The 56,436-nt window shown below is 57.0% G+C and carries 55 protein-coding genes and 1 pseudogene (2 of these 56 running past the window's edge); 29 read left to right on the plus strand and 27 right to left on the minus strand.

What is annotated here, in order from left to right; all coding sequences use genetic code 11:
* From mrdA to lipA, 8 genes and pseudogenes are all read left to right on the plus strand, one after another.
* Positions 1-34 carry the final stretch of a peptidoglycan DD-transpeptidase MrdA gene (gene mrdA / locus QE396_RS10655; RefSeq protein ID WP_014169119.1) on the plus strand. It extends 1,868 nt beyond the left edge of the window, so only the last 34 of its 1,902 coding nucleotides appear in the window; the start codon falls outside the window, past its left edge; its stop codon occupies positions 32-34.
* A gap of 2 nt (positions 35-36) precedes the next feature.
* Positions 37-1,150: pseudogene (gene mrdB, locus QE396_RS10660) on the plus strand (peptidoglycan glycosyltransferase MrdB).
* A gap of 16 nt (positions 1,151-1,166) precedes the next feature.
* On the plus strand, positions 1,167-2,279 hold the full coding sequence (gene rlpA / locus QE396_RS10665; protein ID WP_020884999.1) for an endolytic peptidoglycan transglycosylase RlpA: 1,113 nt from the start codon (positions 1,167-1,169) through the stop codon (positions 2,277-2,279).
* A gap of 139 nt (positions 2,280-2,418) precedes the next feature.
* Positions 2,419-3,630, plus strand: coding sequence for a D-alanyl-D-alanine carboxypeptidase DacA (gene dacA, locus QE396_RS10670; RefSeq protein ID WP_014169116.1), 1,212 nt, complete (start codon positions 2,419-2,421; stop codon positions 3,628-3,630).
* Positions 3,631-3,735: 105 nt separating this feature from the next.
* Positions 3,736-3,999, plus strand: a complete 264-nt coding sequence (gene ybeD, locus QE396_RS10675; protein WP_003858718.1) for a DUF493 family protein YbeD — start codon at positions 3,736-3,738, stop codon at positions 3,997-3,999.
* Positions 4,000-4,094: 95 nt separating this feature from the next.
* Complete coding sequence (gene lipB / locus QE396_RS10680) at positions 4,095-4,736, plus strand: lipoyl(octanoyl) transferase LipB (RefSeq protein ID WP_020885000.1); 642 nt, start codon at positions 4,095-4,097, stop codon at positions 4,734-4,736.
* A gap of 291 nt (positions 4,737-5,027) precedes the next feature.
* Positions 5,028-5,981, plus strand: a complete 954-nt coding sequence (locus tag QE396_RS10685) for a YbeF family transcriptional regulator (protein ID WP_020885001.1) — start codon at positions 5,028-5,030, stop codon at positions 5,979-5,981.
* A 207-nt stretch (positions 5,982-6,188) separates the two neighbouring features.
* Positions 6,189-7,154, plus strand: a complete 966-nt coding sequence (gene lipA, locus QE396_RS10690) for a lipoyl synthase (protein WP_014169113.1) — start codon at positions 6,189-6,191, stop codon at positions 7,152-7,154.
* 81 nt (positions 7,155-7,235) lie between these two features.
* Here lipA and tatE read toward each other — a convergent pair whose 3' ends face one another.
* Both tatE and QE396_RS10700 read right to left on the minus strand, forming a co-directional pair.
* Positions 7,236-7,439, minus strand: a complete 204-nt coding sequence (gene tatE / locus QE396_RS10695; RefSeq protein ID WP_014169112.1) for a twin-arginine translocase subunit TatE — start codon at positions 7,437-7,439, stop codon at positions 7,236-7,238.
* 126 nt (positions 7,440-7,565) lie between these two features.
* Positions 7,566-8,354: a deaminated glutathione amidase gene (locus tag QE396_RS10700; protein ID WP_020885002.1), complete on the minus strand. Its 789-nt coding sequence runs from the start codon at positions 8,352-8,354 to the stop codon at positions 7,566-7,568.
* Positions 8,355-8,421: 67 nt separating this feature from the next.
* Between QE396_RS10700 and crcB the strand changes: the two genes are divergently transcribed.
* The gene (crcB, locus tag QE396_RS10705) at positions 8,422-8,805 is read left to right on the plus strand and encodes a fluoride efflux transporter CrcB (protein WP_014169110.1); all 384 of its coding nucleotides are present in this window, start codon (positions 8,422-8,424) and stop codon (positions 8,803-8,805) included.
* Positions 8,806-9,025: 220 nt separating this feature from the next.
* Here the strand turns inward: crcB and cspE are convergent, their stop codons facing one another.
* Both cspE and pagP read right to left on the minus strand, forming a co-directional pair.
* On the minus strand, positions 9,026-9,235 hold the full coding sequence (gene cspE, locus QE396_RS10710; RefSeq protein WP_002439184.1) for a transcription antiterminator/RNA stability regulator CspE: 210 nt from the start codon (positions 9,233-9,235) through the stop codon (positions 9,026-9,028).
* Between the two features lie 190 nt (positions 9,236-9,425).
* Complete coding sequence (pagP, locus tag QE396_RS10715; RefSeq protein WP_014169108.1) at positions 9,426-10,043, minus strand: lipid IV(A) palmitoyltransferase PagP; 618 nt, start codon at positions 10,041-10,043, stop codon at positions 9,426-9,428.
* A 495-nt stretch (positions 10,044-10,538) separates the two neighbouring features.
* Between pagP and dcuC the strand changes: the two genes are divergently transcribed.
* Both dcuC and rna read left to right on the plus strand, forming a co-directional pair.
* Complete coding sequence (gene dcuC, locus QE396_RS10720; protein ID WP_020885003.1) at positions 10,539-11,906, plus strand: anaerobic C4-dicarboxylate transporter DcuC; 1,368 nt, start codon at positions 10,539-10,541, stop codon at positions 11,904-11,906.
* A gap of 94 nt (positions 11,907-12,000) precedes the next feature.
* Positions 12,001-12,810 carry a ribonuclease I gene (rna, locus tag QE396_RS10725; protein ID WP_020885004.1) on the plus strand — a complete coding sequence of 270 codons (810 nt, stop codon included), beginning with the start codon at positions 12,001-12,003 and terminating at the stop codon, positions 12,808-12,810.
* Here the strand turns inward: rna and QE396_RS10730 are convergent.
* Together QE396_RS10730 and QE396_RS10735 are read right to left on the minus strand one after the other, a co-directional pair.
* Positions 12,804-13,421 (minus strand): flavin reductase family protein, encoded by a 618-nt coding sequence (locus tag QE396_RS10730; RefSeq protein WP_020885005.1) that lies wholly within the window; start codon positions 13,419-13,421, stop codon positions 12,804-12,806. The genes rna and QE396_RS10730 overlap by 7 nt on opposite strands.
* A 102-nt stretch (positions 13,422-13,523) precedes the next feature.
* Positions 13,524-14,354: an alpha/beta fold hydrolase gene (locus QE396_RS10735; RefSeq protein WP_020885006.1), complete on the minus strand. Its 831-nt coding sequence runs from the start codon at positions 14,352-14,354 to the stop codon at positions 13,524-13,526.
* A gap of 254 nt (positions 14,355-14,608) precedes the next feature.
* Here QE396_RS10735 and rnk point away from each other — a divergent pair, with 254 nt between their 5' ends.
* On the plus strand, positions 14,609-15,019 hold the full coding sequence (gene rnk, locus QE396_RS10740; RefSeq protein ID WP_014169101.1) for a nucleoside diphosphate kinase regulator: 411 nt from the start codon (positions 14,609-14,611) through the stop codon (positions 15,017-15,019).
* Positions 15,020-15,156: 137 nt separating this feature from the next.
* Entirely contained in the window at positions 15,157-15,246 is a 90-nt protein-coding gene (gene yldA, locus QE396_RS10745; protein ID WP_271661446.1) for a small membrane protein YldA, read from the plus strand.
* Between the two features lie 9 nt (positions 15,247-15,255).
* Here the strand turns inward: yldA and QE396_RS10750 are convergent, their stop codons facing one another.
* Positions 15,256-16,494, minus strand: a complete 1,239-nt coding sequence (locus QE396_RS10750) for a zinc-dependent alcohol dehydrogenase (RefSeq protein WP_020885007.1) — start codon at positions 16,492-16,494, stop codon at positions 15,256-15,258.
* 180 nt (positions 16,495-16,674) lie between these two features.
* Between QE396_RS10750 and uspG the strand changes: the two genes are divergently transcribed.
* Positions 16,675-17,103 (plus strand): universal stress protein UspG, encoded by a 429-nt coding sequence (gene uspG, locus QE396_RS10755; RefSeq protein WP_020885008.1) that lies wholly within the window; start codon positions 16,675-16,677, stop codon positions 17,101-17,103.
* A gap of 59 nt (positions 17,104-17,162) precedes the next feature.
* Here the strand turns inward: uspG and ahpF are convergent, their stop codons facing one another.
* Positions 17,163-18,728, minus strand: a complete 1,566-nt coding sequence (gene ahpF / locus QE396_RS10760) for an alkyl hydroperoxide reductase subunit F (RefSeq protein WP_032681429.1) — start codon at positions 18,726-18,728, stop codon at positions 17,163-17,165.
* Positions 18,729-18,903: 175 nt separating this feature from the next.
* Positions 18,904-19,467 carry an alkyl hydroperoxide reductase subunit C gene (ahpC, locus tag QE396_RS10765; protein WP_008501015.1) on the minus strand — a complete coding sequence of 188 codons (564 nt, stop codon included), beginning with the start codon at positions 19,465-19,467 and terminating at the stop codon, positions 18,904-18,906.
* Positions 19,468-20,106: 639 nt separating this feature from the next.
* Between ahpC and QE396_RS10770 the strand changes: the two genes are divergently transcribed.
* A complete protein-coding gene (locus tag QE396_RS10770; protein WP_309950984.1) occupies positions 20,107-21,012 on the plus strand; it encodes a DNA-binding transcriptional repressor CitR in 906 nt (301 codons plus the stop codon).
* A 154-nt stretch (positions 21,013-21,166) separates the two neighbouring features.
* Here the strand turns inward: QE396_RS10770 and QE396_RS10775 are convergent, their stop codons facing one another.
* Positions 21,167-22,327, minus strand: coding sequence for a pyridoxal phosphate-dependent aminotransferase (locus tag QE396_RS10775; protein WP_309950986.1), 1,161 nt, complete (start codon positions 22,325-22,327; stop codon positions 21,167-21,169).
* A gap of 123 nt (positions 22,328-22,450) precedes the next feature.
* Between QE396_RS10775 and QE396_RS10780 the strand changes: the two genes are divergently transcribed.
* From QE396_RS10780 to QE396_RS10790, 3 genes are read left to right on the plus strand one after another with little or no spacing between them, the layout of a single operon-like run.
* The gene (locus tag QE396_RS10780; RefSeq protein WP_185791361.1) at positions 22,451-23,065 is read left to right on the plus strand and encodes a methylthioribulose 1-phosphate dehydratase; all 615 of its coding nucleotides are present in this window, start codon (positions 22,451-22,453) and stop codon (positions 23,063-23,065) included.
* On the plus strand, positions 23,062-23,751 hold the full coding sequence (gene mtnC / locus QE396_RS10785) for an acireductone synthase (RefSeq protein WP_104440289.1): 690 nt from the start codon (positions 23,062-23,064) through the stop codon (positions 23,749-23,751). Before QE396_RS10780 ends, mtnC begins: the two co-directional genes overlap by 4 nt.
* Positions 23,748-24,290 (plus strand): acireductone dioxygenase, encoded by a 543-nt coding sequence (locus QE396_RS10790; RefSeq protein WP_014169089.1) that lies wholly within the window; start codon positions 23,748-23,750, stop codon positions 24,288-24,290. The genes mtnC and QE396_RS10790 overlap by 4 nt, the downstream gene beginning before the upstream one ends.
* A gap of 40 nt (positions 24,291-24,330) precedes the next feature.
* On the opposite strand, the gene QE396_RS10795 is transcribed toward QE396_RS10790, so the two are convergent.
* Both QE396_RS10795 and mtnA read right to left on the minus strand, forming a co-directional pair.
* A complete protein-coding gene (locus QE396_RS10795; protein ID WP_309950990.1) occupies positions 24,331-24,801 on the minus strand; it encodes an SRPBCC family protein in 471 nt (156 codons plus the stop codon).
* 43 nt (positions 24,802-24,844) lie between these two features.
* Positions 24,845-25,861, minus strand: a complete 1,017-nt coding sequence (gene mtnA, locus QE396_RS10800) for an S-methyl-5-thioribose-1-phosphate isomerase (protein ID WP_221716558.1) — start codon at positions 25,859-25,861, stop codon at positions 24,845-24,847.
* A gap of 105 nt (positions 25,862-25,966) precedes the next feature.
* On the opposite strand from mtnA, the gene mtnK reads away from it, so the two are divergent.
* Entirely contained in the window at positions 25,967-27,166 is a 1,200-nt protein-coding gene (gene mtnK / locus QE396_RS10805; protein WP_181239692.1) for an S-methyl-5-thioribose kinase, read from the plus strand.
* A 54-nt stretch (positions 27,167-27,220) separates the two neighbouring features.
* On the opposite strand, the gene QE396_RS10810 is transcribed toward mtnK, so the two are convergent.
* Genes QE396_RS10810 through QE396_RS10825 form a run of 4 tightly spaced genes read right to left on the minus strand, consistent with a single transcriptional unit; the run spans position 27,221 to position 32,048 of the window.
* The gene (locus QE396_RS10810; RefSeq protein ID WP_113656465.1) at positions 27,221-28,462 is read right to left on the minus strand and encodes an LVIVD repeat-containing protein; all 1,242 of its coding nucleotides are present in this window, start codon (positions 28,460-28,462) and stop codon (positions 27,221-27,223) included.
* Complete coding sequence (locus tag QE396_RS10815; RefSeq protein WP_020885017.1) at positions 28,459-29,523, minus strand: sugar ABC transporter substrate-binding protein; 1,065 nt, start codon at positions 29,521-29,523, stop codon at positions 28,459-28,461. Before QE396_RS10815 ends, QE396_RS10810 begins: the two co-directional genes overlap by 4 nt.
* 30 nt (positions 29,524-29,553) lie before the next feature.
* The gene (locus QE396_RS10820; RefSeq protein ID WP_025204689.1) at positions 29,554-30,549 is read right to left on the minus strand and encodes an ABC transporter permease; all 996 of its coding nucleotides are present in this window, start codon (positions 30,547-30,549) and stop codon (positions 29,554-29,556) included.
* On the minus strand, positions 30,546-32,048 hold the full coding sequence (locus QE396_RS10825) for a sugar ABC transporter ATP-binding protein (protein ID WP_020885019.1): 1,503 nt from the start codon (positions 32,046-32,048) through the stop codon (positions 30,546-30,548). Before QE396_RS10825 ends, QE396_RS10820 begins: the two co-directional genes overlap by 4 nt.
* A 160-nt stretch (positions 32,049-32,208) precedes the next feature.
* Here QE396_RS10825 and QE396_RS10830 point away from each other — a divergent pair, with 160 nt between their 5' ends.
* Together QE396_RS10830 and QE396_RS10835 are read left to right on the plus strand one after the other, a co-directional pair.
* Positions 32,209-33,297 carry an oxidoreductase gene (locus tag QE396_RS10830; protein ID WP_063925318.1) on the plus strand — a complete coding sequence of 363 codons (1,089 nt, stop codon included), beginning with the start codon at positions 32,209-32,211 and terminating at the stop codon, positions 33,295-33,297.
* 57 nt (positions 33,298-33,354) lie between these two features.
* Positions 33,355-34,098, plus strand: coding sequence for an SDR family NAD(P)-dependent oxidoreductase (locus tag QE396_RS10835; RefSeq protein ID WP_014169080.1), 744 nt, complete (start codon positions 33,355-33,357; stop codon positions 34,096-34,098).
* 53 nt (positions 34,099-34,151) lie between these two features.
* Here the strand turns inward: QE396_RS10835 and QE396_RS10840 are convergent, their stop codons facing one another.
* Together QE396_RS10840 and cstA are read right to left on the minus strand one after the other, a co-directional pair.
* On the minus strand, positions 34,152-34,349 hold the full coding sequence (locus tag QE396_RS10840; protein ID WP_014169079.1) for a YbdD/YjiX family protein: 198 nt from the start codon (positions 34,347-34,349) through the stop codon (positions 34,152-34,154).
* Between the two features lie 58 nt (positions 34,350-34,407).
* Entirely contained in the window at positions 34,408-36,513 is a 2,106-nt protein-coding gene (gene cstA / locus QE396_RS10845) for a pyruvate/proton symporter CstA (protein ID WP_014169078.1), read from the minus strand.
* A 281-nt stretch (positions 36,514-36,794) separates the two neighbouring features.
* Between cstA and QE396_RS10850 the strand changes: the two genes are divergently transcribed.
* The 3 genes from QE396_RS10850 to QE396_RS10860 are packed head-to-tail and all read left to right on the plus strand — an operon-like array spanning position 36,795 to position 39,104.
* Complete coding sequence (locus QE396_RS10850) at positions 36,795-37,517, plus strand: nucleoside recognition domain-containing protein (RefSeq protein ID WP_020885022.1); 723 nt, start codon at positions 36,795-36,797, stop codon at positions 37,515-37,517.
* Positions 37,514-37,978, plus strand: coding sequence for a YjiG family protein (locus QE396_RS10855; RefSeq protein ID WP_309951003.1), 465 nt, complete (start codon positions 37,514-37,516; stop codon positions 37,976-37,978). The genes QE396_RS10850 and QE396_RS10855 overlap by 4 nt, the downstream gene beginning before the upstream one ends.
* Positions 37,979-37,991: 13 nt before the next feature.
* Entirely contained in the window at positions 37,992-39,104 is a 1,113-nt protein-coding gene (locus tag QE396_RS10860; protein ID WP_020885023.1) for a M20 family metallopeptidase, read from the plus strand.
* A 47-nt stretch (positions 39,105-39,151) separates the two neighbouring features.
* On the opposite strand, the gene entH is transcribed toward QE396_RS10860, so the two are convergent.
* Genes entH through entC form a run of 5 tightly spaced genes read right to left on the minus strand, consistent with a single transcriptional unit; the run spans position 39,152 to position 43,981 of the window.
* Positions 39,152-39,565 carry a proofreading thioesterase EntH gene (gene entH, locus QE396_RS10865; protein WP_014169074.1) on the minus strand — a complete coding sequence of 138 codons (414 nt, stop codon included), beginning with the start codon at positions 39,563-39,565 and terminating at the stop codon, positions 39,152-39,154.
* Positions 39,566-40,321, minus strand: coding sequence for a 2,3-dihydro-2,3-dihydroxybenzoate dehydrogenase EntA (gene entA / locus QE396_RS10870; RefSeq protein ID WP_020885024.1), 756 nt, complete (start codon positions 40,319-40,321; stop codon positions 39,566-39,568).
* Complete coding sequence (locus QE396_RS10875; RefSeq protein ID WP_014169072.1) at positions 40,321-41,175, minus strand: isochorismatase; 855 nt, start codon at positions 41,173-41,175, stop codon at positions 40,321-40,323. Before QE396_RS10875 ends, entA begins: the two co-directional genes overlap by 1 nt.
* A 10-nt stretch (positions 41,176-41,185) precedes the next feature.
* Positions 41,186-42,796, minus strand: a complete 1,611-nt coding sequence (entE, locus tag QE396_RS10880) for a (2,3-dihydroxybenzoyl)adenylate synthase EntE (RefSeq protein WP_020885025.1) — start codon at positions 42,794-42,796, stop codon at positions 41,186-41,188.
* A gap of 9 nt (positions 42,797-42,805) precedes the next feature.
* Positions 42,806-43,981 (minus strand): isochorismate synthase EntC, encoded by a 1,176-nt coding sequence (gene entC / locus QE396_RS10885; RefSeq protein ID WP_020885026.1) that lies wholly within the window; start codon positions 43,979-43,981, stop codon positions 42,806-42,808.
* A 187-nt stretch (positions 43,982-44,168) separates the two neighbouring features.
* Between entC and fepB the strand changes: the two genes are divergently transcribed.
* Entirely contained in the window at positions 44,169-45,128 is a 960-nt protein-coding gene (gene fepB / locus QE396_RS10890) for a Fe2+-enterobactin ABC transporter substrate-binding protein (protein ID WP_020885027.1), read from the plus strand.
* A 44-nt stretch (positions 45,129-45,172) separates the two neighbouring features.
* Here the strand turns inward: fepB and entS are convergent, their stop codons facing one another.
* Complete coding sequence (gene entS / locus QE396_RS10895) at positions 45,173-46,420, minus strand: enterobactin transporter EntS (protein ID WP_020885028.1); 1,248 nt, start codon at positions 46,418-46,420, stop codon at positions 45,173-45,175.
* 108 nt (positions 46,421-46,528) lie between these two features.
* Here entS and fepD point away from each other — a divergent pair, with 108 nt between their 5' ends.
* From fepD to fepC, 3 genes are read left to right on the plus strand one after another with little or no spacing between them, the layout of a single operon-like run.
* Positions 46,529-47,533, plus strand: a complete 1,005-nt coding sequence (gene fepD / locus QE396_RS10900) for a Fe(3+)-siderophore ABC transporter permease (protein WP_032677660.1) — start codon at positions 46,529-46,531, stop codon at positions 47,531-47,533.
* Positions 47,533-48,522, plus strand: a complete 990-nt coding sequence (gene fepG, locus QE396_RS10905; RefSeq protein WP_309952622.1) for an iron-enterobactin ABC transporter permease — start codon at positions 47,533-47,535, stop codon at positions 48,520-48,522. The genes fepD and fepG overlap by 1 nt, the downstream gene beginning before the upstream one ends.
* Positions 48,519-49,319, plus strand: coding sequence for an iron-enterobactin ABC transporter ATP-binding protein (gene fepC, locus QE396_RS10910; RefSeq protein WP_078774889.1), 801 nt, complete (start codon positions 48,519-48,521; stop codon positions 49,317-49,319). Before fepG ends, fepC begins: the two co-directional genes overlap by 4 nt.
* 47 nt (positions 49,320-49,366) lie before the next feature.
* Here fepC and entF read toward each other — a convergent pair whose 3' ends face one another.
* Genes entF through fes form a run of 3 tightly spaced genes read right to left on the minus strand, consistent with a single transcriptional unit; the run spans position 49,367 to position 54,643 of the window.
* Entirely contained in the window at positions 49,367-53,224 is a 3,858-nt protein-coding gene (entF, locus tag QE396_RS10915) for an enterobactin non-ribosomal peptide synthetase EntF (protein ID WP_309951016.1), read from the minus strand.
* The gene (locus QE396_RS10920; RefSeq protein ID WP_014169063.1) at positions 53,221-53,433 is read right to left on the minus strand and encodes an MbtH family NRPS accessory protein; all 213 of its coding nucleotides are present in this window, start codon (positions 53,431-53,433) and stop codon (positions 53,221-53,223) included. The genes entF and QE396_RS10920 overlap by 4 nt, the downstream gene beginning before the upstream one ends.
* Positions 53,434-53,443: 10 nt before the next feature.
* Complete coding sequence (gene fes / locus QE396_RS10925; protein ID WP_032670659.1) at positions 53,444-54,643, minus strand: enterochelin esterase; 1,200 nt, start codon at positions 54,641-54,643, stop codon at positions 53,444-53,446.
* Between the two features lie 251 nt (positions 54,644-54,894).
* Here fes and QE396_RS10930 point away from each other — a divergent pair, with 251 nt between their 5' ends.
* Positions 54,895-56,436: the 5' portion of a TonB-dependent siderophore receptor gene (locus QE396_RS10930; RefSeq protein WP_020885035.1), read on the plus strand. Its footprint extends 708 nt past the window's final position; the window shows 1,542 of its 2,250 coding nt (coding positions 1-1,542); its start codon is at positions 54,895-54,897; its stop codon lies off the right edge, out of view.

Genomic DNA, 56,436 nt, shown 5'->3' on the forward strand with positions numbered 1-56,436 from the left:
AAACCCGGCCGCCGCTGCGGCGGAGGACCAATAATCATGACGGATAATCCAAATAAAAAATCGCTGTGGGATAAAATCCATATCGACCCAGCCATGCTGCTGATCCTGCTGGCTTTGCTGGTGTACAGCGCCCTGGTTATCTGGAGCGCCAGCGGCCAGGACATCGGCATGATGGAGCGCAAAATCGGCCAGATCGCGATGGGTCTGGTCATTATGGTGGTCATGGCGCAGATCCCGCCGCGGGTCTATGAAGGCTGGGCACCGTATCTGTACATATTCTGTATTGTGCTGCTGGTTGCGGTAGATGCCTTTGGGGCCATCTCTAAAGGCGCGCAGCGCTGGCTGGATCTGGGCGTTGTCCGCTTCCAGCCCTCTGAAATAGCCAAAATAGCGGTTCCCTTGATGGTGGCGCGTTTTATTAACCGTGACGTCTGCCCGCCTTCGCTGAAAAATACCGCCATTGCGCTGGTGCTGATTTTCCTGCCGACGCTGCTGGTTGCGGCGCAGCCTGACCTCGGCACCTCGATTCTTATCGCCCTCTCCGGCCTGTTTGTCCTGTTCCTGTCGGGTTTAAGCTGGCGTCTGATTGGCATTGCAGTCGTGCTGGTGGCAGCATTCATCCCGATTCTCTGGTTCTTCCTGATGCATGATTACCAGCGACAACGCGTCATGATGCTGCTCGATCCGGAAACCGATCCGCTGGGTGCGGGCTATCATATTATTCAGTCCAAGATTGCGATCGGTTCCGGCGGCCTGCGCGGTAAAGGCTGGCTGCACGGCACCCAGTCCCAGCTGGAGTTCTTACCGGAACGCCACACCGACTTTATCTTTGCGGTTCTGGCGGAAGAGCTGGGCCTGGTTGGCATCCTGATTCTGCTGGCGCTGTATGTGCTGTTGATCATGCGAGGGCTGTGGATCGCCGCGCGTGCGCAAACCACCTTTTGGCCGCGTGATGGCAGGCGGGTTGATGCTGATTTTATTCGTTTATGTCTTCGTAAATATTGGTATGGTGAGTGGTATTCTGCCGGTTGTTGGCGTCCCGCTCCCGCTGGTGAGCTACGGAGGCTCGGCACTGATCGTGTTGATGGCCGGGTTTGGTATCGTGATGTCGATCCATACCCACAGAAAAATGTTGTCAAAAAGCGTATAAAAATAAGGGGATCGGAATGCGTAAGCAGTGGCTGGGGATCTGCATTGCGGCAAGTTTACTTGCGGCCTGCACAAGTGATGATGGTCAGCAACAGGCAACCGTCGCGCCGCCGCAGCCTGCGGTTTGTAATGGCCCGATCGTTGAAATCAGCGGTGCCGATCCCGTTTATGAACCGCTCAATGCCAGCGCGAATCAGGATTACGAGCGCGACGGCAAAAGCTACAAAATTGTTCAGGATCCCTCCCGCTTTAGCCAGGCTGGCTTTGCCGCCATTTATGATGCCGAGCCCGGCAGCAATCTGACGGCGACCGGCGAAGCGTTCGATCCGATGCAACTGACGGCGGCTCACCCGACCCTGCCTGTCCCGAGCTACGCCCGTATCACCAACCTGGCGAATGGTCGTATGATCGTGGTACGCATTAACGATCGTGGTCCCTACGGTAACGACCGGGTGATCTCCCTGTCACGCGCGGCTGCAGACCGCCTGAACACTTCGAACAATACCAAAGTCCGTATTGACCCGATTATCGTGGCGCAGGATGGCACCCTCTCCGGGCCAGGTACTGCGTGTACGACGGTGGCGAAACAGACTTACGCCCTTCCTGACCGCCCGAACCTGGACGGCGGCATGGGAAGCGTCTCTTCTCCGGCAGAGCCTTCTCAGCCAGCAGGAGAAGTGCGCCCAATCAGCAATGATACGCTGCAGAGCGAAGACACGACGGGTGCGCCGGTAAAGAGTAGCGGCTTCCTTGGCGCGCCGACCACGTTAGCCACCGGCGTGCTGGAAGGCAGCGAACCTACGCCAGCACCGGCTCCTGTTGCCGCTCCTGCCACAGAGCCTGCGCCCGTAACGGCTCCGGCGACGGCGCAAAACACACCGGTTGCGGCTCCAGCCGCGGCCAGTGGCGGCTTTGTGGTTCAGGTTGGGGCGGTAAGCGATCAGGCCCGTGCGCAGCAGTATCAACAGCGTCTGAGCCAGACGTTTGGTGTCCCGGGACGCGTTGCGCAAAACGGCGCAGTATGGCGTATTCAGATGGGGCCGTTTGCCAGCAAATCGCAGGCAGCGTCTCTGCAGCAGCGCCTGCAAAATGAAGCCCAACTACAATCATTTATCGCTGTTGCGAAATAATGAACTGGCGGCATCCAAAGTGTCAATTTGTGTAAAACACATTCACAAACTCATGCTTAAAGTCGGATGCCTGCCTGAATAGCATTTGCTATAGTAAGGCACTTTTTTTAATTCCATCACGGATGTCGTTGTTCTGACCATGAAGACCACTTTTTCTGCTCGTTTTGTGCAGCGCATGGCGCTGACCACGGCCCTTTGCGCAACTGCTCTCTCTGCAGCTCACGCCGATGACCTGAATATCAAGACCATGATCCCTGGCGTTCCGCAAATCGACGCGGAATCGTATATCCTGATCGACTACAACTCTGGCAAAGTGCTGGCTGAACAGAATGCCGACGCCCGCCGCGATCCGGCCAGCCTGACCAAAATGATGACCAGCTACGTTATCGGCCAGGCCATGAAAGCAGGGAAGTTCAAAGAAACGGATCTGGTCACCATCGGTAACGATGCGTGGGCAACCGGCAACCCGGTATTTAAAGGTTCATCATTGATGTTCCTGAAACCGGGCATGCAGGTTCCTGTTTCTCAGCTGATCCGTGGTATTAACCTGCAATCCGGTAACGATGCGTGCGTGGCAATGGCCGATTTCGCCGCGGGAAGCCAGGATGCCTTCGTCGGTCTGATGAACAGCTACGTCACCGCGCTGGGTCTGAAGAACAGCCATTTCCAGACCGTACATGGTCTGGACGCAGATGGTCAGTACAGCTCCGCACGTGATATGGCGTTGATTGGTCAGGCGCTGATCCGTGACGTGCCGAACGAATACTCCATCTATAAAGAGAAAGAGTTCACCTTCAACGGTATCCGTCAGACCAACCGTAACGGCCTGCTGTGGGATAACAGCCTGAACGTTGACGGCATCAAAACTGGCCATACCGATAAAGCTGGCTACAACCTGGTTGCTTCTGCCACCGAAGGTCAGATGCGTCTGATCTCTGCCGTGATGGGCGGTCGTACCTTCAAAGGTCGTGAGACAGAAAGCAAGAAACTGCTGACCTGGGGCTTCCGTTTCTTCGAAACCGTGAACCCGCTGAAAGCCGGTAAAGAGTTTGCTTCTGAGCCAGTCTGGTTCGGTGATAACGACCGTGCTTCCCTTGGCGTGGATAAAGATCTGTACCTGACCATTCCTCGTGGTCGCATGAAAGATCTGAAAGCCAGCTACGTGCTGAACACCACTGAGCTGCACGCGCCACTGCAGAAAAACCAGGTGGTGGGCACCATCAACTTCCAGCTGGATGGTAAAACCATCGATCAGCGTCCACTGGTTGTTCTGCAAGAAATCCCGGAAGGCAATTTCTTCGGCAAAATCATTGATTACATTAAATTGATGTTCCATCACTGGTTTGGCTAAAAATTGAACACTTGAAAGTGTGATTTTGATCCCCATATACTAGATATCCTGATAACTCCCACCTGTCGTGGGAGTTATTCTTTTTGACGTTACGCCGGAGCTGACATGAAAACCAAACTTAACGAACTGCTTGAATTCCCTACCCCGTTTACCTACAAAGTAATGGGTCTGGCGAAACCTGAGCTGGTTGATCAGGTGGTTGAAGTGGTACAGCGCCATGCGCCGGGTGACTACTCTCCGTCAGTAAAACCAAGCAGCAAGGGCAACTACCACTCGGTATCTATTACCATTACCGCAACCCACATTGAGCAGGTTGAGACGCTGTACGAAGAGCTCGGCAATATCGAAATTGTTCGTATGGTGCTGTAGTCCCTCTGCGGTTACCCGGTTTGCCGGGTAACCAGCCTCCCCGCTTGTGATATACTCTCCCTCACCTTTTGTCCCTCGTCTTCGGAGACGTCCTTTTGTATCAGGATAAAATTCTTGTCCGTCATCTCGGGCTGCAACCTTACGAGCCTGTCTCCCAGGCCATGCATGATTTCACCGATTCACGCGATGACACCACCCCTGATGAGATCTGGCTGGTCGAACACCTGCCGGTATTTACACAGGGACAGGCGGGAAAAGCGGAACATTTATTGATGACGGGTGATATCCCGGTAATTCAAAGCGATCGCGGTGGGCAGGTCACGTACCACGGGCCTGGGCAGCAGGTGATGTACGTTCTGCTGAACCTGAAGCGCAGAAAGCTCGGCGTTCGCGAACTGGTTACCCTGCTGGAACAAACCGTGGTTAACACGCTGGCGGAATACGGTATTGAAGCCCATCCGCGTGCCGATGCGCCGGGCGTCTATGTGGGAGAAAGTAAGATTTGCTCACTGGGGCTGCGTATCCGCAAGGGCTGCTCCTTCCACGGGCTGGCACTGAATATTAATATGGATCTTACCCCTTTCCAGCGCATAAACCCCTGCGGCTACGCCGGAATGGAGATGACGCAAATGCGCCAGTGGGTTGAAAGCGCAACGCCCGAGAATATTCGTCCTGTGCTTTTGAAGAACGTTTTAGCCCTACTTAACAATCCATCTTACGAATATATCACTGCTTAATATATCATGCATCATGGCTCGATTATTTGACGGGCCACTGTTTATTTACCGCTTTTACGCTTTACAATAATCCGCTTATTCTATATTTTCGAAGCGCCCGAATATTACCGCTACATATTATTTAGCCTCCAGCCAGAACTGCATACAGGGCGTAAGTAACTTGCGTGATAATCACACAACTGTTTGTTTTTGATAAACAAGTGAAACAAAACCAACACTTTACGAATCTCTACAAGCATAATAAATAAATTCAACTATCATTCATAATGTGAATGTATACGGAGTGAAAGCGTGGAGTATAATAATTTACCAGCCAAACGACTGAATGACCCAGGTGGTGAGGACAAGCCACAAATTTTTCGGACTTTACGTAATATTGATCTCAATTTGTTGACTATTTTTGAGGCAGTATATGTCCATAAGGGTATCGTTAATGCTGCGAAAATTCTTAATCTCACGCCTTCAGCAATAAGCCAGTCAATTCAAAAACTGCGCGCTATATTTCCCGACCCGTTATTTATTCGTAAGGGCCAGGGGGTTACGCCGACGGCCTACGCCACCCATCTGCATGAGTACATCAGCCAGGGGCTGGAGTCGATTCTGGGTGCGCTGGATTTAACCGGCAGCTATGACAAACAGAGAACCATCACTATCGGCTGCACCCCGTCTGTCGGCGTGCTGGTGATGCCCGCTATTTTTCAGGCGATAAAAGAGCATGTTCCCCAGCTCCTGCTGCGAAATGTGCCGCTCAACGAGCCTGATATTCAGCTTGCTCAGTTTCAGACCGACCTGATTATAGAAAGCGGCAGCTTTAGCGCCCGAGCGCTCGGACAACATGTCCTGTATGCGGATAACCTGGTGCTGGTGTGCCGCCAGCAGCATCCCGCCCTGAGCGGGCCGTTGACCATTGAAAATCTGCGCAACTACGATCATTCGTCTTTCATGACCGAAGGACAGTCCAACCATGCGCTGCGTCAGCGAATCGATGAGATATTCCCGGAACGCCAGATCAGCTTCAGTAGTTACAATATGTTCACCACTGCCTCCCTGATCGGCAGCAGCGACATGCTCTGCATCATGCCTTCGCGTCTGTATACCTTGTTGCGTAAATGTTGGCCGCTGGAGAGCATTCCTCTCAACCAGCTCAATGCGGAATCTATCGAGATTTCACTGCATTACAACAAACTCAGCTTGCGCGATCCGGTACTGGAAAACGTTATCCGCGTCATCCGCCAGGCCTTCTGACTGGTTGATACAGCACAAGCCCCTGCCCCCTGCCGGGCAAAACGCACAAAACAACAACTATTTTACAAATTGGCGACCTGGCAGGCTGCTTTACCGACCGTTTCAATGATATACTGCCTGTCGTTCGTTCAAAAATAGTTGATAAATACAACATTCCCTTGAATAGAAACGCTTTCCTTCGATATTCGCAACTGGAACACGCACGCTATGAGTAAACCCATTGTGATGGAACGCGGTGTTAAATACCGCGATGCCGATAAAATGGCCCTTATCCCGGTTAAAAACGTGGCTACAGAGCGCGAAGCGCTGTTAAGAAAACCGGAATGGATGAAAATCAAACTTCCGGCTGACTCTTCGCGTATCCAGGGGATCAAAGCGGCGATGCGCAAGAACGGCCTTCACTCCGTCTGTGAAGAAGCCTCTTGCCCGAACCTTGCTGAATGTTTCAATCACGGTACCGCGACGTTTATGATTCTGGGTGCCATCTGTACCCGCCGCTGCCCGTTCTGCGATGTGGCTCATGGCCGCCCGGTAGCGCCCGACGCTAACGAACCTCAGAAACTGGCGCAGACTATCGCCGATATGGCGCTGCGTTATGTCGTTATTACCTCCGTTGACCGTGACGATCTGCGTGATGGCGGTGCTCAGCACTTCGCTGACTGCATTACCGCTATTCGCGAGAAAAGCCCGAACATCAAAATTGAGACGCTGGTTCCAGACTTCCGCGGCCGTATGGATCGCGCGCTGGACATCCTGACCGCGACGCCACCAGACGTGTTTAACCACAACCTGGAGAACGTGCCACGTCTCTACCGTCAGGTACGTCCTGGTGCGGACTATAACTGGTCTCTGAAGCTGCTGGAGCGTTTTAAAGAAGCGCATCCCCATATTCCAACCAAGTCAGGCCTGATGGTTGGTCTCGGTGAAACGAATGCTGAGATCATCGAAGTGATGCGCGATCTGCGCCGCCACGGTGTGACCATGCTGACGCTGGGACAGTATCTGCAGCCAAGCCGCCACCACCTGCCCGTGCAGCGCTACGTGAGCCCGGATGAGTTTGATGAGATGAAAGCCGAAGCGATGGCGATGGGCTTTACCCACGCAGCCTGCGGCCCCTTTGTTCGCTCCTCTTACCATGCCGATATGCAGGCAAAAGGCGAAGAAGTGAAATAAGACTGTAATATTCACTTACAGTAATGCAAAAAAACCGGCCTCTTGAGCCGGTTTTTTTTCGCAAGCCCTCAGGCATTGCCGTTACTCTTTGTGAGAAAGCTTCTCTGCCGGGATGTCACCCTCGGCGCTTTTCTTCGCAGCCGCATCATCGTCGTTCATTGCTTTCTTAAAGCCTTTGATGGCGGCACCCAGGTCACCACCCAGCGTGCGTAACTTCTTGGTACCAAACAGCAGGACGACCAGTGCGGCAACCACCAGCAGTTTGGTAATACTAATCTCACCCATAGATACCTTCTTTACATAAACCAGGCTGCATTCAGCGCCAAAAACCTGATTGTATTAACGGTCATTTGACGCGTGCACACAATAGCAATCTGTAACAAGGTGAATCAAGCATTGTTGAAAAAAACATCACAATAATTGCGGTGGCGCAAACCGACGGTTGCGAAGAACCGGTAATTGCTGCCGTGCAAGCGTAATCCTCTCCCGCTGTAACTCTGTCATCAGCAAAGCCGGGGCCTCCGCCGCAGCGGCTATCGTAACCCCCAGCGGATCCACCACCCTGCTCTGCCCAATGTTCTTATTGCCGCACTCCCCCGAGGCCACAACATAACAGGTTGTATCCAGCGCACGCGCTGCAAGGAGCGTTGCCCAGTGATGCTCTTTAAGCGGCCCCTTGACCCACGCGGCAGGCACTACTAGCACGTCAGCCCCCTTTAACGCGAGCGTAAGTGCCAGCTCAGGAAAACGCAGGTCGTAGCAGGTCATCAACCCAATCTTAAAGCCATCGACATCAAGCAGCGGTGGGATGCTGTCTCCCGGATCCACCCGCCGTGACTCCTGAATGCTGAAGGCATCATAAAGATGGAGTTTGGCATAGCGCGCAACGACCGCGCCGTCACGGATGGCCACGAGGGTATTTACCGCCCGTCCCGCCGTCGAGGGGACATGCACCGTAAAGAGGGTGGTCAAACCATTGCCCACACTTTCCGCCAGCAGGTGCTGTAAAAATCCGCCGTCCAGGGGCTGGGCAGACTTCACCGACAGGTCCGGGTCGTTGTCATCTCTTGCCAGCAGCGCCTCCGGCAGCACCAGCAAGGAAGCTTCTTTCAGGCGGGCCTGCCTCATCAGAGAGACACATTTATCTGCATTCTCTTGCCAGTCAGGCTTAACCGCAAACTGTCCTACCGCAACATACATATTTGTCCCCTCAGCAAAAACCGCGTTAAACTCGCCACTCTTACACATCAAATAGCAGGTATTTACAGTGTTACAACTACTTTTAGCCGTTTTTATTGGTGGGGGTACGGGTAGCGTTGCGCGGTGGTTTTTGAGTATGCGTTTTAATCCCCTGCATCAGGCTATTCCAATGGGTACGCTGGCGGCTAACCTGATAGGTGCTTTCATTATTGGCGTGGGGCTGGCCTGGTTTAACCGTATGACGCATATCGATCCCGTGTGGAAGCTATTGATTACCACCGGCTTTTGCGGCGGTTTAACCACCTTCTCAACGTTCTCGGCGGAAGTGGTTTTCCTGTTTCAGGAAGGGCGTGTCGGCTGGGCGCTGATGAACATTGCGATTAATATGCTCGGCTCCTTTGCGATGACGGGGATCGCATTCTGGCTATTTTCTTCCGCCACGACGCACTAACAGACGCTGCGTTAATGTTGGCTTAATTTTTCTCTGTCACTCTGAACGCAATACTGAACGAGGGTGACAGAATGAAACAGAACCTGATGAGCGCAGGTGTGGTGTTGTTGAGCGTGCTGATCGTTGCCAGCTTCCTCAAAATGTATCTGCTTAGCTGATTCCACGCGAAAAAAAACCCGCTCAGTGAGCGGGTTTTGAAATTCTTGCTGACGCGTCTGAATTACAGAGCGATTACGTTAGCAGCAGAAGGGCCTTTGGCACCGTTAGTGATTTCGAACTCTACACGCTGACCTTCAGCCAGAGTTTTGAAACCATTAGACTGGATTGCAGAGAAGTGTACGAACACGTCTTTGCTGCCATCTTCAGGAGTAATGAAACCGAATCCTTTGGACTCATTAAACCACTTAACGTTACCTTTAATCTTAGACATCAAAATTACCTTTACATTAAAAAACGACACAAATGCTGTGTCGGGTACCAGTACATCAATTGTGGGACCTTTTGTCCAGCGGTTCTTTGATAAAAAGTGACTAAAGTCGCGTTAATTTCTGCTGACGGTTTTTTATCTCAACGGAATCAACGGCTGCACATTTTTTCACCACCACGTGACGTTTTTTCAGTTAAAACTGAAAACGCATCCAGGCGAAGTAAACGTTACCGTTGTTGTATGTCCCCGGGATATAGGTCATCTGGAACGTTGCCGGACCATAGCCGATAGAGGCCAGAGGCAGCAGCACCGGAATCGGAATGTAATTCCAGTTGTCGCGTGCGGTCACACCGGCGGTGTAACCCAGCCCCACATGGAAGTTTTCATCGGCTAACGGACGCCAGGTTTTCTCCCAGCCATAACCCCCGATTGGTTCCCATTTGTTAAAGGAATCTTTAAAGGCCATCAGATAGATGCCATGCCAGTTCCCTTTTTCGTCCCAACGCGACTGACCAAAACCAGCCCCCCACGGGCGCTCGTTATATTTGTCAGTCTTTTCTTTGTCATAGGCAAAACGCGCATGCCACGTTATTGCCGGAACATACAGGTCATAATGCTCTGGCGCAGTCCAGGTCTGCGACACATTATCAGTGAAGGTGGAGAACCAGCCTTTATCGGTTGCATTGCTCTCGGCGTGTGCAACAGACGACAATGCTAACTGCCCAAAAATAAACAACAAAATGAGGAAAAATTTATTACGTACAATCACAATGCAATTACCATTCTTAGTATTCGAGGCAAAGTTTACCATAAAATAGTTTAATCAAAGCTTAACAGCATCAGCGTTATTCCTAATTAATCAGCGTCTTCCTGGGAATATTCTGAGAGGAACATACCTTCACGCCATAATAAGCACAGAAAAAGTAAGCCTTTATTAGACTTTAATACACTGGACAACCTCACCAACGCCAGCAATGACGGTCTCCAGGGCCCGTTCCGGAGGGCTGCCAGCAGCCATTAAAAACCCAATTTCCAAAGGGTTTTTGCCTTTTCTTTCTGCGGCGAATTTAAACCCACAAAATATTTAACAACCCGTTATCATTTGATTGACATATAGTAATATCTCTACCGGTCAATATGCGCATGAGATAAATGCCGGGGCTATGGCAAAAATACCGTTAATATCTTCTTTAGTAGTCTGTTTATTGATTTTAATCAGCAAGGACAGAACATTAATTCGGCACATTTCATCCTTCTTTTTTATTGATTATTTGTGCTCTCGGGCAGCAAGGATACAGGGGAAACCATGCTTACGTTTATCGAGCTCCTTATCGGAGTCGTCGTCATTGTCGGTGTAGCGCGCTACATCATTAAAGGTTACTCGGCCACAGGGGTGTTATTTGTCGGCGGGCTAACCCTGCTCATTATCAGCGCCATCATGGGCCATCAGGTGTTACCGGCCAGCGCAGACAGTACGGGCTACACCGCCACTGACATTGTTGAATACATTAAAATCCTGCTCATGAGCCGCGGTGGCGACCTGGGTATGATGATCATGATGCTGTGCGGTTTTGCGGCGTACATGACCCATATCGGCGCGAATGATATGGTGGTTAAACTGGCATCCAAACCGCTGCAGTACATTAACTCCCCGTATCTGCTGATGGTCGCGGCCTATTTCCTTGCCTGCCTGATGTCCCTCGCCGTGTCGTCCGCCACCGGTCTGGGCGTACTGTTAATGGCCACCCTGTTCCCGATTATGGTTAACGTCGGTATCAGCCGCGGCGCGGCCGCCGCGATTTGCGCCTCGCCGGCCGCCATTATTCTTTCCCCCACCTCCGGTGATGTCGTGCTCGCAGCCAAAGCCGCTGAGATGTCGCTTATCGACTTTGCGTTCAAAACCACGCTGCCCATTTCTATCGTCGCCATTGTCGGCATGGGCATCGCGCACTTCTTCTGGCAGCGTTATCTCGATAAGAAGGAGAACATCAGCCACGAGATGCTGGACGTGAGTGAAATCACCACCACCGCGCCGGCGTTTTATGCCATTCTGCCGTTCACACCTATTATTGGCGTGCTTATTTTTGACGGTAAATGGGGCCCACAGCTGCACATCATCACCATTCTGGTGATCTGCATGCTGCTGGCCGCCCTGCTGGAGTTTGTGCGTGGGTTTAACACGCAGAAAGTCTTCTCGGGTCTGGAAGTGGCCTATCGCGGTATGGCGGATGCGTTTGCAGGAGTCGTTATGCTGCTGGTTGCAGCAGGCGTCTTCGCCCAGGGTCTGAGCACCATCGGCTTTATTCAGAGCCTGATTTCCATCGCCACCTCGTTCGGCTCGGCCAGTATTATCCTGATGCTGGTTCTGGTGGTGCTGACCATGCTCGCCGCCATGACCACCGGTTCCGGTAACGCGCCGTTCTACGCCTTCGTTGAGATGATCCCGAAACTGGCTCACTCCTCAGGCATTAACCCGGCCTATCTCTCCATCCCCATGCTGCAGGCGTCAAACCTCGGTCGCACCATTTCGCCGGTATCGGGTGTGGTTGTAGCCGTTGCCGGGATGGCAAAAATCTCGCCTTTCGAAGTGATCAAACGCACCTCCGTCCCCGTGATTGTGGGGTTGATTATCGTGATTATTGCCACGCAGGTGCTGGTACCCGGCGCAGCTTAAGCTAAATTCCTGATATCCAGAAAGCGCCTGCGGGCGCTTTTTGTGCTTTAATAATTTCCAGAAATTATTCATGCTCATTCGATCAGGAAATCACATGTTCAGGAAGGATATCGTTATTCCGTCTGGCGCAATCGCGCTGGCACTCTGTGTATTCTCCGCACAGGCCGACCCACTCAAGGCAACGCAGTATGGCGATTTCGATCGCTACGTTCTGGCTCTTTCCTGGCAAACCGGGTTCTGCCAGAGCATGGCCGACCGTAACCGCAACGAGCCCGAAGAGTGCCGTTTACAAAAAGAGAGTGATAACAAAACCGATTTTCTGACCGTGCACGGATTATGGCCGGGGCTGCCAAAATCTGTTGCCGCACGGGGTGTGGATGAACGTCGCTGGATGCGTTTTGGCTGCGCGACCCGTCCAATCCCGAACATGCCGGAGGTGAAGGCCAGCCGCAAATGCGCTGCCGCCGAAACCGGACTGTCGCTTTCAGGTGCTGCGAAGCTGAACAGCGTTATGCCAGGTGCTGGCGGTAACTCCTGCCTGGAACGCTACGAATATGCCAAACACGGCGTATGCTTTGGTTTTGATCCTGACGCGTATTTCGGCACAATGGTGCGCATGAATCAGGAGATAAAAAACAGCGCGGTCGGCAAGTTCCTCGCCGATAACTATGGAAAAACCGTAAGCCGCAGCGACTTTGACAGCGCCGTGGCCAAAGGCTGGGGCAAGGAGAATGTCAAAGCGTTCAAGCTTACCTGTAATGGCAACCCGTCCTACCTGACTGAAATGCAGATCTCACTGAAGGCAGACACCATTAATAACCCGCTTTCTGCGACCTCATTTGCTCCGCAGCCACACCCGGGTAACTGCGGAAAACAATTCGTCATTGATAAAGCCGGTCACTGATTGACGATCGGTCGGGTCATGTCAAACCGGTGCTCGTCACTGATGCCATAGTAAGCCGTCGGCCCACCCGCACGCAGGATGGGCTGCGCTTTCGCCGTCTGATAAATCCCCTCTTCCAGCAACGTTTCGGCGATGTGAATACCCACCACTTCGCCGAGCAACAGCCAGGTATCAACCGGTGTGCCGTCGGCCCCGGTAAGCTGAATACACTGCGACAGGCGACACTCAAAGTTAACCGGGCTTTCTGCCACCCGCGGGGCGTTCACCAGCTGGCTGGCCGCTGGCGTTAATCCCGCAAAGGTAAATTCATTTTCATCGTGGGGAAGCATAGCCGAGGTCGCATTCATCGCTTCAGCCAGATCGCGCGTCGCCAGGTTCCAGACAAACTCGCCGGTTTCGGTAATATTACGCACGCTGTCTTTCCAGCCGTTGCTGGAAAAACCGATGATGGGCGGACGATAGTTAAAGCAGTTAAAGAAGCTATACGGCGCGAGATTCAGCTGACCGGCGTTGTCGCACGAGGAGATCCAGCCAATCGGGCGTGGGCCAATAATCGCGTTCAGTGGGTCATGCGGCAGGCCGTGTCCCAGAGAAGGTTGATAGAAATACATAGTGCTCTCTTAATGGTGGGGCAGAATGGTGGGGCAGACACGAATTGCGTTTCGCTCAGTACCCTGGATCAGGACACTCAGCGTAACGCAATCCGCCAGGAATTAAGACTGAATAAATTTCAGCAAATCGTCATTGATCTGGTGCTTATGCGTGGTGCATATGCCGTGAGAACCCCCGGCATAGACCTTCAGTTCAGCGTTCGGCAGGATCTCTGCAGCCACCCGACCACAGGTCTCGATCGGGACTATCTGGTCGTCGTCGCCGTGGATCACCAGCGTTGGGATAGTCATCTTTTTCAGATCTTCACGCAGATCGGTTTCAGAGAACGCTTTTACGCAGTCATACAGCGCCTTGATCGACCCCTGAAGCCCCTGCTCAACGAAGCTCTCCCGCACCGCTTTGGACTCTTTCGCCCCCGGGCGGTTATAGCCATAAAACGCCTCGGTCAGCGCATAGAAGAAAGCCGCGCGATCGTTAATCACGCCTTCCCGAATACCATCAAACACCTCTTTCGGCACACCGTTCGGGTTGAAATCGGTTTTGATCATAATCGGTGTCACGGCACCAATAAGTACCGCTTTCGCCACGCGATCCGTACCGTGGCGACCAATATAGCGCGCCACTTCGCCACCGCCGGTTGAATGCCCCACGTGAACAGCGTCTTTCAGATTCAGACGCGCCGTCAGCTCAGCCAGGTCGTCGGCATACTGATCCATATTGTGCCCATCCCACGGCTGCGCTGAGCGGCCATGTCCGCGGCGGTCATGTGCAATTACGCGAAATCCTTTTGATCCCAGGTATAACATTTGGTCTTCAAAGGCATCCGCCGTCAGCGGCCAGCCGTGGCTAAACACCACGGGTTGCCCGCTTCCCCAGTCTTTAAAATATAAATAACTGCCGTCTTTCAACGTAATTTTGTCGTAATCGCTCATGAGATCTCCTGAGAAGAAACACTGAATGCGGATAGTCGCCCGCAGGGGGCGCTTAAAAAGAATAATCCAAATTGGCAAGGGAGCACGTTTTTCACCGAAAATTCATATGACCCATGAATGTGACCTGTATCACTTCAAAGTCGTGCGCTCAGCCAGTATCATCAGAAGAGTTAAACCCTCGCTGCCAGACGGCGAGGGTTTTCTTTTGGATTGGTTTCTGCGTTACACGCAGCATTAACGACATGGAGTAAAAAATGTCCAGACCCACCATCATCATCAATGAGCTTGACGCAGAACGTATTGACAGACTGCTGGAAAAAGCAGAATTCGCTTCGCTTCCGGTGGCTGACGCCCTGAATGAAGAGCTTGACCGGGCGCAGATGTGCACGCCTGAATCCATGCCTCACGACGTGGTCACCATGAACAGCCGGGTTAAATTCCGTAACCTGGCCACCGGTGAAGAGCTGACCCGAACGCTGGTCTACCCGGCGCAGATGACCGACAGCAGTGCACAGCTTTCGGTCCTTGCCCCTGTGGGTGCCGCGCTTCTTGGTCTGCGTACGGGAGACACCATCAACTGGGCGTTGCCAGGCGGTGCCGCGGCGCATCTGGAAGTGCTGGAGCTGCTCTACCAGCCAGAAGCCGCGGGCGACTACCTGCGTTAACCCCATCTGAACAAACGCTCCCGCGTTGCACAGAGGATGCACCCGCATCCTCTTTCCGCAAATTCACCCGATTATCCTATATCGCCCGAAAACCCCTTAACCCACGCTTAATCTGTTTGGGTGCCGCGGGGACGGTCATGAGTGAGATAGTGGTTATCACACTTATTTTTCTCATTATTCTGGCGATCATCGTCATGGCGGTGCTTTATCTTGAGCGTCATCGGTAAGCGATAATCTCACACCACCCCACCCGGGAAAGCATTGACCAGGCCTTTCACCTGCTGTGCCGCCGCGTCAGGCGTTTCCGCCCCCGGCACCAGAATGACCTTGCGGCACTCCTCCTCCCGTTTTTCGAAAATCTTGTAGGCGCGTTCCGCATCCGCCAGCGGCAGATAGTGGGTCACAATCTCCTCCGGCGTAAGCAGCCCTTTTTCGATAAGCGGCAGCAACTCGCCCAGCCAGGCGTGGACGTGTGTCTGCCCCATCCTGAAACTCAGCCCTTTATCGAAGGCATCGCCAAACAGGAAGCCGTGAATAAACCCGGCGTAAACGCCAGGGACGCTGACAACGCCGCCGCGCCGGACAGCCGCGATACACTGACGCAGCGCTTTGCCGCTGCTGCCTTCAATTTTAAGGTTGCTGAGGATTGTTTCCGTGGTGCTGCCTTTGGCTTCGAACCCGACGGCATCAATCACCGCATCGACACCACGCTGGCCGGCAGTTTGCTCAATGATTTTTTCGGCGGCATCGTTATCATCATCAAAGTTGACCGGGATTGCGCCGTAGCGCGCCTGAGCGAATCGCAGGCGATACGGGTGATGGTCGATGACGAAGATCTGTTCCGCCCCGAGCAGTCGCGCGCAGGCAATGGTCAGCAACCCCACCGGCCCGGCGCCGAAAACGGCCACGCTCGATCCTTTCTCGATCTGCGCATTTTTTGCCGCCTGCCAGGCGGTGGGTAAAATATCTGACAGGAACAGCGCTTTGTCATCGGACAACAGCGGCGGCACCTTGAACGGCCCAACGTTCCCCTTCGGTACGCGAACATATTCCGCCTGGCCTCCCGGCACGCCGCCGTAGAGATGGCTATAGCCAAACAGCGCGGCCGGCGCGGGAATCTGCTTTTTGTTCAGTGCGGCGCCCTGCCCAGCGTTGGTCGTCTCGCAGGCCGCGTATTGCTGCAGACGGCAGAAGAAACAGTCACCGCAGGCAATTACAAACGGGATAACCACGCGATCGCCTTTCTGTAAATTCTTCACCTCCCTGCCACACTCAACGATTTCCCCCATAAATTCATGACCAAAAATATCGCCGTGTTGCACCTTCGGGATTTTGCCGCGATAGAGATGCAGATCGGACCCGCAAATCGCCGTAGCCGTGACCCGCAGAATAATATCGTCTGGCTGTTCAATGATGGGATCGGGGACATTCTCGACGCGAACATGATGTGGGCCGTGATACGTGAGTGCTTTCATGCAACCTCCGAAAGGATCCAGGACAGTGTATAAAGGGTAGCTACCCCAGAAGACTTGCCCGTGATGACGGATCTTTTGAGATTTTTCCTGGCGAGATCAAAAAGTGGCGCCGCGCTTACAGAAACCATTCATATTTTGTGGTTGAATGAATTCAGCGTTTATAAACAAGGAGAAACGGGTATGTATCAGACAATCATTATGCCGGTTGATGTTTTCGAGATGGAGCTGAGCGACAAGGCCGTACGCCACGCGGAGTTCCTGGCGCAGCAGGACGGGATCATTCATCTTTTACACGTGTTACCGGGTTCCGCCAGCCTGAGTCTGCACCGCTTTGCCGCCGATGTACGTCGCTTCGAAGAGCATCTTCAGCACGAAGCTGAAAATCGTCTACAAACCATGGTCGGGCATTTCAGCATCGACCCTTCACGTATCAAAACTCACGTCAGGTTCGGTAGCGTGCGGGATGCCGTTAATGAACTGGCCAATGAACTGAAAGCAGACGTCGTGGTGATCGGTTCCCGTAATCCTTCCATTACCACCCACCTGCTGGGCTCTAACGCGTCGAGCGTGATCCGTCACACCCACATTCCGGTGATGGTCGTCAGGTAAAAAAAAGAGGCCACCTTTCGGTGGCCTCTTGCTGTTGCAGGTGTAGTCTTGCTTTCTTTTTATGCCGTTTTGGTGCGAATCAGATAATCGAACGAGCTCAGAGACGCTTTCGCCCCTTCACCGGTGGCAATGATGATCTGTTTGTACGGAACCGTGGTGCAGTCCCCTGCCGCGAACACCCCTTTCACGCTGGTTTCGCATTTCGCATCGATAATAATTTCGCCCATCCGGTTGCGCTCAATCGCGCCGTCCAGCCAGGTGGTGTTTGGCAACAGACCAATCTGTACGAAGATCCCCGCCAGCGCCACGCTATGTACGTCACCGCTCACGCGGTCGCGGTATTCCAGACCGGTTACTTTGCTGCCGTCACCTTTCACTTCCGTGGTCTGCGCATTCAGCACGATATCGACGTTTTTCAGGCTACGCACTTTGTCCTGCAGCACCTGGTCCGCTTTCATTTCTGGGGCGAACTCCAGCAGGGTGACGTGTTCAACGATACCCGCCAGGTCAATCGCCGCTTCCACACCGGAGTTACCGCCGCCGATCACCGCCACGCGTTTACCTTTAAACAGCGGGCCGTCGCAGTGCGGGCAGTAGGTGACGCCTTTGGTGCGATACTGATCTTCACCCGGGACGTTCATGTTGCGCCATTTGGCGCCGGTGGCAATGATAATGCTGCGCGCTTTCAGCACCGCGCCGGAGGCGGTTTCAATCTGGTGTAACCCCCCTTCAACCGCGGCCGGAACCAGCTTGCTGGCGCTCTGGCTGTCGATCACATCCACTTCATAATCGCTGACGTGCGCCTTCAGTGCGCCAGCCAGTTTCTGGCCTTCGGTCTTCGGCACAGAGATGTAGTTTTCGATATCCACGGTGTCGAGCACCTGGCCACCGAAGCGTTCGCCCATCAGTCCGGTACGAATGCCTTTACGGGCGGAGTAAACCGCCGCCGCCGCGCCCGCCGGGCCGGAGCCGACAATCAGAACATCATACGCATCACGTTTGTTCAGCGCTTCTGCCGCACGTTTTTCGGCACCCGTGTCCACTTTGGCAACGATTTCGGTCAGCGTCATACGGCCCTGGCCAAACTCCTGACCGTTCATAAAGACCGCCGGAACGCCCATGACGTTACGGTCGGTGATTTCGTTCTGGAACGTACCGCCGTCAATCGCCGTGTGCTTAATGCGCGGGTTCAGCACCGACATCAGGTTCAGCGCCTGCACCACGTCCGGGCAGTTATGGCAGGAGAGCGAGTAATAGGTTTCAAACTCAAAATCGCCGTCAATATCGCGGATCTGCTCGAGCAGCGCCTGCGCCTCTTTTGACGGATGACCACCGGTCCACAGCAGTGCCAGCACCAGCGAGGTGAATTCGTGGCCCAGTGGAGAACCGGCAAAACGCGGCCCCTGGTCAGAACCCGGATTGGTGATCAGGAAGGAGGGCTTGCGCACCGCCAGACCGTTATCTTCTTTGAAGGTCACGTTCGGTGACAGTTCGGCGATCTCTGCCAGCAGTTCCTTGATCTCTGCCGATTTAGCGCTGTCGTCCAGCGTGGCAATCAGCTCAACAGGTTTGGTCAGTTTCTCAAGGTAGGCCTTGAGCTGGGTTTTCATATTGGTGTCGAGCATTGTTCTTCCCTCTCTAAAAACGTCATCATGCAAGCTGCCTTATTCGGGCGGCCTGAATGCAACTTGCATCATGGTGCTGGAATAAAATGGGCGCGGGCGCGCCCATTACGACTGTCATTTCCGGAGCCTGTCGCGTCAGAGCAGGCGATGCACTGCGCGAAAGACGGCGGGAAACTTAGATTTTGCCAACCAGGTCTAAAGACGGTGCCAGAGTCGCTTCGCCTTCTTTCCATTTCGCCGGGCAAACTTCACCTGGGTGAGAAGCAACGTACTGCGCCGCTTTCACTTTACGCAGCAGGTCAGAAGCATCACGGCCGATACCTTCAGCGGTAACTTCGATTGCCTGGATAATGCCCTGCGGGTCAACAACGAAGGTAGCACGGTCAGCCAGGCCTTCATCTTCACGCATGTTGTCGAAGTTACGGGTCAGGGCGCCAGTCGGGTCGCCGATCATCGCGTATTTGATTTTCGCGATGGTTTCAGAGCTGCTGTGCCATGCTTTGTGGGTGAAGTGGGTGTCGGTAGAAACAGAGTAAACGTCTACGCCCAGCTTCTGCAGTTCGTCGTAATGGTCTGCAACGTCACCCAGTTCGGTCGGGCAAACGAAGGTGAAGTCAGCCGGATAGAAGAAGAAGACGCTCCAGCGGCCTTCGGTATCTTTCTCGGTCACTTCGATGAATTCACCGTTTTTGAACGCCTGGTTTTTGAAAGGTTTAATTTTGGTATTAATCAAAGACATCTGTACTTCCTCCGTGTTTTCGTTGAGATGTAAGATAACCAACTTTCGCCGGGTGGGCTAATGCGTTTGCTTTATCAAATCAATCAGCCATACCTAACAACCCGAACAAGACAACGTGATGAACTGAATTAACGAAAAGCCAAAAGTAAAAAGGCCGCCCTGGTGGGCGGCCCTGATACCTGAACTTTCCACAGGAACTTTCAGTGCCAGCAATTGCTGGCGTTGCGTTGCGCTCTACAAACCTCATATCAAGGCCGTAACAGCGCCTTGATTACAACACCCGCACAGCGCGAGGGCAATGCACATGAGCGCCAATCGTATCTATGGCTGTGATAGGTTTCATCGAACACGGTTTATTGCGCAGGACTGAATACGCGCCGGCGAGGATTAATAAAAATGAATGATAATTATTTGTCTATATATAATTGAGACTATTTTAATGCAAACACTCTCGCAGTTTTAGAGATAAAAATATCTTAATATTCATTGAAGCTCTATTTTATAAATCTGCCATCGTGATATATTAAGTCAACATACAACTCTAATTAAGTAAGTTAATTGCATGGATGGCAAATGATTAACTTCCTTCTATAGTTATCAGTGATGTGTTAACGCAACGCAGTCCACTCAGGATGAAACATGGCTAATCTCTACGATCTGAAAAAATTTGATCTTAATCTGCTGGTAATTTTCGAGTGTATTTATCAGCACTTAAGCATCAGCAAGGCAGCAGAAACGCTCTATATTACGCCCTCGGCGGTCAGCCAGTCGCTGCAAAGGTTGCGTAATCAGCTCAACGATCCCCTGTTCATTCGTTCCGGGAAAGGGATTACGCCCACCACGGTAGGCGTGAACCTGCACCATCATCTTGAGCAAAACCTCAACCAGCTTGAGCAGACGATTAACATCATGCATGGCTCAACGCTAAAAAAGAATTTTGTGGTGTACAGCCCGCAAATCCTGACCACCGAAAAAAAAAACCTGCTTGGTCCGCTTAAATTATTGATGCGTGAGCACAATTACGAGATTGAACTGCATGATATGCTGCTCTCTGCTGACTCCGCAGAGGATCTGCTGGCATACCGTAAGGCAGACTTAATTTTCTCAATGGCCCCGGTTAGTAACCGTTCAATGATTTGTGTGCCATATGCATCCTATTCCGTCCTGCTGGTCTGCAGCCAGGATCATCCGCGGATGAAAGAGGTGGCCACCATGGAAGAGCTTCAGGAAGAGAAGTTTACGATATTCCTCAGTGATGAGCCGGGCGTTAAAACCTATCAATCGATGGCAGAAAAAGTGCATGCGGAAAAGACAATCGGTTTTCGCTGTGACTCTGTATTTACTATTATTTCTATGATAAGTGCCTCTCATTTAATTGGTTACGTACCCGAAATCTTATTTGATAAATACAGTGAAGTGCTAAGGCTCAAAAAAATCACTGCACCGTTCACCCTTCCCTCGCTTGACATTTTTATGATTTACAACCGCTCGGCATTAAACAGTACGGCATTCGCGAAATTTATTAACGAAGTAACAGAACAATAACAGCGACGGGCTGTGTCGCTCACAGCCCGTTCTCTCTGTTAATACATAATCCTGACTTATATTTTATAACGCGCTTTCGCGTTATTTTGACTGATATCCCTCTCACTTATTATGGGCAGACCGCCGTTATTCTTACGCGAGAGGGATGACACGCTCAGAGTGTACTCAGCCGCTCCGCCGCCGCGAGAAGCGTCGATTCCTGTTTCGCAAAACAGAGCCGGATCAGCTTATGCGGGAACGGGTCGGCGCAAAATACGGACAGCGGAATGGCAGCAACGCCCACCTCTTTTGTCAGCCACTGGCAAAAACTCACGTCATCCCGATCCGAAATCGCGCTGTAGTCCGCCAGCAGGAAGTAGGTCCCTTCGCAGGGTAAAATCTCCAGACGGCTCTGGCTTAGCGCATTCACAAACAGATCCCGACGCTGACGGTAGAATGCCGGCAGGTCGCGGTAGTGCTCCGGTTCGGCGCGCAGCATATCAGCCAGGGCCAGCTGGGCCGGCGTGTTTACGGCAAACGTCAGGTACTGATGTACTTTACGCAGCTCAGCGCTGATGGCCGCGGGAGCCACGCAGTACCCCACCTTCCAGCCGGTCATGTGATAGGTTTTACCAAATGACGATACCGCCACGGCACGCTCGCGAAGCTGCGGATGGGCCAGCACGCTGGCATGCCCTTCCTGCGCAAAACAGATGTGCTCATACACTTCATCGCTCAGCACGTAAATTTCACGCCCGGCAATCGCCTGCCACAGCTTTGCGAAATCGGCTTTCTGCCATGCGGTCGCCGACGGGTTGTGCGGAGTATTGATAATAACCAGACGGGTTTTGTCGCTCAGCAAGGCAGCAAACGCCTGCCAGTCCGGACGGAAATGCGGTGGCTGTAGCGCGATACGTTTCACCACGCCGCCGGAGAGTTCAACCGCCGGCGCGTAGCTGTCATAACTCGGGTCAAAGCAGATCACCTCATCACCCGTGCGCACCAGCGCGGTAATTGCGGCATACAACGCTTCGGTCGCCCCTGCTGTCACCGTGATGTCGCTGGTAGCGTCTGGCTTATAGCCATACAGCTCAGCCGTTTTGTCTGCTATGGCGTCCCGCAGTGCCTGCACGCCCGTCATCGGTGCATACTGGTTCGCCCCCTGCGCAACGTGGTACGCCAGACGTTCCTGCAAATAACGCGGGCCATCAAAATCAGGGAACCCTTGCGAGAGATTAATGGCGTTGTGCTGCTGGGCCAGTGCGCTCATTTGCGTAAAGATGGTGGTGCCAAGACTGGGAAGTTTACTCTGAGGAATCAATGCGTTATTGCTCATTGTGTTGTGCCTGCATGTAATACTTATGTTGCTGACACTATAACACGATGTTAGTCTTTGGCAATCAAGACGCTTAGACGTCTAAACAATATGAATATTCCTGACCGAGAGGGAAAAAGGAAGATGACCGACAACCTGCAACTCACACACCTGGTCGACGCCTGCCGCTGGATCGGCGCCAAAGGCTGGGCTCCCGCGACCGGCGGCAACATGTCCGTGCGTCAGGATGCGCATCTGTGTTGGCTCAGCGAATCCGGCAAAGATAAAGGCAGCCTGACCACCGACGATTTTCTGCAGGTGGAGATTGCGACCAACCGTGCACCCTCTGGCCGCACGCCGTCGGCTGAAACCGGGCTTCACACGCTCATCTATCGTCTGTTTCCCGAAGCCAACGCGGTTCTGCACGTCCATACCGTCAATGCCACGGTCTTGTCGCGGCTGGTCAAAGAGCCTGAGCTGAAGATCACCGGCTTTGAAATGCAAAAATCCCTCTCCGGGCAGAGTACGCATCTGGATACGGTCGCCATCCCGGTGTTTGATAACGACCAGGATATCAATGCGCTCGCCGCGCGCATTGCCGAATACGCTCAGACGCACCCGTTTAATTATGGTTTTCTTCTGCGCGGTCATGGCTTAACCTGCTGGGGACGCGATGTGGCCGAGGCCCGCCGTCATCTGGAAGGACTGGAATTCTTATTTGAATGCGAAATGCGTTTACGACACTGGGAGAGAGTATGATTCGCGCGATTGTGACGGATATTGAAGGGACCACCAGCGATATCCGTTTTGTCCATGATGTTTTGTTCCCCTATGCGCGTGAGCGTCTGGCGGCCTTTGTGACCGTGCAGCAGTTCGCCGAGCCGGTCAAATCGATTCTGGACAACCTGCGTGATGAAATTAACCACCCGCACGCCAGCGTAAGCGACCTTATCGACACACTCTTTACGTTTATGGATGAAGACCGCAAGTCAACCGCGTTGAAGGCGCTACAGGGGATCATCTGGCACGACGGCTACGTTAACGGCGATTTTACCGGCCACCTCTACCCGGACGTACTGCCTGCGCTGGAAAAATGGAAAGCGCAGGGTATTGATCTCTATGTTTATTCCTCAGGCTCCGTCGCGGCGCAGAAACTGTTATTTGGCTACAGCGACGAAGGTGATATTACTCATCTGTTCAGCGGCTATTTTGATACCCACATCGGTGCCAAGCGCGACGTCCAGTCTTACCAGAACATTGCGGCACAAACGGGTATCCCCCCGTCGCAGATCCTGTTCCTGTCGGATATACATCAGGAGCTGGACGCCGCTGAGCTGGCAGGTTTTCGCACCCTGCAGCTGATTCGCGGCGATGATGACGGTGCAAGCCATCACCATCAGGTACACCAGTTCGACGAGATTAACCCGGAGCAGATCCCTTCATGAGCGCATTGACCATTTATTCCGATAAAGACCCCAGTCAACCTCGCTGGCACAGCACCGACGCTGCCGACATCGCCCAACAGCTCAACGCCAGAGGGGTGCGTTTTGAACGCTGGGCCGCAGACCGCGACTTAGGCCGCGATCCTGCCCCCGATGCGGTTATCGCGGCTTATCAGCATGCGATCGACACGTTAGTGGCAGAGAAAGGTTATCAGAGCTGGGATGTCATCAGCCTGCGTGCCGACAACCCTCAAAAAGAGGCGCTGCGCGCAAAGTTCCTGAACGAGCATACCCACGGGGAAGATGAAGTGCGTTTCTTTGTTGAGGGTGCGGGGCTGTTTTGCCTACACATTGGCGACGAGGTGTGTCAGGTATTGTGTGAGAAAAACGACCTGATTTCCGTGCCTGCCGGAACGCCGCACTGGTTTGATATGGGCTCAGAGCCGAACTTTACCGCCATTCGTATTTTTGATAACCCCGAGGGGTGGATTGCGCAGTTCACCGGCGATGCGATTGCGGATGCGTATCCGCGTCTGGCATGATTTTTCCCCTCTCCCTTCAGGGAGAGGGGGCGAAAAAACGTCAGTGTTTCAATCCCTTCGTATACGCCACCAGCTGGTCCAGCACAATGCCCCACCCTTCGTGGAAGCCCATCTGTTCATGCTGCTCGCGGATTTCCGCCGTTGGATGGCGAGTAATGGCGGTATAACGCGTTTTGCCCTCCCCCACATCATCCAGCAGTAGAATGGCCGTCATAAACGGCTTTTCGGCGGGCTTCCAGCCTTCCGTGTAACCGTCGGTAAAGACCAGCTTCCTGCCGGGATCGATTTCGAGAAACACCCCCCGGTTATCCATCCGTTGCCCGTCTACCTCAAACACCGTGTTAAACCGCCCGCCAACGCGCAGGTCGAGGTCACACTCGGTCACTTTGTGCGGAACCGGAATGAAGAAGTTTTTGATGTGCTCGGGTGTCGTCCAGCAGAGCCACAGCAGATCGCGTGGGGCATCCACCACGCGTTCCAGTTTTAAGTCTGTATCAGGATCAAGCGTCACGTGACTGTCCTCCTAAAGGGAACCCCTTAAAGGATAGTCGTCCTCAGGCGAATTTCCCTTTTGCCACCTCTTCCGGCGTGACGATGCCCGTATCCAGCACCCAACCGCTTATCAATGCCGCTGGCGTGACGTCAAAGGCTGGGTTGTAGACCTGCGCGTTTTCAGGAGCCCACTGCACCGCGCCAAAGCTCCCGGCCACGCCCGTCACTTCGCTGGCCGCACGTTGTTCGATGGGGATTGCCTCACCGTTCGGGCACGCCGGGTCAAGCGTGGTATGCGGGGCGGCGACATAGAACGGAATACCGTGGAACGTTGCCAGAACTGCCAGAGAATAGGTGCCAATTTTATTCGCCACGTCGCCGTTGGCCGCAATACGGTCTGCGCCCACCCACACCGCGTCAACCAGCCCTTTTGCCATCAGGCTGGCGGCCATGGAATCGGCGATCAGCTGGTACGGCACGCCCAGTTCGCCGAGTTCCCATGCGGTCAGTCTTCCACCCTGCAACAGGGGGCGGGTTTCATCCACCCAGACAGTGCTGACGCGTCCTTCCTGATGCGCGCGGGCAATCACGCCGAGCGCGGTGCCAACCCCCGCCGTCGCCAGCCCGCCGGTATTGCAGTGGGTCAACAGACGGCTGCCGGGTTTCACCAGCGTACTGCCGGCATTCGCGATGGCCTCGCACAGCTGCTTGTCTTCATCAATCAGACGCAGCGCTTCCGCCGCCAGCGCAGGCACAAAATCCTCCTGCCAGAGAGCCAGCTTCATGCGGTCGAGGTTGTTCATCAGGTTCACCGCCGTCGGGCGGGATGCCCGCAGGGTCTCCAGCGCCACAGCCAGTTCATCACGGCTTTTGCCGTTTTCCGCCAGAAGGGCCAGCAGCAGGCTTGCAGAGAGACCAATCAGCGGTGCCCCGCGTACGCGCAGGGCGTGAATATGGCCGACCAACGCCTCTACCGTCGAGGCGTCAAGCCAGCGTTTCTCCTGAGGAAGCGCCTGCTGATCGAGAATAAATAACTGATTCTCCGCCACTCGCAGGCTGGTCGTCTGTAATGTCTGCATGTCGTTAATTCCCTGTTGCGTTGTTGTAGCACATTGTGTCAGGATGAAATCCAGATGTATAGACGTCTAAATGTCTTTATTAGCTAAACCAGTGAGGAACAGGCAATGTCGCAATACCGTACCTTTACCGCCCAGGATGCCGTGGAGTATGCAAAGCAGTTCGGCGGCCTTGATGATCCCTCATCGCTGGTGGAGGCGCAGGAAGTGGGCGACGGTAACCTCAATCTGGTGTTCAAAATTTTCGATACCGAGGGTGTAAGCCGCATCGTTGTTAAGCAAGCGCTGCCGTATGTGCGCTGCGTCGGCGAATCCTGGCCACTGACCCTGGATCGCGCCCGCCTGGAGGCGCAAACGCTGGTCGAACACTACCAGCACAGCCCGCAGCACACGGTGAAAATCCACCACTTCGACCCCGAACTGGCGGTGATGGTGATGGAAGATCTCTCCAGCCATGCCATCTGGCGCGGGGAGCTGATCAAAAACACCTACTACCCACAGGCGGCGCGTCAGCTGGGTGAATACCTCGCGCACACGCTGTTCCATACCAGCGACTTTTACCTGCACCCGCATGAAAAGAAAGCGCAGGTCGCGAAATTCCTTAATCCGGAGATGTGTGAGATCACCGAAGATCTGTTCTTCAACGATCCGTACCAGGTCCACGAACGTAACAACTACCCTGCTGAACTGGAAAAAGACGTTGCCGCCCTGCGCGATGACGCTCAGTTAAAAATTGCCGTGGCCTCGCTGAAGCACCGCTTCTTCTCACATGCTGAAGCCCTGCTGCATGGCGATATTCACAGTGGCTCGATTTTCGTGGCAGACGGCAGTCTGAAAGCCATCGACGCAGAGTTCGGCTATTTCGGCCCCATCGGTTTTGACGTCGGCACCGCCATCGGCAACCTGCTGCTCAATTTCTGCGGCCTGCCGGGGCATCTGGGTATTCGCGATGCCGCCGCGGCCCGTGAACAGCGTCTGACCGACATTCAGTCGTTGTGGAACACCTTCGCGGAGCGCTTCCAGATCCTGGCCAGTGAGAAAACGCGCGATGCGGCACTTGCTGCCCCGGGCTACGCCTCTGAATTCCTGAAAAAGGTGTGGAAAGACGCGATCGGATTCTGCGGCACGGAGCTGATTCGCCGCAGTGTCGGTCTGTCGCACGTGGCGGATATCGAGACCATTCAGGATGAAGCAATGCGCCACGAATGCCTGCGCCACGCGATTACGCTTGGCAAGGCGCTGATTGTGATTGCCGACCGTATCGACACCGCCGAAGATCTGGTGGCGCGGGTGCGTCAGTACAGTTAAACGCCTCGGCCCTCTCCCGATGAAGAGGGCCGTCAGAAAGACACCAGCGCGCCGTTACCCCAGATACTCAATCACCGACAATCCACCGTTATAATCCGTGCTGTAGATAATGCCCTGCGCATCGACAAACACATCGCATGACTGGATCACCTGCGGTCGATTCGGCCGCGTATCCATCATCCTCTCTGGCGCCGCCGGCACCAGCGCACCGGTTTCAACCGGACGGTAAGGATTGGAAATATCAAACGCGCGCACGCCCGCATTCTGCCAGGTCGCAAAAATCAGCGTAGAGCTGACAAAGCTTCCCGGCCGGTTCTCGTGCAGGTTGTGTGGACCAAAATGCGCCCCTTTGGCCACATAATCCCGCTCCTGCGGCTGCGGGAAAGTGGAAATACTCACCGGGTTCGACGGCTCGCGAATATCAAACAGCCAGATGAACTTCTCACCGTCCTCCTGGTTATCCAGCACCGCTTCATCCAGCACCACCAGCAGGTCACGATCCGGCAATGGCAGCGCGGTATGCGTGCCACCTCCAAACGGCGGGCTCCAGTTGCGATGGCTAATCAGCTTCGGCTGCGTGCGATCCTTCACGTCCAGCAGCGTCAGTCCCCCGTCGCGCCAGCTCCCGTAAGCGGTATCCCCGGCAATAATCGCGTGGTGCAGCGCGTAGCGTTTGCCTTCCGGCCAATTGGGGTGCTCCCCGTCGGCCTGGTTCATCCCCGGCAGCCACCAGCGCCCGGCCACCTCAGGCTTTTTCGGGTCGGCCAGATCGATCGTCAGGAAAATATAGTCGGTAAAGCCGTCAATCAGCGCCGAAACATACGCCCAGCGCCCGCCGACGTACCAGATACGGTGAATGCCGATGCCGCTCAGGGATAAAAAGCCGATCTCACGCGGTTTGTCAGGGGTGGAGATATCAAACACCCGCAACCCGGCGCTCCAGCCTTTGTCCTGCACGTCGCGTACGGTTTCCCCTACCTGACGGGTGTAGTAGACCTTTTCGTCAGCGAAACGGGCATCCGCGAACAAGTCTCGCGCGTTAATGACCAGCAGGAGATCGTCGTGCGCCTGAAGATGAACGTTCCAGGTGCCGGGCGGCGCGGGCATATAGCCTGCCGGTTTGGGATGTTTCGGGTCGCGCACGTCCACAATGGAAAAGCCCTGCGAGACCATATGCCCGATGTACGCGAAACCGCGATGCACCATCAGCTGCACGCCGTCCGGGCGACCGCCCTGGTCGCTATGGCCAATCAGCCGCATATTGCGGCTGTATTCAGGCGTGGGAAGCACACTCATTGATGTTTCGCTTCAAGCGTCGCAAACCACGGGGCGATAAAATCTTCGGTCTGACCCCAGCCTGGAATGATTTTCCCCAGCGACGCCACGTTCACTGCGCCTGGCTGGGCGGTCAGCAGCGCCTGCGGGATCGCCGCCGCTTTGAAATCATACGTGGCGGGTGTGGTTTCACCGGCAATCTTGTTGGCAATCAGACGTACGTTGGTTGCACCAATCAGCTTCGGATCCACCGCCACGCTCACTTTCCATGGGCTGCCTGGCTCGCGCATCAGCTGAAGATCCTGGTTTGAGATATCGATGCTGTAGAGTTTGATTTCGGTGCGGCCGTTCTCTTTCAGGGCTTTGTAGGCCCCCTGGCTGAAGGCATCCCAGGTTCCCCAGATGGCGTCAATTTTGCCTTTCGGGTATTTCGCCAGAATAGCGCCCACTTTATTCGCGGTATCTCCCTGCACGTCAGACGAAACGGCACCGATAGACTCCAGCTCTTTAATGTCCGGATACTGCTTCTGCAGCGCTTTATAGGCTGCCTGACGACGTTCCATCGGCGGGAAACCGGCAACCCACAGCTTCACGATGTTGGCTTTGCCGTTGAAATCTTTCGCCAGCTGGCCGAAGGAGAGATGGGTCAGAGAAGCATCATCCTGCTGGGTCACGGTCACCCCGGGAATGTCGCCCTGAACGGCGGTATCAAACACCGACACTTTAATGCCGGCATCGACGGCTTTTTTCACGAGCGCGGTCGCATAGGGGTCGCGCCCCTGAGAGAGGATAATCCCGTCATATTTCTGGCTGATCGCCTGATTGACGAAGTCCTGGAATTTGGCGTCGTCGCCATTGCTCAAAAAGGTGCTGACCTTAAAGCCGAGCTTTTTGCCTTCCTGAATGGCACCGGCGACAAACTGCGTGGTGTTGTCGTCAGAGCCGAGGTTACGGATCACCGCAATGCGGATGGGGCCGTCATGATTTGCAATGGCGGGCGGAAGCGGTGCGGGGGTTGCCGCAAGGCCTGGCAGCGACGTCAGTAACCCTAATGCCACCAGAGAGAGGGTGATTTTTTTCATTCTGTTTTCCCGTTGTGTTGTGATCAATCGTTAGCGTTTTTGTATGTAGGTAATCGCCAGCGCCACGGCGAGCACCAGCCCTTTTATAATGTCCATCGCATAATAGGGTACGGAAAGCATCACCAGACCGTTCGACAGCACGCCAAGAATGACTGCCCCGACGAGCGTACCCAGCGCGTTCGGTTTTCCGGACCCGGCGAGCGAGAAGCCAATCCACGCCGCCGCAACCGCATCCATCAGATAGCCGCCGCCCGCATTCACCTGTGACGAGCCAATCCGCGAGGCCAGTAAAATGCCGCCTAGTCCGGCGAGCAGAGAGGCAATCACGTAGGCCGCCACCTTGTAGCGCGTGGTGCGAATACCGGAGAGACGTGCCGCCTCCGGATTACCGCCGATGGCATACATGCGTCGTCCGTGGGTGGTCAGTGACAGCCCCAGCTGTGCGAGGATCGTCACCACCAGCATGATGATCACGATAGTCGGCACCTGTCCCAGCAGGCTGAACGCCGCCGGAATGGTCCCTTCAGCCATGTCGCCGCTCGGCAGCACCATGTTTTCGGTAATTGACCCGCCGTAGCTGTAGGTCATCGCCACGCCCTGGATAACAAACAGGCTGGCAAGCGTGGCAAGCATGTCCGGGATCCGCAGGATGACAATCAGAAACGCGTTAAACAGGCCAACCAGGGTACAGAGCGCCAGGGTAATCAGTATCGATTCGGTGGTGCCGAAGCCGTACCAGACGAACAGTGACACCACCAGCGCGTTAGCCAGCGATGCCGTTGAACCAACCGACAGGTCAAACCCGCCGATGGTCAGCGAAATTGACACCCCGATAGCAATCACCGTCACGATAGCAATTGAGCGCAGGATATTGATAATGTTGTTCGGATCGAGGAAGTTGTCCGACGCCAGGCCAAAGATGGCCACCAGCGCCACCACGGTCAGCAACATGCCCCACTTGTAGAGAAAATCAAAAATTTGCTGACGGCCAGACGCCGCCGCCGTTACTGAAAGGGCCTTGCTCACGACGCCGTTCCTCCGGTTGAATAATAAAGTAGTGTCTCTTCGTGGGCCTCGGCCCCGGCGATTTCCGCCACGATACGTCCGTCCCACAGCACGCAAATGCGATCGCACAGCCCCACCAGTTCAGCGAATTCACCGGAGGCGTAAATCACCCCTTTGCCCTCGCGCGCCAGGCCGTCAATTAACTGGAACAGATCGGTTTTCGCTTTGACATCGACGCCTTTGGTCGGCTCATCGAAAATCAACACGCTGGCGTCGTTGCGCAGCCACTTGCCGATGGCAATCTTCTGCTGGTTGCCCCCCGACAGACGACGCAGCACCTGCCCCGGCCCACGCGCACGCACGCCGACGCGGGCAATCACCTCTTCCGCCCAGCGCCACGCCTGACGGTGGCCGAACAGGCTCCAGCGCGAGAAGCTGTTATCCGCGGTGACCGCCAGGTTCATGCTCACCGGTTCATCAATAAAAATGCCCTCTTTACGCCGCTCCTCCGGTACCAGCGCCAGACCGCGCAATACCGAATCCGCCGGATCGCGCGGCTGCCAGGGCTGATGATTTAGCTCACCGCGCGCTACACGGCTTTTGCTGGCCCCAAACAGCGCCTTGCAGAGTTCCGTTTTGCCCGCTCCCGCCAGCCCGGCGATGCCCAGAATTTCGCCTTTTCGCAGGTGCAGGGAGATATCTTTTAACAGCGCGTCATCGTGCAGCCCTTCCACGCGCAGCAACGTCTCGTCACTGTGCGCAGGACGGGCCGGCGGATAGATATCGTTAAGCTCATGGCCAAGCATCTTCTCAACGATTGCGTCACCGCTGAGGTTCGCCATCGGGCCGGATTCAATCAGCTTGCCGTCGCGCAGCACGGTTAAGGTGTCGCAAATAGCGTTCAGTTCGTGAATACGGTGAGAGATAAACACCACGCCAATCCCCTGCTTTTGCAGACGTCTCACTACGGCGAAAAGCCGTTCGCTTTCATGGCTATCCAGCGGCGCGGTCGGTTCATCCAGAATCAGAAAACGGCAGTGGTGTGAGAGCGCCCGCGCCAGCAAAATCTGCTGCTTTTCTGCCAGCGTGCAGGTGTCGACGATGCGTCGCACATCCAGAGCGATACCCAGCTGCGCCAGCGCCTGTTTCGCCTGCTGGCGGATTGCGCGCCAGCGATAGCGATGCCCCGGCTGTGCGAGCTGATCGAGCATGATGTTTTCGGCAATGCTCAGCCCTGGTATCAGCGCGACGTCCACTTCCTGCTGCACCAGGTGGATACCCAGCCGTTTGGCATCAAGCGGCTCGCGGATCGTCACCGGCTGGTTATTAATGCAGATCTCACCTTCGTAGCGATCGTAAGTACCGCACAGCACCGCCATCAGCGTCGATTTCCCCGCGCCGTTTGCGCCGGTCAGCGCATGCACGGAGCCGCCCATTAACGTCAAATCCACGCGCGACAACGCCTGAAAGCCGGAAAAGGCCAGGCTGATACCGCGCATCTCAAGGCGACTGGAAACCATCCGCGTTAAATCCTTCTTTCATATTGTGATTTATCGAATTTTTCACAGCTCCGGTTGACTGACAACGACGGAAAAGGCATAAGATAAAGCGAAATATTATTAGCCATCCGGATGTCCAGACATAACATCGGGTTAGCGCTTGCTAAAAAAAGGACAACACATGAGCAACACCGATATCCGCGTCGTGCCGGGCCCGGCGAACTATTTCTCGCATCCGGGAAGCCTTGCGCACCTGAATGATTTCTTTACGCCGGAACAGCTCTCCCGCGCGGTGTGGATTTATGGCGAACGCGCCATTGAAGGCGCGCGCCCTTTCCTGCCGGAAAGCTTTCACGCGCCGGGGGCAAAACATCTGCTCTTTAAAGGGCACTGCAGCGAACGTGACGTCACCGATCTGGTGACGGCGTCTGGCAATAACGCCAGCGTGGTGATTGGTGTCGGCGGTGGCGCACTGCTTGATACCGCCAAAGCGGTGGCGCGCCGTCTCGGCGTGCCGGTGGTGGCTATTCCCACCATCGCCGCCACCTGCGCCGCCTGGACGCCGCTCTCCGTCTGGTATAACGATGCCGGTCAGGCGCTGCAGTTTGAGGTGTTCGACGATGCTAACTTCCTGGTGCTGGTGGAACCGCACATTATCCTCAAAGCCCCAGCGGAGTACCTGCTGGCAGGCATCGGCGATACGCTGGCGAAGTGGTATGAAGCGGTGGTCCTGGCCCCTCAACCCGAACACCTGCCTCTGACCGTTCGTCTGGGGATCAACGGCGCGCTGGCGATCCGCGACGTGCTGCTTTCCCGTAGCGAAGAGGCGCTGGCCGACCAGCAGCGTGGCGAAGCGACGCAGGCATTCAGGGATGTTGTGGATGCCATTATTGCCGGTGGCGGAATGGTGGGCGGTCTGGGCGAGCGCTATACCCGCGTGGCGGCCGCGCATGCGGTGCACAATGGTTTAACCGTTTTGCCGCAAACGGAAAAATACCTGCACGGTACCAAAGTGGCCTACGGCATCCTGGTGCAAAGTGCGCTGCTCGGCCAGGATGACGTGCTGGCCGAGCTGGTGGCGGCCTATCAGCGCTTTACCCTGCCCACCACACTTCGCGAACTGGAGGTGGATATCAACAACCGCGACGAGCTGGACAAGGTCATTGCCCATACGCTGCGCCCGGTGGAATCTATCCACTATTTGCCGGTCGCGCTCACCCCTGAGGTTCTGCGCGCCGCGTTTGAGAAAGTGGAATCCTTCAGCCGTTAATCGTTCCGACCGACTATACCTAATGATGATTCTCATCACTCTCGCAACGAGGTCATCATGCAGATCGATTTAACAGGTAAGAAGGCGCTGGTTACCGGCGCCAGTCGTGGGTTGGGTCGTGCCATCGCACTTTCACTGGCACGCGCCGGTGCCGATGTGGTTATTACGTATGAAAAATCCGCCGACAAAGCCCAGGCGGTCACCGAAGAGATAAAGGCGCTTGGGCGCCACAGCGAGGCGATTCAGGCCGACAGCGCCAGCGCACAGGCCATTCAGGATGCGGTTACCCATGCGGCGCGCTCCCTGGGCGGGCTGGATATTCTGGTCAACAACGCCGGGATCGCACGCGGCGGTCCGCTGGAGTCCATGACGCTGGCGGATATTGACGCCCTGATTAACGTCAATATCCGGGGCGTGGTGATCGCCATTCAGGAAGCGCTGGTGCATATGTCTGACGGCGGGCGCATTATCAACATCGGCAGTTGTCTGGCAAACCGTGTGGCGATGCCCGGTATTGCCGTCTATTCGATGACCAAATCTGCACTCAACTCCCTTACCCGGGGTCTGGCTCGCGATCTCGGCCCGCGCGGCATCACCGTGAACCTTGTGCATCCTGGCCCGACAAACAGCGATATGAACCCGGAGGATGGAGAACAGGCTGAATCTCAGCGCCAGATGATTGCGGTGGGACATTACGGCCAGCCGGAAGACATCGCCGCCGCGGTCACCTTCCTGGCCAGTCCTGCCGCCGGACAAATATCCGGCACGGGACTGGATGTCGATGGCGGGTTAAACGCCTGATCGCATGTTGAATGTAAACAAAAGCAGAGCAGCCTTTGTTTACCGAAAGAGGATTAACAGCACTTCGCGCCGCCCTTGCCGCCGTAGCGGGCGTCCTGGCGGTCGCGGAAGAAAGCTTCATAGGTCATTGGCGTCTGGTCAGGGTGGTTGACGCGCATATGCTCGACGTAGTTGTCGTAATCCGGAACGCCGATCATCATTTTGGCGGCCTGGCCCAGGTATTTTCCTGCTTTGGAGAGGGTGTCGAACATAGTGGATATCTCGTCTTTTATCCCCTCTCCCCGGCGGGGAGAGGGTGAGGTTGAGCGATTAATGCGCCCCTTTCGCCTGGGTCACAATCTCTTCCAGGTTCTCAGGCATTGGCTCATACGGTGTCTCTTTTGCCGTCGGCTTGTCTTCTTTCAGCGCCGCCAGTGCAGTCTTCAGAGAATACAACGCCAGCACCACAACCACCACCATAAAGAAGATGGTCAGCCCGGCGTCCAGACGGTTGTTAAACACCAGCTGCGACAGCTGCGATTCCGTATATTGCGCCGGGATCTTACCGCTGTCGATCATCGCCTGGAACTTGTTGGCGATAGCCAGGAAGCCCACTTTGTTGTCCGGGCTGAAGGCTTTCTGCCAGCCTGCCGTCAGGGTACAAATCAGCAGCCATGCGGTCGGCAGTAACGCCACCCATGCATAACGCTGACGCTTCATCTTGAACAGCACTACCGCACAGAGCATCAGCGCCATGCCCGCCAGCATCTGGTTGGCAATACCAAACAGCGGCCACAGGGTATTAATCCCTCCCAGCGGATCGACGACGCCCTGATGGAGGAAATATCCCCACGCCAGTACGCACAGCGCCGTTGCCAGCAGGTTCGCCGGTAATGAATCGGTACGTTTCAGGTTCGGTGAAATCACCCCCAGCAGATCCTGCAGCATAAAGCGTGCCGCACGCGTTCCTGCATCCACCGCCGTCAGAATAAACAGCGCTTCAAACAGAATGGCGAAGTGATACCAGAACGACACGTCCATCAGCCCGCCCAGCGCGCCGTGCAGAATATACGCCATGCCCACCGCCAGCGTTGGCGCGCCCCCCGCACGGGAAATAATTGACTGCTCGCCCACTTCACTGGCGATATGGGTCAACGTGTCAGGGGTAATGGCAAAGCCCCAGCCGCTTACCACCTGCGCGGCAGAGGCCACCACGTCAACGGTGCCGGCCGGTGCCAGCAGCGCCATTGGGCTGTTCATCGCGAAGTAAACGCCCGGGTCGATAATACAGGCCGAGACAAGCGCCATTATCGCCACGAACGATTCCATCAGCATGCCGCCGTAGCCAATCAGGCAGGCCTGATTCTCATTGGCGAGCATTTTCGGCGTGGTACCGGAGGCAATCAGCGCGTGGAAGCCAGATACCGCGCCACAGGCGATGGTGATAAACAGGAACGGGAACAGGTTGCCGGTCCAGACCGGGCCGGTGCCATCAATAAATTTGGTCAACGCAGGCATGGTCAGCGTCGGGCGCATAATCAAAATGCCGATTGCCAGCCCCACAATCGTGCCAATTTTCAGGAAGGTGGAGAGGTAATCGCGCGGGGCCAGCAGCAGCCACACCGGCAGCACCGCCGCCACAAATCCGTACCCTACCAGCATCCACGTCAGCTGTACGCCGGTGAAATCGAAGAACGGCGCCCACGTCGGGCTCTCAGCCACCCAGCCGCCGGAGATAATGGCAAACACCAGAAAGACCAGGCCGATGACCGACACTTCACCAATGCGTCCCGGACGCAGGTAGCGAATGTAGATCCCCATAAACAGCGCCAGCGGAATGGTAAAGGCCACGGTATAGGTTCCCCACGGACTGTGGGTCAGCGCTTTCACCACGATCATCGCCAGCACCGCGAGGATGATCACCATGATCATAAAGGTCGCGATCAGGGCGATCACCCCGGCCGTGGCTCCCATCTCCTCTTTCACCAACTCACCGAGCGAACGTCCGTCGCGGCGGGTGGAGACGAACAGCACCATAAAGTCCTGCACCGCACCGGCCAGTACGACGCCCGCGAGGATCCAGATCATCCCCGGCAGGTAACCCATCTGCGCCGCCAGGACTGGCCCCACCAGCGGGCCCGCGCCGGCAATCGCCGCAAAATGGTGACCGAACAGCACTTTCTTGTCGGTAGGCACATAGTCCAGACCGTCGTTATGACGAACCGCAGGCGTCATGCGCGTGCCGTCGACCCCTAACACCGTCTTCGCGATATAGCGGCCATAAAAACGGTACGCGATCAGATAAATACAAACCGAGGCGACAACGATCCACAGCGCGTTGATCTGTTCCCCCCGGTTGAGGGCGATATAGCCCAGGGCAAATGCTCCCACAACGGAGAGCCCTGCCCACGTAAGGTATTTCCCTGAGTTGTTCATAGTTGTTGTCCGTTGTTGTGAAACAGTGAGATGTTACATTTTGTTTCTAGAACAACGCTCAAAATTTAACAACTTTGAAACGCAATAATGCGTGGTCAAACCAGACATTTACACCACATTGTTAAGCCGATCACCTTCCGCTGAAACACCCCTGCCGCCACGGGTCACACTTTTGCCTTTTTCGTCCCGACACCGCCTTACGAAATGATTTGTATCATTTTTTTTGCTCGAAACCTCGCCAGAATGACCCTGCGCAATCGCGTGCATACAAGGAAAAGGATATGAACAGTTCAGTACCTCAGGATCTCAAGGTCGGGCCCGGCGCGTACGTTGCGCTGGCATTCGCAGCCGTTTTCTTCTCTGGCCTGCTGGGCGGAAAAGAGTGGTACGGCGTGTTTGATTTCACCACCCTCAACGGTGCGTTTGGCAAGGTGGTCAGCAAGGCCAGCCTTGAAGACGGCACCCTGACTACCGCCACCAGCGCCTTTCGCGGTACCGGCGGCAGTGGCGCAATGGACGGGTTTCTCTTTGCGCTCGGTTTAATTCCGGCCGTGATGTTTGCGCTCGGGATGATCAACGTGCTGGAGCACTATGGTGCGCTGCGTGCAGCCCGTAAGCTGTTAACGCCGCTGCTGCGCCCGCTGCTGGGTATTCCGGGCACCACCGGGCTGGCGTTGATTGGCAGCCTGCAGAGCACCGATGTGGGTGCATCCCTCACCCGCAACCTGTCCGATGAAGGGCAGATTAGCGAAAAAGAGAAAGACGTTTTCGCCATGTTCCAGTTCTCCGCCGGGGCGATGATCACCAACTTTTTCTCCTCTGGTGCCATCCTCTTTACCCTGGTCGCCGTTGACGGGACGGCCGCGGTGCCGACCTCCATTGGTGCCTGCATCGCCGTGATGTTCATCATGAAGATTGTCGGCGCGAATCTGCTGCGCCTGATCCTGACCGTCATCGGCAAAGATGCCCCTGAGCAACAACCGACACAAGGAGAGACCGTATGAGTGCCCCACAATCTCATCCCGTGATTACCGATGTGTTTGTCGAAGGCGCACGCAAGGGCTGGAGTATTGCCACCGGCAGCACCCTGCCCAACGTGGTCATGGCTTTTATCATCATCAAGGCGCTGGAAATTACCGGGGCACTGAAAGGGCTGGGGATGATCTTCTCCCTGCTGATGGGCCTGTTTGGCCTGCCGGGTGAAGCGGCTGCCGTGCTGATTGGCGGCTGGATGTCGATGGGCGGTGGGATCGGCGTGGCGATCGGCCTGTTTGATAAAGGGATTATTACCGGCGAGCACCTGGCGATTCTGGCACCTGCTATCTATCTGATGGGCTCACAGGTGCAGTATCTCGGCCGCATTCTGGGTGTGATCGGCACCCGCGCCAAACGTATTCCGCTGATGATTGCCATTTCGGTCATCAACGCCTTCTTAGCCATGCTGCTGATGCGCATTATTCTCTGAACAGGACGTTACTATGAACCTTGACCATTATATTGAAGAGCTGAAAACCCTGGTGAACGTGGACTGCGGCACCCGTACTGTCGCAGGCGTCGAAACCGTGGCTGGCATTATTGAAACGCTCTGGCAGCGCGAAGGCTGGCACACCGAACGGGTCAATCTGGGCGACAAGGTTGGCCCGGGCGTATTCGTCAGTAATAAGCCACAGGCGGCACAGTTCGACGTTCTGCTGGTCGGCCATCTTGATACGGTATTTGCCCCCGGCACCGTCGCCGAGCGTCCGCTGAGCGAGGACGCCACCCGTCTTTATGGCCCTGGCGTATCGGATATGAAGAGCGGCCTGCTGAATATCTTGTGGGCGATGCGTGATCTGGACGCAGCCGACCGCGATCGTCTGGCCATTGCGATCGCCATGAATCCCGACGAGGAGACCGGCTCCGTCTATTCACACGAATGGATTGGCGAACTGGCAAAACGCGCCCGCTGCGTGCTGGTATGCGAAGCCGCGCGCGCCGACGGTTCGCTGGTGAAGGCTCGCAAAGGGATGGCGGGCTATCACCTGACGTTCAGCGGCGTGGCGGCACACGCGGGTAACGAACCGGAGAAAGGCCGCTCGGCGATAACCGCCCTGGCAAACAGCATTATTGCCATTAATGCCCTGACCGACCAGGAACGTGGCACCACGCTCAACGTCGGCGTGATCCACGGCGGCAGCGCGGCAAACGTGGTGGCCGATAAAGCCGTTGCCGAGCTGGACGTGCGTTTCTGGGAAAACGATGAGTACAGCCGGGTGAACCAGGCGCTGGAGGCATTGTGTGAAAAAGGCTTTTTAGAGGGCGTCACGACCTCGCTGGCGCGCGTGAACCACAAACCGGCGATGGCAGCGAGTAAAGCCACGCAGGCGCTGATGCAGCAGGTTGAAGCGGCAGGTCAGGCGGAAGGAATAGCCATTACCTGGCAGGCGGTCGGTGGTGGCAGTGATGCCAACCACACCGCCGCGCTGGGCATTCCGACCCTGGACGGGCTGGGGCCGATCGGTGCCGGGTTCCACAGCCCGGCGGAGTGGCTGGATAAAGCGTCGATTGCGCCGAGAATACGCTTGTTGAAGCGGGTGATTTCAATGCTGTAAGCCTTCCCCCTCTCCCCAGCGGGGAGAGGGATGTTGACCGTGCAACGCTAGCCCAAAATTTGGGTACTCAACCGGCAGGTACAGCACCGCCGTCCCTGCTCGTCGAACACCACAATCTCCCAGCTCTGGCTGGTTCGCCCAAGATGCAACGGCTGACACACTCCGCGCACCTTCCCATGCGATACCGCGCGATGGTGCGTTGCGTTCAGCTCCGTTCCCACCACGCTTTGTCCGTCGCGGGTCATCAGAAACCCGGCCATCGACCCCAGCGTTTCCGCCAGCGCCGCCGATGCCCCGCCGTGCAGCAGACCGAACGGCTGATGGGTACGCGCATCCACGGGCATTTCGGCCTCAAGCGTATCGTCACCGATGCGGGTATAGACGATGCCCAGATGCGCCACCATGGAGTTCAGACTGGTGGCGTTCATTTCTTCACGCGATAAGTGACGTTTCCAGATCATCTACGCCCCCAGCGTGGAGCCGCCGTCCACCACGATATCCTGCAACGTGATATGGCTGGCAGCATCGGAGGCGAGGAACAGCACCGTGCTGGCAATCTCCTGCGGACGGGCGATTTTGCCCAGCGGAATACCGAGCTTGAACTGCTCGCCAAAGCCGCGAATACGCTGCTGCTCAGCATCGTCGCTTTTCCACAGGGTGCGCTGCATATCGGTATCCGTTGACCCGGGCGACACCAGATTACAGCGCACGCCACTGCCCGCCAGCTCAAGCCCGACGGTCAGCGCCAGGCTTTTTAGCGCCGCTTTCGACGCACCGTAGGCGCTCATGCCGATACGCGGCGTGTGGGCCGCGTCAGACGCCACGGTGACAATCGCCCCGCTTTGCTGGCGACGGAACTGGCCCATCGTCTGCTGGAACAGATTAAATGCCCCGCCGACATTAACCGCGAAGGTCTGCTGCCAGTCCTCCTGCGCAATCTGGTCGGTCGCGCCCATACGCAGAATTCCCGCCGCGTTCACCAGCACGTCCAGACGCTCAAGCCTTGCCAGCGCGCGCCCGCACACCTCGCGGACCTGTGCGGCATCCGCGATGTCCAGCGTTTCGGTGGCAAAGGGATACGCTTCCTGCGGGAAGGCCAGATCAAATCCGGTGACCTGCGCGCCCGCTTCAACAAACGCCCGCGCCGTCGCGTAACCGATGCCCTTACCCGCGCCCGTTACCCAGACGGTTTTGCCGGTAAAATCGAACCCCGCCATCACTTCACCTCGCGGGAGAGCAGCGCCCACCAGGCGTCGAGGGTGGGATTTTTCGCCAGCATCACGAAGTCGATGTCGCCGTGCACTTTGCGCCAGCGGGCGGCCAGCGCCATCATGCGCACCGAGTCCAGACCGTAGTCGATCAGGTTTTCGTCATCCATCGGCTCATCTGATTCATCCAGCAGCGGCAGGATGATGTCACGCAGCGCCGCTTTCGTGGCCGGAATGGACGGCAGCAGGTCGTCCGTCATGACCACCCGGCCGGCGCGCCCTGCGACGTAGTTCAGGGACATCAGGTGCTCATCGCGGGTAAAATCGGCCAGCGCATCGGCGATAAAGAACGGTTTGATATCCCGCATAAAGGCGTCTGTAGCGGTCGTCATGCAGCCAATATGGGCGTAAACCCCGGTGATTAGCAGCTGGTTGCGTCCCGTCTCTTTCAGCATCAACTCCAGCGGCGAGCGGTGGAACGCGCTGTAGCGCCACTTCACCAGTACCGTATCGGCTTCATCCGGTGTCAGCTGAGACACAATGCGCTGCTGCTCTGGTGAGCGGGTCAGCCCCGGTCCCCACATATCGTTCAGCAGGGCGCGGTCTTCATCGCTTTGCGCTTTCGGCTGCGCGGTGTAGTAAACCGGAATATTGTGTTGCTTGCAGTAATCGCGAAGTCTGGCGATATTCGCGACCACCTGGGCCATCATCGGGCTGTTTTCGCCCCAGAAGTTCAGGAAATACTCCTGCATATCATGGATCAACAGCGCGGCACGTTCTGGCTCAAACGCCCAGTTCACTTTGTTGTCTGGCAGGTCTGCGGCCGTCGGCAGCGCATAAGCGGTTAATTGTGGAATGGCCATACTCTGTTCCTTAGCCCCGGGCGCGTTCAGCTAGCCACAGGCGCAACTGTTTCTTATCGACTTTGCCGACGGGCGTTAACGGAAGCGCATCAACGCTCTCCACGCGGTCCGGCAGTTTAAATTCTGCAACGCCCTGCTCACGCAGGAAGCGGCGCACCTCCACCGCACGCAGTGGCTCTTTCACCACCAGATACGCGCAGCTCTTTTCACCCAGCAGGCTGTCCTCCATGCTCACCAGGGCCGCGTGGATCACCGCGTCGTGGCGCAGCAGCAGGTTTTCAATCTCTTCTGCGGCAATCTTTTCGCCGCCGCGGTTGATCTGATCTTTCTCCCGTCCCTGAACGGTGATGTAGCCCTGTTCGTCAATGGCGATCAGATCCCCGGAGCAGTAAAAGCCGTCCGCATCAAAGGCGCTGGCGTTGTGCTCCGGACTGTTGAAATAGCCGCGGAAGGTATACGGCCCGCGGGTCATCAGACGCCCGACTTCACCGCGCGGGAGCGGATTACCGTGCTCGTCCGCCACCCACACTTCGTCATCCGGGCACATCGGGCGCCCCTGCGTATTGATAATGCGTTCCGGCGTATCATCGAGCGCGGTGTAGTTCACCAGCCCTTCCGCCATACCAAACACCTGCTGCAGCTGGCAGCCAATTTCTGCCGGAATACGCGCCGCGAGCGACGCGGACAGGCGCGCCCCACCGACCTGCAGCAGCGTCAGCGATGAGAGCGGAGCATTCCCTGCACCGTCGGCAATCGCCTGCAGCCACAGGCTGACCGCCGGGGGCACCAGCGAGGTAACCGTGATCTGATGTTTTTCTATCAGCGGGAAGCAGATCGTGGCGCTCGGATCGTTTGCCAGCACCACGCAGCCCCCCGCCGTAAAGACGCCTAACGAGCCGGGTGAGCTCATGGCGTAGTTATGGGCCGCTGGCAGCGCATTCAGATAACGCGTGTCCGCGGTAATCCCGCAGATCGCATTGCTGCGACGGATGCTGTAGTCATAGTCGTTATGCGTACGCGGGATCAGCTTCGGCGTGCCGGTGCTCCCGCCCGAGAGCTGGAAGAACGCCACTTCGTCGGCAGGGGTCGGGTTCGGAATGAAATTTTCTGCCGGATGCGCAATCGCCGCGTCCAGCGCATGTTCACCCTTGTCGCCGCGCAGCAGCACGACGCGTACCGAACGGTGCTCATCGACAAAAGTATTGAGGAAGTCATCCCCTGCAAACAGGGCGTGCTCGCGATCGGCTATCAGCAGCGCAGGTTTGATCTGCGCGGCGTAGGCGTTCAGCTCCGAGCGCTGATGGCTAAAGAGCGCATTGACCGGCGCCACGCCCACCTGCAGCAGGGCGAAAAAGGTCATGTAAAACTCGCACACGTTGCCAAGCTGCACCAGCGCCGTTTCACCGCGATGAAGCCCCAACGCCTGCAGCCGCGATGCCAGGTTATTCACGGCCTGGTTAAACTCGCGGTACGTTATGCGACGGTCACCGTCGACGATCGCCACCGCATCGTTATTCGCCTGATCCGTCAGGATGTGGGTCAGCGGCAGATCCTGCCAGTAGCCTTTTTCACGGTAGCGCCGGGCAAAATCCTCGGGCCAACGGGTAAAGGGAAGGGTCATGAGTGTTCCTTAGTGCAAACCAAAAACATTGAGCATGGTGGAGAGTTTTACGCCGGTTTCACGCCACTCGCCCACGGGTGAAGAGGCCGGGACAATGCCCGCGCCGGCAAACAGGCGAACGGTATTCTGCTGCAGACGTGCGCAGCGGATGGTGACCACCCATTCGCCATTGCCTTCACTGTCACACCAGCCGACGATGCCGCCGAACAGCTCGCGATCGAACGGCTCCAGCCCGGCGATCAACGCCTTAGCAGCCTGATGCGGGAAACCGCTCAGGGCTGGCGTCGGGTGCAGCAGGCAGGCCAGCGTCAGCGCGTTTTCGTTTTCACGCGCCTCACCTTCCACCGGCGTGGCCAGATGCCAGAGCGTGGGGGTGGTGATCAACTGTGGGGAGGACGGCATGCTGAGGTGATGGCTGCGCGGTTTGAGAATGGCTTTCATCGCCTGGGTCACCAGGTCATGCTCGTGACGATCTTTTTCGGACGCCAGCAGCTTGTTGCCCGCCTCACGATCCAGCACGTCATCCGGCTGACGACGCGCGGAGCCTGCCAGCGGCAGAGAGCTAAAATGCGCCCCTTCTTTACGCAGCAGCAGTTCCGGGCTTGCGCCGAGCAGCACGCCACCGTCTTCCAGCGGTACGTGGAAGTTGTAGCTGGCCGGGTTCTGGGCGATCAGCCGCTCCATGAGTGCACCGCTATCAATCAGTTGGTCGGTGACGATATCAATCAGGCGCGACAGCACCACTTTGTTCACCTGCGGCGTGGCGGTGAGGGCAGCCGCGCGGGCGACCATCTCTTCAAATACCGGCTGCGGCGGGATCTCGGTGCGTTTTTCCACCTTCAGCGCCTGTGAGCCGGCAACATAGCGGGCGGACTGCTGACGCGCCGGGCGAGAAAAGGTCTGCCAGCGTTGCGGAATAAACAGAGACGACGGCTTGCGGGTATCAAACGGAATGGCACCCACCATCACAGGATGGGCAATGCCGCTGGCTTTTGCGTTGCGGAAAGCCTGGGCTAATTTCTGCTGAAACTGTCCTGCCGGATCGTCACCCCCGACGGCGGATTCTGAGAAGCGGGAAAAACAGCCGGACGTGTTAAAACTGCGGTAAGGCGACATAAAGAAAAAGCTGTCTGATTGCAGCGTGCTGGCGGTGTGCTGAACTTCCTCAGCCAGGGACGTATCCATTTCATCCTCCTAAAATGATAAAGGCAGTAATAATGATTATCATTTATATTTACGCTCGCTAACCTAATCTCACATCGCGTCGCTGTCAACCGCAGAGCAAACATCTTCTTCGGGTAACGCTTGCATCCCGTCATCGCAAACATGAAAATGAGAAGCATTAACTTCAACAGAAACAGGATGCCACGTTGTGAAATGTCTTGCCGTCTGCCGTAATCCCCTGCTTTTCATTGGACTTTTTGTTTTAGGACTTACCTCAGCGCTTGCCGCCGACTGGCCGCGTCAGGTGACAGACAGCCGCGGCGTGCATACGCTTGAGCACAAACCGACGCGCATCGTCTCCACCAGCGTGACCCTGACCGGCTCCCTGCTGGCGATTGACGCGCCGGTTATTGCCAGCGGCGCCACCACGCCCAACAACCGCGTGGCGGATGGGCAGGGATTCTTGCGCCAGTGGGGCGATATTGCGAAACAGCGTCAGCTTGCGCGTCTGTACATTGGCGAGCCGAGCGCCGAAGCGGTGGCCGCCCAGATGCCGGACCTGATTTTGATCAGCGCCACCGGCGGGGATTCGGCGCTGGCGTTGTATGACCAGCTTTCAGCTATCGCGCCGACGCTTGTTATTAACTACGACGACAAAAGCTGGCAGGCGCTGCTAAAACAGCTCGGCAAAATCACGGGTCAGGAAAAACAGGCCGCCGAGCGCATCGCCGCGTTTGATAAGCAGCTTGCCCAGGTGAAACAGCAGATGACATTACCGCCGCAGCCGGTGAACGCCATCGTCTACACCGCCGCCGCACACTCGGCAAACCTGTGGACGACGGAATCCGCTCAGGGCCAGTTATTGCAGCAGCTGGGCTTTACGCTGGCTGAACTGCCTGCCGGATTGCACACCTCCAAAAGCCAGGGTCAGCGTCACGATATTATTCAGTTAGGCGGGGAAAATCTGGCGACCGGGCTGAACGGCGAAGGGCTGTTCCTGTTTGCCGGAGATGAGAAAGATGTGGATGCGATTTACGCCAATCCGCTGCTGGCGCACCTTCCAGCCGTGCAGAACAAGCGCGTCTGGGCACTGGGAACAGAGACGTTCCGCCTGGATTATTACAGTGCAATGCGGGTACTGCAGCGTTTAGACGCACAGTTCAGGTAAGAGGCTAACCCGGCCCTCTCGGTGAGAGGGCCGGTGTGAACGCGTCAGGCCGCACTGTCGTTCAACACAACCTCCTGCCTGAACCGACGCAGCTCAACCAGGACCACCAGCAATATCGCTCCCAGCATAGCCAGGACAAAGCCGCTGCTGCTCGCTGAAGCCACCGGGGTCATTATCGCCCCCAGCCCGCCGAGGATAGCCGCGCCAATGGCATCGCCCGTCACGTTCTGTGCGGTCCACAGACCGTTGATACGCCCCAGCATCCCTTCCGGCGTCTGGGTCTGGATCAGGGTGTACTGCAGCAATGAACTGATGGCGCTCAGCCAGCCAAAAATCACCAGGCACATTACGCCCAGCGCCCATACCGGCATCAGGCTGAAGAAACCAATCGCAATAAACGACGCCAGGGTAGCCAGCAGCATGATCAGCCCGGGACGCGCACTCTGCGCCAGGTTACCGCTGGTCAACGCGCCGCATGCCGCGCCGAGCGGAATAGCCGCGTACAGCACGCCGATTTCCGACGCGCTCATCTGCCACACGCCCGCCAGCGCCGGGTAAAGCACGCGTACGGCGCTGGCCATCGTCAGCAGACCGCCGAGCAGCGCAATGCCACCTATCAACGGATTGCTGAACAGAAAACGGATCGCGGCTATCAGTGATGTCAGCGGATGTTCGCGCGGCTGTGGCGGAGGCGGCAGGCGCGGCAAACGCAGGAGCGTGAGCGTAGTGATAAAGGTGCCCGCCGCCGCCAGCCCGTAGTTCCACGCCACGTTGCCGGTCGCCAGCAGCAGGCCACCGACCATCGGTGAAATTACCGACCCGAGGCGCACGGTCAGCATGGTGATTGCCCCCGCCTGCATCAGGTTTTCGCGCCCGACCAGCGCGGGCGTGGCTGCCAGCAGCGCCGTGACGCCGAGTGACGCAAAAAAACCGTCCCACAGACCGAGGGCGTAAATGGCAATCAGTGACGGCTCTGGCAGCATGGCGTTCAGACACAGCCCGATAAAGCCTACGCCGCAGGTGCCGCGTGCCAGCAGGATCAGTTTTTTACGCTCGTACCGGTCCGCCAGCACGCCGCCCACCATCAGGCCGATAAACATCGCCCCACCGGTTAAGGTAACCGAAAGCCCCACCAGCCAGCTGGAGTGGGTCATGGACTGGATCTGCACCGGCACGGCAACGCCAAGCAGGCCGAGGGAGAGGATGGAGATAAAACGGGCGATAAAGACAGCGCGGTATGCGGGGTGCGTCTTCAGCAGGCTGAGGTTGAGCAGCCAGGATTTTTGATTCATGACAAGGCCTTGAGTGTATTTCTACCAATTCCATTGGCGCACATGCTAACATAGCCAAATAAGATAGATAACGATAATCACTATCATTATCAAATCATGGATGTTGCTATGTCGTTTTCCTCTTCCGCGGTGCGCGCCGTTGCCGTGCCCGTGTTATTGCTACTGTTAATCCTTGCGATTGCACTCAGTTTGCTGGTCGGCGCGAAGCCGCTGCCCGCGTCCGTTATTGTCGATGCGCTCACTGGCAGCTGTCAGAGCGCCGACTGCACCATCGTGCTCGATGCCCGCCTTCCCCGTACCCTTGCCGGACTGCTGGCCGGGGGTGCGCTGGGTCTTGCCGGTGCCTTAATGCAAACGCTCACCCGTAACCCGCTGGCCGACCCCGGTATTCTTGGGGTAAACAGCGGTGCCAGCTTTGCGATTGTGCTTGGCGCGGCGCTCTTCGGTTTTACCTCTCCGTCTGAACAACTGGTGATGGCCTTCTGCGGCGCGCTGGCGGCGTCGCTGGTGGTGGCGTTTACCGGTAGCCAGGGTGGCGGACAGCTGAGTCCGGTACGCCTGACGCTGGCGGGCGTGGCGCTTGCCGCCGTGCTGGAAGGGTTATCCAACGGCATCGCCCTGCTTAACCCGGATGTTTACGACCAGCTGCGCTTCTGGCAGGCCGGTTCGCTGGATATCCGCACCCTGGCAACCTTAAAAGTGGTGGTGATCCCGGTCGTCATCGCCGCCGCCGTCGCGCTGTGTTTAAGCCGGGCGCTCAACAGCCTGAGCCTCGGGAGCGACACCGCAACCGCGCTCGGCAACCGCGTGGCGCGCACGCAGCTAACGGGTCTTGTCGCGATCACCGTACTGTGCGGCAGCGCAACTGCGGTAGTCGGCCCCATTGCTTTTATCGGCCTGATGATGCCCCACATGGCACGCTGGCTGGTGGGTGCCGATCACCGCTGGTCGCTGCCGGTTACGCTGCTTGCTACCCCAGCCCTGCTGCTGTTCGCGGATGTTGTGGGTCGCCTGCTGGTGCCTGGTGAACTGCGCGTCTCGGTGGTAAGCGCGTTTATCGGTGCACCGGTGCTGATCTTCCTTGTGCGACGTAAACGCGGAGGTGGCGCATGATGGCCCCGTCCCGACGTTTAGTCACCAGCGTGTCGTTGCTGGCCGTCGTCATTCTGATGCTGGCGGTCTGGAGCCTGCGCAGCGGCGCGGTCACGCTCGATTTCGCGCAGGTTTTTAACGCGCTGCTTGGCAGTGCACCGCGCAATGTCACCCTGGTGGTCACCGAGTGGCGACTGCCGCGCGTGGCGATGGCGATTCTGGTGGGCGCGGCGCTCGGCGTCAGCGGTGCCATTTTTCAGTCGTTGATGCGCAACCCGCTTGGCAGCCCGGACGTGATGGGGCTGAACACCGGCGCCTGGAGCGGCGTGCTGGTGGCGATGGTGCTGTTTGGTCAGCACCTGACGGCCATCACGTTCACCGCGATGACCGGCGGGATAGTCACCGCGCTCATTATCTGGGCGCTGGCCTGGCGCAACGGTATCGACACCTTCCGCCTGATCATTATCGGTATCGGCATTCGCGCCATGTTAATGGCTTTCAACACCTGGCTATTGCTGCAGGCTTCGCTCGACACCGCGCTCTCTGCCGGGCTGTGGTATGCCGGTTCGCTCAATGGCCTGACGTGGGGCAAAACCTGGCCCGCTGCCCCGCTGATCCTGGTAATGTTTATTGGCGCGGTGTTGCTGGTACGCCGGATGCTCCTGCTGGAGATGGGCGATGACAGCGCCTGCGCGCTGGGCGTGGGCGTTGAGCGCTCGCGCCTGATGCTGATGCTGGTGGCAGTGTTACTGACCGCTGCCGCCACCGCCATCGCCGGGCCGATCTCGTTTATCGCGCTGGTTGCACCGCACATTGCCCGGCGCATCAGCGGCACGGCGCGCTGGGGATTAACCCAGGCGGCGCTGTGTGGCGCAGCGTTACTGCTGGCCGCCGACCTCTGCGCCCAGCGGTTATTTATGCCTTATCAACTTCCGGTAGGCGTCGTGACCGTCAGTCTCGGCGGGATTTATCTCATCGTCTTGTTAGTTCAGGAGTCACGCAAGAAATGACAAACAGCACAACCCGCTTGCGCGGCGAACACTTAACCCTCGGCTATGGCAAAAAAATCATTGCCCGTGACCTGACGGTGGCTATCCCGGACGGCCATTTTACGGCGATTATCGGCCCGAACGGCTGCGGTAAATCGACCCTGCTGCGCACCCTCAGCCGCCTGATGACGCCGGTTGAGGGCTGCGTGTATCTCGACGGTGAGCAGATCCAGCGCTTTGCCAGCAAAGAGGTGGCGCGCCGTATCGGCCTGCTGGCGCAAAACGCCACCACGCCCGGGGATATCACGGTGCAGGAACTGGTCTCACGCGGGCGCTATCCGCATCAGCCGCTGTTTACTCGCTGGCGTAAAGAGGATGATGAGGCGGTGAAGCGGGCGATGCAGGCGACGGGCATTACCGATCTGGCCCGGCAAAGCGTGGATACGCTCTCCGGCGGGCAGCGCCAGCGGGCGTGGATTGCGATGGTGCTGGCGCAGGAAACCGCCATCATGCTGCTGGACGAGCCAACCACATGGCTGGATATCAGCCATCAGATCGATCTGCTGGAGTTGTTGAGCGAGCTGAACCGCACGCAGGGCTATACGCTGGCGGCCGTGCTGCATGATTTAAATCAGGCATGCCGCTATGCCACACATTTGATTGCGTTGCGCGACGGCGAAATTGTGGCGCAGGGTGCGCCAAAAGAGATTGTGACGCCGGATCTGATCGCGCAGATCTACGGCATGCGCTGCATGATTATCGACGATCCCGTGACCGGTACGCCGCTGGTGGTGCCGTTGGGCAAGCGTGCAGTCTGATGCCCTCACCCTCTCCTGGAAGAGAGGGTGAGAGTGAGGGGAAACCGCTACCCCAATATCGCCTTCAGCACCGGTCCTATTGTCTCAAACGCCTGCGGTGAAATGATATCCACGTGGTCGCAATCCTGGCTGTAAACCTCCAGTTCCCCCACCCACGGCGCCCAGGCCTGCTGCGGATCCAGCGTTTGCGTGCGCCCGGCAACAAACAACGTCGCTTTACCGTCGAACCGTGAACTGTGCGCCGTTGTCAGCAGGCGGACCGCATCGGCGTAATTCCCTTCGATGGCGTTAAAGAGCTCGCCAGAGCCTTGCCCCTGCTGCGCGGCGATAAACGCCTGACGCTCGCGTTCGATTTCTGCCAGTACGTCCGGATCGAGACCATGGGCCTCTTTCTCTGCCCAGTTCTGGGTTTCCGGCGGCCAGGTATCCAGCAAGCCGAGAAACGCCACCGCGTCACCCTGCTCGCGCAGACGGGCCGCAATGCCCTGCGCCAGCGTGCCGCCAAGCGAGTAGCCGAACAGATAATACGGCCCCTGCGGCTGTTGCGCGCGCAGCGTCTGCAGATGACGTTCGATCACCTCGTCCAGCGTAGCGCACTGCTGCATCGGCCCTTCCGGACGCGGCGACTGAATGCCGGTGATTGACCAGCGCGGGCTGAGATAGCGCGCCAGCACGCTAAACTGCCAGGCAAAGCCGGATGCCGGATGGAAGCAGAACAGCGTCGGACCGTTGCTTTCACGCAGCGGCAGAAGGGTCTCGTAGCCCAGACGCTGTGCCTGTTCGTCATTCATCGATGAATCCAGCAGCGCGCTGAGCATGCTGACCGTCGAGGCCACCATAATCTGCCCCGGCGTGACCCTGCGGGCAAACGTCCGGCTGAGCTGCGCGGCCAGGCGCATCGCCAGCAGGGAATGACCGCCGAGGGCGAAGAAATCGGCATCGATGTCGTTCACCTCACAGCCGAGCAGGGCAGAAAATGCCTGCGCGACGGCCACTTCAGCGTCTGTGTCTGGCGCCCGCCCGGACGTCTTGCGGGTCAATTCCGGCAACGGAAGCGCCTTTCGGTCAAGCTTTCCGTTGGCAGAGAGCGGCAGCGCGCTGATTTGCAGCAGCACCACCGGCACCATATGGGGCGGCAATTGAGCTTTAAGCGAGTGCAGCAGCGCATCGCGGTCCAGCGGCAAGCCGGACCCGGAGACGACATACCCTACCAGCTGTCGGGCATCACCCCCGGTTGCCGCCGCCTGATTAAAGACGCACGCGTGCGCTACGGCCTGCGCCACGTCAGGCAGCGAAAGCATCGCACGATCGATTTCACCAAGTTCGATACGCTGACCACGAATTTTCAGCTGATCGTCACTGCGGCCCAGATATTCCACCGCGCCGTTATCCAGCCAGCGCGCCACGTCACCGGTGCGGTACATCCGCTCGCCAGGTGCAAAGGGATCGGCAATGAAGCGGCTGGCGGTCAGGTCCGGACGACCGAGATACCCCTGCGCAAGCTGGGTCCCGGTAAGATAGAGGTCACCGGCCACGCCGAACGGCACCGGACGCATCATCGCATCCAGGATGCGCAGCCCCGTATTCCACACCGGGAAGCCAATCGGCACGCTGTTGCCCGCCACCGCCGCCAGTTCCGGACCCGACGCCGGATACCAGCTCACGTCCACCGCCGCTTCTGTTGGACCATAAAGGTTATGCAACGGGACATGAGTAAGGTGCTCCCACTCCCGACACAGTTCTGTCGGCAGCGCTTCCCCGCTGCAGAACACCTGCTTCAGGGTCTGACAGCTGTCGGCATTTTCCGGCGTCAGCGAGGCAACGAATGCCGCCAGCATCGACGGCACAAAGTGTGTCGTGGTCACGCCATAATGCGCGAAGAAGTTCTGCATCGCCTGCGGATCGCGGTGCGCGTCCGGCTCGGCCATCACCAGCTTCGCGCCGGCGATAAAGGGCCACCAGAACTCCCAGACCGAGACGTCAAAACTGCACGGCGTCTTTTGCGCCACCACGTCATGCGCGTCCAGCGGATAGTGATCCTGCATCCACATCAGGCGGTTAACGATGGCGGTATGCCCTACCATCACGCCTTTTGGCCGTCCCGTTGAGCCTGAGGTAAAGATGATGTACGCCGTGTGCGCCGGCTTTGCCAGCCGCAGCGGTTCACTGCCCGCAGGGGGTAATAGTGTGTTGTAACTAAATACAGGGACCGGCAGATCGCGAAAGCGCGAAAGCTGATCGTCAGAGGCGATCAGCAGGGACGGTTTCGCGTCCTCCAGCATCATGCGCAGACGATCGTCCGGGTAACCGGTATCCAGCGGCAACCACGCGGCGCCCGCCTCCACGATGCCGTGCAGCGCCAGGGTAAGAAACACCGAGCGCGGCAGGGCTACCGCCACGCTGTCGCCAGGCTTAACGCCGCGTTCCCGCAGTAATGTCGCAAGAGCCACCACCTGCTCGCGCATCTGGCGGTAATTCAGTTCGATGTGCGCATCAGCAAGCGCGGGGGCATCCGGCGTTTTATCCGCCTGGTCTGCCACCAGCTGAGCCAGCGTGGTTGACGGTAGCGCCAGCCCGGTATCATTGATACGCGCCAGCTGCTGGTATTCCTGCTCTGAAACGGTTTCTGCTTCGCCGCAGCGCAAATCCGGGTTGGCAGCAAACTGCATCAGCATGGCGTTCAGGCGTGCAACGTGGCGCGTTAGCGTCGCTTCATCGTAGCGCTGCTTATTGGCAAGGATTTCAATACTCAGGCCGCCCTGCTCGTCCGGGAACAGCGCCAGTTCAAGGTCATTGACCGGGCCAGTGGCCAGCGTATGGGTGATGGCGTCCACGCCATCCATATCCAGCTGATAATCAAACACCTTGACGTTCAGTACCGGGCCAAACAGCGCGTCATCGCCCGCGGCACGTCCGCTGTCACGCACGATCTGCTCGGCGTCATAACGCTGATGGCGACGCATTTTTTTCAGCTGATTTGCCAGACGATGCGCCAGAGCAGGCAGGCTTTCGTGCGGGGCAATGTTCACCGCCAGCGGCAGCACGTTCAGCACCGGACCGGTTGCCGTTAAGGCCGCCGATCCCATTCGGCGCATAAAGATAAACCCGGCGGCGTAGTCCAGCCGTCCGGTCAGACGCCCGATCCACAGCGCCACCAGCGCAAGCGCCAGATCGGTACGCTGAACCGGCCCCGCCGCCTGAGCAAGCCGGGTAAAGGCGCGGCGGTCAGCCGTCACCTTCAGACGCAGAATATCGGTGGTCGCCGCACGGCCCGGCAGCGGTGCCGACGACAGCGAGACCGGGGAAGGAAGCTGCTTACGCTGCTCCGCCCAGAACGCCCCGTCGCGCTGATACGCTTCGCTGTCGCGATAGCGCTGGTACTCCTCCACCACCTCGGCGAAAGGGGTAAACGGCGACGCGGGCGTGGGCTCGCCGTTTTGCCATGCGTGATAAATGGCGGCGATCTGGCGGGTAATCGCCGGGAAACTGAAGCCATCCACCACCAGATGATGATATCGCTGATACCAGTACCAGTGCCCTTCGCCTACCTGAATCAGCTGATGGAACGCCAGCTGCTGACCGCTGTCCACACGCAGGTTCTGGTTTAAATCCGCTGCCATCCAGGCCATCGCCGCGTCATGGGATTCGGCGCAAACCACGGACGGTTCAGGCAGTGACATAGCGTCATCCACCCACTGCCACACCTCGCCATTCTCTTGCACAAAACGCATGCGCAGGGTGTCGGCCTGCCGCATCCCTTCAACAATGGCTTTTGCCAGCAGCGGTGCGTCAATATTGCCCTTCAGCTCGGTGTAGTGCGCCACGCTCCAGGCGTTTGGCAGGGAGGAAAGCTGCTCCGCCATCCAGATACCCGGCTGGGCGGCGACAAGGGGAAGACGGTTCATGCTTTCTCTCCCGCAAAATAAGACGGTTGCAGGGTTTGCCAGTGGTCGGCGAGCCACTGCTGACAGGCTTCCTGAGACTGCGCTTCACAGACCACGCGCCAGCCCGCCGGCAGCTGGCACTGCTGCGGCCACAGACTGTACTGTCCCTGGTCGTTACGCAAAATCGCAAACTGACCCTGCGGATTATCGAAAGGGTTGCTGAATTCCATACAGACTCCGTTAGTGAATAAGCGGCTGCCAGAGGGTCATCAGCCCCTGCGTCAGCCCACCGCGCCAGCAAAGCGCGTCGTGTCCGCCGTCAACCTGACGCCAGATAACCGGTTGCTGCGGGTGCAGTTCGGCGTAGATCGCCTGATTCGCGCGGAAGATGAGCGGCTCATTGCGTCCGGCCTCAAGAACGATACGCAGCCCGCGCGCGGTGAGGTCGCCCGCTTTAAGTTGTTCGATGAGCAACCCGTCCTGCTGACCGCCACGGTGCGGCCACCAGTAGGAGCCGGACTGGCTTAATACGCAGCCAAAGCGCTCGGGCCAGTTAAGCCCGGCATAAAGTGAAGAGAGGCCGCCAAAGCTTTGACCCGCGACTACCGTTCGGTCGGCGCGGTCGCTGAACGGAGTGCGGCTGTTCACCCGCGGGAGAAGTTCCTCCTGCACCGCCTGCCAGAAATCCGGGTTGCAGGGTAACTCGTGATTGCGATGCGCCATGTCGATCACATCGATTAAGACGTAGACGGCAGGCGGCAGTTTGCCCGCGTTTGTCAGCGCGGTTAGCGGAGACCACACGGGCATGCTTTCGGCCCAGAACTGACCGTCGAGCAGTACGGCAAGCGGCCGCTCCGGGCTGTCTTCACCGGTGGTGAAAACCCACACCCGGCGGCGGTTATTCAGACGCACGCTTTCCCATTCAAAGCAGACGGGCGCGTTGCCGGGCGTTGCGGGCGTGTTCCAGCCGGGCTGAACCGGGGCCTCGGGCATTTCGAGCGCCGAGACGGGATGCCCGCGTCCGCCGCGCCAGCTTTGCGGATTTAGCGGATCGGCCATTGCCGCGGGGAGCAACTTTCGCCAGCCTTCACGCAGCGCCAAACGATCGGGTTGCTCGCCGTGGAAGACCGCGTCAGCAAAATCATCTTCGTTCACTGAGGGGATAAAACAGTAGCTGCCGCGCCATTGCGGGGTGAACGCGCCCTGCCACTGCCAGACGTCAGTATCAGGAATGCGCTCAAGGGATTGCGGACGGGCATTTTGATGGTGATCGGTCACGCCGGTGATGTAGAGCCAGACGCGTTTTAGCGGCGAGGTTTTTTGCGTTCCTGCCGGATCACGCCACCAGAAAGTGACGCGATAGTGCCCCTTCTCGCGGGTCCATTCGGGTCCGTTTTTCGACTGCCACCAGGCTTCACTTCCCGTTTTTAACCCCGTCACCCGTATAACCTCATGTTTATCAGTCTTTTTTGTTTCAGGAAAAATTTTATTGATAATATTATTGATAACTATTTGCATTTGCAATAGCGTAGTGGCCGCGCTGTGGGAAGCGCGCTCATAAAACAACCATGCCACGCGTTGTGTGCGCTCGAGGACGGGGCTGCTTACGCAAACTGCGGGTGACACCATGCCGCCTCCTCTCCCTTTCGGGAATGGAGCCCGGGGATGCGGCGCGAAAAGCAGGACGTACAATGAATAAGAAGATTCACTCCCTGGCCTTGCTGGTCAACTTAGGGATTTACGGCGTTGCGATGCCAGCGCTGGCAGACGACAACACCGCCAACGCGCAGCACGAAGACACCATGGTGATCACCGCCGCAGAGCAGAACCTGCAGGCACCAGGGGTATCGACCATCACCGCCGATGAAATCCGTAAAAACCCGCCCGCACGTGACGTGGCCGAAATCATTCGCACCATGCCTGGCGTTAACCTGACCGGGAACTCCACCAGCGGACAGCGCGGCAATAACCGTCAGATTGATATTCGTGGTATGGGTCCGGAAAACACCCTGATCCTGATTGACGGCAAGCCGGTCACCAGCCGTAACTCCATCCGTCTGGGCTGGCGCGGCGAGCGAGATACCCGCGGTGACACCGGCTGGGTACCGCCAGAGATGATTGAACGCATTGAGGTCATTCGTGGCCCGGCCGCAGCTCGCTACGGTAACGGTGCGGCAGGCGGCGTGGTGAACATCATCACCAAAAAATTCGACAACCAGTGGCATGGCTCCTGGAACACCTATCTGAATGCTCCAGAACATAAGGATGAGGGTTCCACTAAGCGCACCAACTTCAGCCTGAGCGGCCCGCTGGGCGGCGACTTCAGCTTTCGCATGTTTGGTAACCTCGACAAAACTCAGGCCGATGCGTGGGACATCAACCAGGGTCACCAGTCCGATCGTACTGGTACCTATGCCGACACCCTGCCTGCAGGCCGTGAAGGGGTCGAGAACAAAGACATTAACGGCGTGGTCCGCTGGGACTTCGCGCCCATGCAGTCCCTGGAGTTTGAAGCGGGCTATAGCCGCCAGAACAACCTCTACGCGGGTGATACCCAGAACACCAACAACGACAACAGCTCCAGCGGTCTGGTGAAGAAAAACTACGGCAAAGAGACTAATCGTATCTATCGCCAGAACTTTGCGGTGACCTGGAACGGCGGCTGGGATAATGGCATCACCACCAGCAACTGGGCGCAGTACGAACACACCCGCAATTCGCGTCTCGGCGAAGGTCTGGCGGGCGGTACAGAAGGATTGTTCAACAGCAATAAATTCACCGACACCGACCTGGCTGATGTGATGCTGCACAGCGAAATCAACCTGCCGATTGATTTCCTCGTCAACCAGAACCTGACGCTGGGCACCGAGTGGAACCAGCAGCGCATGAAGGACTCGACCTCCTTCTCGCAAACCCAGCAGGGCGGGACCATTCCGGGGCTCAGCAACGATCGTAGCCCGTATACCTCGGCGGAGATCTTCTCCCTGTTCGCCGAAAACAACATGGAGCTGACGGACAGCACCATGCTGACCCCGGCGCTGCGCTTCGATCACCACACGATCGTCGGTAACAACTGGAGCCCGTCCCTGAACCTGTCGCAAGGCCTGGGTGACGACTTTACGCTGAAAATGGGTATCGCCCGCGCCTATAAAGCGCCGAGCCTGTACCAGACCAACCCGAACTATCTGTTGTACAGCAAAGGCCAGGGCTGCTACGCCAGTTCCGACGGAGTG

The sequence above is a fragment of the Enterobacter sp. SORGH_AS_0287 genome (genome assembly GCF_031453695.1).
Taxonomy (GTDB): domain Bacteria; phylum Pseudomonadota; class Gammaproteobacteria; order Enterobacterales; family Enterobacteriaceae; genus Enterobacter; species Enterobacter ludwigii.

What these genes read in the sequence shown, in the direction of transcription:
- QE396_RS10855 (WP_309951003.1), top strand. Translation starts at nt 37,514, where the DNA reads ATGAGTGCCCCACAATCTCATCCCGTGATTACCGATGTGTTTGTCGAA.
- QE396_RS10815 (WP_020885017.1), bottom strand. Translation starts at nt 29,523, where the DNA reads ATGAAAAAAATCACCCTCTCTCTGGTGGCATTAGGGTTACTGACGTCG.
- ahpF (WP_032681429.1), bottom strand. Translation starts at nt 18,728, where the DNA reads ATGCTCGACACCAATATGAAAACCCAGCTCAAGGCCTACCTTGAGAAA.
- QE396_RS10830 (WP_063925318.1), top strand. Translation starts at nt 32,209, where the DNA reads ATGAGCAACACCGATATCCGCGTCGTGCCGGGCCCGGCGAACTATTTC.
- rnk (WP_014169101.1), top strand. Translation starts at nt 14,609, where the DNA reads ATGTCCAGACCCACCATCATCATCAATGAGCTTGACGCAGAACGTATT.
- QE396_RS10750 (WP_020885007.1), bottom strand. Translation starts at nt 16,494, where the DNA reads ATGAAAGCACTCACGTATCACGGCCCACATCATGTTCGCGTCGAGAAT.
- ybeD (WP_003858718.1), top strand. Translation starts at nt 3,736, where the DNA reads ATGAAAACCAAACTTAACGAACTGCTTGAATTCCCTACCCCGTTTACC.
- QE396_RS10860 (WP_020885023.1), top strand. Translation starts at nt 37,992, where the DNA reads ATGAACCTTGACCATTATATTGAAGAGCTGAAAACCCTGGTGAACGTG.
- entA (WP_020885024.1), bottom strand. Translation starts at nt 40,321, where the DNA reads ATGGCGGGGTTCGATTTTACCGGCAAAACCGTCTGGGTAACGGGCGCG.
- uspG (WP_020885008.1), top strand. Translation starts at nt 16,675, where the DNA reads ATGTATCAGACAATCATTATGCCGGTTGATGTTTTCGAGATGGAGCTG.
- mtnC (WP_104440289.1), top strand. Translation starts at nt 23,062, where the DNA reads ATGATTCGCGCGATTGTGACGGATATTGAAGGGACCACCAGCGATATC.
- fepC (WP_078774889.1), top strand. Translation starts at nt 48,519, where the DNA reads ATGACAAACAGCACAACCCGCTTGCGCGGCGAACACTTAACCCTCGGC.
- QE396_RS10790 (WP_014169089.1), top strand. Translation starts at nt 23,748, where the DNA reads ATGAGCGCATTGACCATTTATTCCGATAAAGACCCCAGTCAACCTCGC.
- QE396_RS10775 (WP_309950986.1), bottom strand. Translation starts at nt 22,327, where the DNA reads ATGAGCAATAACGCATTGATTCCTCAGAGTAAACTTCCCAGTCTTGGC.
- entH (WP_014169074.1), bottom strand. Translation starts at nt 39,565, where the DNA reads ATGATCTGGAAACGTCACTTATCGCGTGAAGAAATGAACGCCACCAGT.
- rlpA (WP_020884999.1), top strand. Translation starts at nt 1,167, where the DNA reads ATGCGTAAGCAGTGGCTGGGGATCTGCATTGCGGCAAGTTTACTTGCG.
- QE396_RS10730 (WP_020885005.1), bottom strand. Translation starts at nt 13,421, where the DNA reads ATGTATTTCTATCAACCTTCTCTGGGACACGGCCTGCCGCATGACCCA.
- lipA (WP_014169113.1), top strand. Translation starts at nt 6,189, where the DNA reads ATGAGTAAACCCATTGTGATGGAACGCGGTGTTAAATACCGCGATGCC.
- fepG (WP_309952622.1), top strand. Translation starts at nt 47,533, where the DNA reads ATGGCCCCGTCCCGACGTTTAGTCACCAGCGTGTCGTTGCTGGCCGTC.
- yldA (WP_271661446.1), top strand. Translation starts at nt 15,157, where the DNA reads ATGAGTGAGATAGTGGTTATCACACTTATTTTTCTCATTATTCTGGCG.
- mtnA (WP_221716558.1), bottom strand. Translation starts at nt 25,861, where the DNA reads ATGCAGACATTACAGACGACCAGCCTGCGAGTGGCGGAGAATCAGTTA.
- entC (WP_020885026.1), bottom strand. Translation starts at nt 43,981, where the DNA reads ATGGATACGTCCCTGGCTGAGGAAGTTCAGCACACCGCCAGCACGCTG.
- QE396_RS10825 (WP_020885019.1), bottom strand. Translation starts at nt 32,048, where the DNA reads ATGGTTTCCAGTCGCCTTGAGATGCGCGGTATCAGCCTGGCCTTTTCC.
- QE396_RS10780 (WP_185791361.1), top strand. Translation starts at nt 22,451, where the DNA reads ATGACCGACAACCTGCAACTCACACACCTGGTCGACGCCTGCCGCTGG.
- QE396_RS10850 (WP_020885022.1), top strand. Translation starts at nt 36,795, where the DNA reads ATGAACAGTTCAGTACCTCAGGATCTCAAGGTCGGGCCCGGCGCGTAC.
- cspE (WP_002439184.1), bottom strand. Translation starts at nt 9,235, where the DNA reads ATGTCTAAGATTAAAGGTAACGTTAAGTGGTTTAATGAGTCCAAAGGA.
- rna (WP_020885004.1), top strand. Translation starts at nt 12,001, where the DNA reads ATGTTCAGGAAGGATATCGTTATTCCGTCTGGCGCAATCGCGCTGGCA.
- fepD (WP_032677660.1), top strand. Translation starts at nt 46,529, where the DNA reads ATGTCGTTTTCCTCTTCCGCGGTGCGCGCCGTTGCCGTGCCCGTGTTA.
- QE396_RS10835 (WP_014169080.1), top strand. Translation starts at nt 33,355, where the DNA reads ATGCAGATCGATTTAACAGGTAAGAAGGCGCTGGTTACCGGCGCCAGT.
- QE396_RS10770 (WP_309950984.1), top strand. Translation starts at nt 20,107, where the DNA reads ATGGCTAATCTCTACGATCTGAAAAAATTTGATCTTAATCTGCTGGTA.
- QE396_RS10840 (WP_014169079.1), bottom strand. Translation starts at nt 34,349, where the DNA reads ATGTTCGACACCCTCTCCAAAGCAGGAAAATACCTGGGCCAGGCCGCC.
- QE396_RS10735 (WP_020885006.1), bottom strand. Translation starts at nt 14,354, where the DNA reads ATGAGCGATTACGACAAAATTACGTTGAAAGACGGCAGTTATTTATAT.
- dcuC (WP_020885003.1), top strand. Translation starts at nt 10,539, where the DNA reads ATGCTTACGTTTATCGAGCTCCTTATCGGAGTCGTCGTCATTGTCGGT.
- pagP (WP_014169108.1), bottom strand. Translation starts at nt 10,043, where the DNA reads ATGGTAAACTTTGCCTCGAATACTAAGAATGGTAATTGCATTGTGATT.
- QE396_RS10920 (WP_014169063.1), bottom strand. Translation starts at nt 53,433, where the DNA reads ATGGAATTCAGCAACCCTTTCGATAATCCGCAGGGTCAGTTTGCGATT.
- entS (WP_020885028.1), bottom strand. Translation starts at nt 46,420, where the DNA reads ATGAATCAAAAATCCTGGCTGCTCAACCTCAGCCTGCTGAAGACGCAC.
- tatE (WP_014169112.1), bottom strand. Translation starts at nt 7,439, where the DNA reads ATGGGTGAGATTAGTATTACCAAACTGCTGGTGGTTGCCGCACTGGTC.
- QE396_RS10875 (WP_014169072.1), bottom strand. Translation starts at nt 41,175, where the DNA reads ATGGCCATTCCACAATTAACCGCTTATGCGCTGCCGACGGCCGCAGAC.
- mtnK (WP_181239692.1), top strand. Translation starts at nt 25,967, where the DNA reads ATGTCGCAATACCGTACCTTTACCGCCCAGGATGCCGTGGAGTATGCA.
- QE396_RS10810 (WP_113656465.1), bottom strand. Translation starts at nt 28,462, where the DNA reads ATGAGTGTGCTTCCCACGCCTGAATACAGCCGCAATATGCGGCTGATT.
- dacA (WP_014169116.1), top strand. Translation starts at nt 2,419, where the DNA reads ATGAAGACCACTTTTTCTGCTCGTTTTGTGCAGCGCATGGCGCTGACC.
- entF (WP_309951016.1), bottom strand. Translation starts at nt 53,224, where the DNA reads ATGAACCGTCTTCCCCTTGTCGCCGCCCAGCCGGGTATCTGGATGGCG.
- ahpC (WP_008501015.1), bottom strand. Translation starts at nt 19,467, where the DNA reads ATGTCTTTGATTAATACCAAAATTAAACCTTTCAAAAACCAGGCGTTC.
- cstA (WP_014169078.1), bottom strand. Translation starts at nt 36,513, where the DNA reads ATGAACAACTCAGGGAAATACCTTACGTGGGCAGGGCTCTCCGTTGTG.
- entE (WP_020885025.1), bottom strand. Translation starts at nt 42,796, where the DNA reads ATGACCCTTCCCTTTACCCGTTGGCCCGAGGATTTTGCCCGGCGCTAC.
- QE396_RS10700 (WP_020885002.1), bottom strand. Translation starts at nt 8,354, where the DNA reads ATGTATGTTGCGGTAGGACAGTTTGCGGTTAAGCCTGACTGGCAAGAG.